Raw genomic sequence first — 55,960 nt, 5'->3', positions numbered from 1 at the left:
GTCTACGAAGGATTGAAGAAGGGCGACTGACGCGGTCGATCGGACGTCGGAGGTTTCGGCGTACGCACCCCTGAATCGGGACCCTCGGCCTGCCCGGGTTCCATCGACGGCGTCGGCGCCGCCGTCGTCTCGGGTGCCGGTTTCGTCTGTGGGGCCGGTGTCTGTGGTGCCGTCGTCTGTGGAGCCATCGTCTGTGGCTTCTGGGTTTCGGCTGTGTTCGATCGGTCGCGGTCTCCGACTATGCGAATCGGGCCGGTGGCCAGTCGCCACGCGACGGCAGTGACGGGTCCTGCTTCCTCGAATGCGGCCTGCGCGGCGAGCCATTCCCTCACCTGATCGATGCGGGTCGCTCGTGCAGGCCAGAACTCTTGGATCGTCGCGTTGAACTCGGCCCCCAGTACGACCGCGAAGCCCAGGAAGAACGTGAACAGCAGGAACGCGATGGGAGTCGCGAGTGCGCCGTAGGTGTAGCCGGTTCCGGTGATCCACGTGAGGTAGACCCGCAGAACCGCACTGGCGACCATGAAGAAGACTCCGGCGAGCAACGCCCCTGCGAGCAAGCGATGCCACGGTAGCGACTTGTGCAGCGCGACCTTGTACAGCGTCGTCAGGCCGACGATGAGCAACAGACCGACCGCGGGGTAGTACAGGAAGTCGATGAGCTCGCTGCCGATCTCGACCCATGAATCGGGAAGGATCGTCTGCACGAAGGTCGGTCCGAGCGCCACGAGCGGCAGCACGAAGACAGCGACGATCAGAAAGCCGACGTAGAGCAGCAGAGCGAAGATGCGTTGCCAGACGGGGTGCCGAGCGTCCTGCTGGCCGTGCGCCTCGACGATCGAGTCGACGAAGGTCGAGATCGCCGACGAGCCTGCCCACAGGGAGAGTACGAACCCGCCGGAGACGATCTCGCCTCGACCTTGTTGCAGGATGTCCTGGACGGTCGGTTGTATTATGCCGTCGACTACGGAGTCGCTGAAAACACTGTTGCTGAAGGTGATGATCTTCGATTCGATGATCTCGATCGTGTTCGGTCCGAACCATCCGGCGACGAAGCCGAGGCTTCCCAGAACACCGAGCAGCAACGGCGGAAGCGACAGCGTCTGCCAGAACGCGGCTGTCGCGGACTTGCTGAAAATGGAGTCCGCCCACGACTTGCTCAATGTGCGCAGCGTCACAGCCCAGACGAGGTGAAACGGTCGTCGCGTGGACAGACCGCCGTCACGGCGTCTTTCGCCTGCAGTTTCAGTCATGGTCCCTCCAGCATTCCTGACAAACGCCACGAACGCCCGTCCGGACCGTGCCGTGTCGTCCGGCGAGTCGCATTCGACGCGACCGAAACGCCGAGTCGGCGATTCGGGTTCGGTCGGTGATGAGCGATAGGCTCCACGGCGGACACTGCAGGGCTACCGAGAGCGCGAGGACTTCGATCGATGCCAGGAACCGGCGGCCAGTGAGCGCTGATATGACCGATGCCGACACAACCGATCCCACGACCACCGCGCCGGGAAGTTCCGCAGGTGGCACGCCCTTGCGTGCGTGGCAGAGGCGTGCGCTCACCAAGTATCTGGTGGCGGCGCCCAAGGACTTTCTCGCGGTGGCGACGCCGGGCGCAGGTAAGACGACGTTCGCGCTACGCGTGGCGTCCGAGCTGTTGGCCCACCGCACGGTCGATCAGATCACCGTCGTCGCCCCGACCGAACATCTGAAGCACCAGTGGGCAGAGTCCGCGGCGCGGGTCGGACTCGCGCTGGACTCGCGGTTCTCCAACTCCACAGGTCAGACGTCGAGCGACTACCACGGGGTGGTCGTGACGTATGCGCAGATCGCGTCCCACCCGTTCCGGCATCGAGTGCGTACCGAGGCGAGGAAGACACTCGTCATCCTCGACGAGATCCACCACGGTGGCGACGCCAAGAGCTGGGGTGAGGGGATCCGAGAGGCATTCTCCGACGCGACCCGCCGACTCGCGCTGACGGGAACGCCGTTCCGTAGCGACGACAGCCCGATCCCGTTCGTCAACTACGAGCCGGACAGCGATGGCCTGATGCGGTCGAAGGCGGACCACTCCTACGGTTACTCGGATGCGTTGTCCGACGGCGTGGTTCGACCGGTCGTGTTCCTTGCGTACTCCGGTGAGGCGCGGTGGCGGGACAACGCGGGGGAGGAGTTCACCGCGCGGCTGGGCGAGCCACTCAGCGCAGAGCAGACGGCGCGGGCGTGGCGTACCGCCCTCGACCCGCAGGGCGACTGGATGCCGGCGGTGCTGTTGGCCGCCAATACGCGTCTCGGCCAGCTTCGCAGCGGCGGAATGCCCGACGCAGGTGGTCTGGTGATCGCTACGGATCAGACCGTTGCCCGCGCCTACGCGAAGCTGATCGAGGTCATCACCGGAGAGGCGCCGTCCATCGTGCTCTCCGACGATCCGACGTCGTCCGCGCGAATCGCGGAGTTCGGTAAGAGCACCCAGAGGTGGATGGTCGCGGTGCGGATGGTGTCCGAGGGCGTCGACGTTCCTCGGTTGGCCGTCGGCGTGTACGCGACGAGCGCGTCCACCCCACTGTATTTCGCACAGGCCATCGGTCGATTCGTTCGATCGCGGCGCCCCGGCGAGACCGCAAGCGTGTTTCTGCCGTCCGTGCCGGTCTTGCTCGATCTCGCCAGCCAGCTCGAGGCTCAACGCGACCACATTCTGGGCAAGCCGCATCGCGAGAAGGACGGTCTCGACGACGAACTGCTCGCGGACGCGAACAAACAGAAGGACGAACTGGGCGAGGAGGAGAAGGCCTACACGTCGCTGGGGGCGGACGCCGAGCTGGACCAGGTCATCTACGACGGATCCTCGTTCGGAACGGCCACGTTCTCCGGCAGCGACGAGGAAGCGGACTACCTCGGTCTGCCGGGGTTGCTCGACGCGAAGCAGATGCGCGACCTGCTCAGACAACGCCAGCAAGAGCAGATGGACAAACCTGCCGTGGTGGTGCCTGCACCCGCTGCTGTCACCGAACGTGTGTCGACCGCAGGCCAGTTGGCCGGGCTGAGACGCGAACTCAACAGTTTGGTCGCGGTGTACCACCACCGAACCGGCAAGCCGCACGGAGTCATTCACGGCGACCTACGGCGCATCTGTGGCGGACCGCCGACGGCAATGGCCACAGCCGAGCAGTTGGGCGAGCGCATCATCCAGCTTCGAAAGATGTGACGCGGTCGTAGGTGACACGGCCGGTATGGGGAACAGAACAGACGAAGAACGGGTGGCCACCGAGGTGGCCACCCGTTCTTCGTGTTGGTTGCTGACTGTTGTTTCGGGTCGCGCACGCGTCCCGATGCAAGCGAGCCGGTTACACCGCAGAGTCCGATTCGGTCATCACCGTTGCGTTCACTTCACGCAGGCGGTCTTCGTGCTCCTTCGCGTGGTGGTTGCAGAACAGGAGTTCTCCACCGGTCGAGAGCACAACACGTGCACGAGCCCCTGCACCGCACCGGTCGCACCGGTCGGATGCTGTCAACTGTGGGCTGGTCAATGTTCCGGGCATGACTCCTCCGTACTGGCGTTCGGTGTGATCCGATTGCCTGGGGCCGGTCCGCCGCGTCGGTATGGCGCGGTCCGTACACTCTTTCAGACGTTCGGCGGTCATGTGTTGTTCCCGAGTGTGTTTCTTTGTGTTGTCACTAACACGAAACATGCTCGAAAGCAGCTGGCAGGCGGTTCGAAGCCGAAATCGTGTTCGCTGACAGCTGATTCGATTCGCGGGCGCGGCGGGCACTAGGGTCGAGCCGTGGCGCGGAACGAAACCGAGGACGCACGCGGGGTCGGTTACGAGATTCCCGCGCTGTTCGTGGTCGGAGGGCTCTGCCAGTACCTCGGGGCCGCTGTCGGAGTCTTCCTGTTCGACACTGTCGATCCCACGTCGGTGGCATGGTTGCGGGCGCTGGGCGCCGCTGTCGTCCTCGTGCTCTGGAGGCGTCCGTGGTCGAGAACCGCACCGCTGGGTCGTTGGAACCGACGAAAAGTGATGTTCGCCACTCTGTTCGGTGTGGTGACCGTCGGCATGAACGTGATGTTCTACGAAGCGATCGATCGGATACCGATGGGCGCGGCGGTCGCAATCGAGTTCCTCGGTCCCGTGGCAGTCGCAGCTGTGGGATCGCGGCGCCCGCGGGATGTGGCTGCCTTGGTGCTCGTCGTGTTCGGCGTGCTGTCCATCGCGAGTACCCAGCAGGGCGGCGGTTCGGTCGGAGTGCCCGGGGTCGGCTTCGCCCTGGCGTCGGCGGCGTTGTGGGCAGGGTACATCCTGATCGGCAAACGAGTCGCGGACGCAGGAGACGGTCTGGACGACCTGGCTGTCGGTATGGCGGGCGCGTCGATCATCCTCGGCCCAGTTCTGCTCGGACCCCTCCTGGTGTCCGATCCTGGTGTGCTGGCGGAGTCGCGGACCTGGCTGCTCGGGCTCGGCGTCGGAGTTCTGTCGAGCGTCGTTCCGTACGTTCTCGATCAGGTCGTCCTGACCCGAATCGGTCGCGCTCGTTTCGCTCTGCTGCTGGCCTTGCTCCCGGCCACCGCGACCGTGGTCGGTGCAGTCGTGCTTGCTCAGTGGCCGAGTCCCGCCGAGGCTCTCGGGATCGTCGCTGTCGTCGTTGCCGTCGCCGTGGGAGGCACGGGCGGTCGGCACACCGGCGTCGACGGGATCCCGCCGTAGGATCGATGACGTAGCCACTCGTCGGATCTACGTGAGGATGCGAAAACTGTGACGGAACCAGCGGGAGTGCTGCTGCACATGTGCACCATCGAAGAATGGCTGTCGGTGCGGGAGTCCGGGTTTCTCCGACCCGAAGGCTTCGACTCGACAGGTTTTGTCCACCTGTCGACGCCGGACCAGATCCATCTGCCCGCCAATCGTCTGTTCGCGGGACGCCAGGACATCGTGCTGCTCGTACTCGACCCCCAGCGACTCGAATCTCCGGTGCGATGGGAGCCAGGGGTCCCGGGCGATCCGCAGTCGATGCTCTTTCCTCACCTGTACGGCCCGCTTCCCACGACGTCCGTCACCGCTGTCCTCGAGTACGCGCCGGGAGAAGACGGCTCGTTCGCACCGCCGACTCTGTGATCGATGCGAAACCGAGTGTGACGCACTCGATTCGCAGGCCGAACGACGCGAAGCCGTCGCTCCCGGTTTGACGGGGGCGACGGCTTCGCGTCGAAGGGTCCAGATGAACGCTGTCAGTCCAGATGAACGCTGTCAGTCCAGGTAGTCGCGCAGTACCTGCGAGCGCGACGGGTGCCGAAGCTTGGACATGGTCTTCGACTCGATCTGGCGGATACGCTCGCGAGTGACGCCGTAGACCTGACCGATTTCGTCGAGCGTGCGAGGCTGACCGTCGGTCAGGCCGAAGCGAAGCCGCACGACGCCTGCCTCGCGTTCGGACAGAGTCTCGAGAACCGACTGCAACTGATCCTGTAGCAATGTGAACGACACTGCGTCCACCGCGACAACGGCTTCCGAGTCCTCGATGAAGTCGCCGAGCTGGCTGTCGCCCTCGTCGCCGATGGTCTGGTCGAGGGAAATGGGCTCGCGGGCGTACTGCTGGATCTCCAGCACCTTCTCCGGCGTGATATCCATTTCCTTCGCGAGTTCCTCCGGGGTGGGCTCGCGGCCCAGATCCTGAAGAAGTTCGCGCTGAATCCGACCGAGTTTGTTGATGACCTCGACCATGTGCACCGGAATGCGGATGGTGCGAGCCTGGTCGGCCATTGCGCGAGTGATGGCCTGGCGAATCCACCACGTGGCGTACGTCGAGAACTTGTATCCCTTGGTGTAGTCGAACTTCTCGACGGCACGGATCAGACCCAGGTTGCCTTCCTGGATCAGGTCGAGAAAGGCCATTCCGCGTCCGGTGTAGCGCTTGGCCAGCGATACCACGAGGCGCAGGTTGGCTTCGAGGAGGTGGTTCTTCGCGCGGTTGCCGTCGCGGCAGATCCACGTGTAGTCGCGCCGCGCGGCGACGGGCAGCTTGTCGCCCTTCTCGGCGAACTCCCGCATCTTCTCGGTGGCGAACAGGCCTGCCTCGATACGCTTTGCGAGTTCGACTTCTTCCTCGGCGTTGAGGAGGGCAACCTTGCCGATCTGCTTGAGATACGCGCGAACGGAGTCCGCGGAAGCAGTGAGCTCGGCGTCCTTGCGTGCTTGGCGAAGAGCTTCGGACTCTTCCTCGTCCCAGACGAAGTCGCCGGAGGCCTTGTCCTCCGCGGTGGGCTCGGTGGTGGCGTCTTCCTCGGTGTCTTCACCCCCGGTGACCACCTCGACGACATCGTTCGCAGCGGCAGCGATGTCGCCGTCGGAGATGTCGATGTCATCGATACCGGGAGCGTCCTCGTCGCCGTCGGCGCCTGAGGCGGCATCACCGGCCTTCTTGGTGGTGGCCTTCTTCGCCGGAGCCTTCTTGGCTGCGGCACGCTTGACCGGAGCCTTCTTCGCGGCGGCCTTCTTCGCCGGTGCGGTCTTTGCCGCCGGAGCGGCAGCGACCTCTCGGATCGTGCCGTTCGGTGCCTCCGCAGCAGGTGCAGGGGACGCAGACTCTGTAGCTGAATCTACGGTCTGACGGATATCGGTGGCTGCCACGTACGCCCTTTCGTGACGGTGTCGTGCGGCGTCACGCCAGAGTTGTTTCCGGCGGAGAGGTCTTGTCGATTGTGCCGGCGTGCAGACCGGCAACAACCATTGTAACGACCCGTGGAAACTTTGTTACCGAGCGCGGCCGCTATCGGCAGCTGTGTCGGCCGCGAGAGCGGCTCCCACGATGCCCGCCGTGTTCAACAAAGTGGCCGCCACCACGGGTGTTCTGTTCGTCAGGTGAGGAATCCACTTCTCGCTCTTTCGGCTGATTCCTCCTCCGGCAATGAACAGATCGGGCCACAGAAGCGCCTCGAACGTCTCCAGAACCTTCGAGACCTCCTTCGCCCACTCCTTGTACGACAGGTCCTTGTTCTCCTTCACCGACGACGCGGCACGATGTTCTGCTTCTTTGCCGTCGACCTGAAGATGACCGAACTCGGTGTTCGGAAGCAGTACCCCGTTGTGCAGAACAGCGGACCCGATACCGGTGCCGAACGTCAACAGAACGACGACGCCACTCTTGTCCTTGCCGCCGCCGTAGCGATCCTCCGCTACCCCGGCCGCGTCGGCGTCGTTGAGGACCGTGATGTCGGCATGTCCGATCGTCTTGGCGAACAGCGCCTTGGCGTCGGTGTCTATCCATGCCTTGTCGATGTTGGCTGCCGAACGCGCGACACCGTTGGTCACCACCGCGGGAAGGGTTACCCCGACCGGCCCGGTCCATTCGAAGTGCGCGACTATCTGCGCGACCACGTCCGACACTGCCTCCGGTGTCGACGGTTGTGGTGTCTCGATCTTGAAGCGGTCTCCGACCAACTCACCGGTGACGAGATCGACGATGCCGCCCTTGATGCCGCTGCCTCCGACATCGACGCCGAACCCGTGGCGCTCCACGTGGTCGGTAGTGATTGCTGGTGACCCTGCCTGTGTCATCTGCCGCATGCTCCTGGTGTCGTGGAATCGAGCGAGCCGAACACCTCCAGACAATAGTGTGCCGACCGTGGATTCGGCGCTCGGTGGAGCGTCGATCCTGCGTCGGAGTGAGTTCGGGTGGTGCCACCGGTGTCTTGTGTGATGCGATGGGTGTGTGTCGAATCCAGGTTGTGCGTCCGAGTTGCCGTTGTCGAAAACGGGAGTGGACGTATCGTCTTCGCTCCTGGAAGTGGCGTTGGAGGTAGCGCGTGCGGCCGCCGAACACGTCCGCACGAGACGCCCGGAGGTATTCGGCCCAGACGCGATCGGTGTCGAGGACGGTGCGGCGGACGAGTCGGTTCGGACGAAGAGCACACCGACCGATCCGGTGACGGTCGTCGACACCGAGACCGAGCACGTGCTGCGTGAACTGTTGGCCGTCCGTCGCCCCGGCGACGCGATTCTCGGCGAGGAGGGTGGCGGAGAGGACGAGTCGATCGAGGGTGTGCGATGGGTTCTGGACCCGATCGACGGCACCGTCAATTTTCTCTACGGCATTCCGGCGTACGCCATTTCGGTGGCGGCACAGATCGATGGAGTGAGTGTCGTCGGGGTGGTCGTCGACGTTGCACGCGACATCGTCTACAGCGCATCGCGGGGCGGTGGCGCGTCCGCGACGGGTCCCGATGGGTCCGTCACCGAACTGAAGTGCAACCCCGTCACCGACGTCTCACTTGCTTTGGTGGCCACGGGATTCGGCTATTCGGCGGTCCGGCGGACGGTTCAGGGTCGGCTCATCGCGGAATTGCTGCCCCTGGTCCGCGACATCAGGCGCGTCGGTTCGGCGGCGCTCGATCTGTGCATGGTGGCATCGGGTGCGGTGGACGCGCATTTCGAACACGGACTCAGCCCGTGGGACTGGGCGGCCGGATCGTTGATAGCCGAAGAAGCAGGGGCAGTGCTCCGAGTTCCGTCGCCGACCTCGTCGAGCGCCGCGGGGGCGGTCACGGTAGCCGTAGCGCCCGGGATCGACTCCGAGTTCACCGCTGTGCTCGAGCGATTGGGAGCGCTCGATCCGATTCCGGCGGACTGAAGCCGAGCCGGGGGGCGTGCCTTCAGCAGCGTGCTTGGCGGGCAGCTGCCAGCAGATCGATGTCCAGCGGTGCAGCCGGGGTGCCCGGTGTGACCCCAGCCAACGACTGCAGGACCGATTCGGCGTCGGAGTTGGGCTGGAGATCCTTGAAATACGTGCCGAGTGCGAGGTCGACGGTGTCGTCGCCGCGGCCGTCCTGCACCAGTTCGGCGCAGGGCGCGACGAGCCAGACGGCGCTGGCTGCGGCTGCCCCGCCGCCGCCGAAGCGGATCTGACCCTGGCACTGCATGTTCTGGTCGAGGTAGACGGGGTCGTTTCCGACCTGCACGTCAGGCGCGCTCGCGAAGCCGTAGTCACTGAGTTCTGCCGCCACCGTCGCGGCTTGGCCGCTCTCGCCATTGGCGTTGTACACCCGTACGCGGGTGGCCGACAATGCTGCCGGTTCCACATCGAGGAGTGAGGACCGGTCGAGTCGCTCACCGAGTGCAGCGGGCACGGTGCCGTCCGCAGCGGGCGCCTCCGAGGGTGCGTTGCATTCGACCGCCGCCGTCACCTTCTCACCCGCGGTGAACACGCGTATCCAAGTGAAGACGCCGAGTAGCGCGAGCACGAGAAACACGATCAGGATGGGCAGCGCACGCCTGCGACGGAACGGACGACCGCGATCGTCGACCGGACTTCCTTCGGTGATCAGAGAAACCACGGTGTGGGGACGCCTTTCCGTCGGCTGGTTCGAATCATGCGCCGACGAACCCGTGTCCGCGACGCCCGCTCACTGTAGTTCCCCGCGTGCCGGTCGGCTGCGTCTGCCGGTGTGTCCGTCTGTGTCGAGCCCTCCAGGACGGGCCGGGACGCGGCCAGGAATGACCGGCGCGTCGGCGTTGTTCATGCCGATTGTCGGATTGAAAAACGTCCGTCCGGCGGTTCGGTTTCGCCAATCGGCCGAGGTTCGGCTATTGTCTGGCGGCCCCGGTGGTTTCAGATCAGAGACGAATCGGTGGAAAGCGGGATCGTCTGGAGAGGTGTCTATAGGGTTTCGAGCCGAGATCAATCGGGCATTACCCGGACCGGATTTCGGGCACCTTACGAGGTTCTCGTGCGTTCAACACGAACAAAGGACGGTGGGAGCAATGCAAGCGCCCTCCTCACAGCCGGCGATCGAGCTAGGACGAACGCCAGCAGCGACCACCGGAAACACGCAAGAAGATGAGGGGTTAGAGGAAAATGGCAACCGACTACGACGCACCGAGAAGAACAGAATCCGACGAGGTCTCCGAGGACTCACTCGAGGAACTGAAGGCCCGTCGCAACGAGGCGCAGTCCGCGGTCGTCGACGTGGACGAGTCCGACACGGCCGAGTCGTTCGAACTTCCGGGTGCAGACCTGTCCGGAGAAGAACTGTCCGTACGAGTCGTACCCAAGCAGGCCGACGAGTTCACCTGCTCGAGTTGCTTCCTGGTACACCACCGGAGCCGGCTCGCAAGCGATGCGAACGGTGTTCTCGTCTGCCGTGACTGCGCGGCATAGGTAGATGCCGGCGAGGAAACTCGCCGGACGTGGGTAGGTGTCGATACCTGCCGTGGTGAAGCCGAGATCGCCTACGGGCGATCTCCGGGGGTGGGCTTGGCCAGGGCAGCGACCAGTTCTTCGGGTCGTTTGGAACTGACCAACCAGTAGGGGGTGGGGTCGTCGGGATCATCGAGAACAATCAAAACCATCTGTTTGACCCAGGTGCGGTGCTGAACGAAGGCCATAGGATCCAACTGCCTTCCCAGCGCCGCACTTTTTGCTGTTCCTGGGACCGTGGCCACCGCCTTGACCACATCGAGCGGAAGGTGCGCCCGTCCCACACGAAGCTCCCCGGTTGCGTCCGAATCTCGGACGACGTGAACTCTCATCCGGCTCAACCAGTACAACGCCCACAACGGAAACGGCAGAAGCAGCACGTAGGGGAGCCATGCTCTGAGGCCGGGTGCCCCCATGTGTACTTCCGCAGCCAGCAGCGTCGCGACCGCGAGGCCTGCGGGCCACCACCACAGCGGAACCCACAGCTTCTCGGAGTACACGAGTGTGCGCTCGTCGTCGGCGTTCATCGATTTCGTGGCGTCCAGATCTGGGCGTGAGTCCTGTGGCACACGATCCAGAGTACGTGCCACGCTGGTCGGCAGTGGCAGCACGTGTGCTCGACGAGGTCTCAGGAGCGCGAGTGCAACAGCGTAGTCTCGGTGCACGTGAGCGACGATGCAAGCCGACAGTACGGCAATGTGAACGGGGCAGGCCTTCGTATCGAGGGCGCCTCGGAGATACCTCTGAAGCGTCTCGACGACGGTTTGCCCGTTCCGACGCGCGCGCACGAAGGAGATGCAGGAGTCGACCTGCACATCACTGCCGATGCAAGCATTGCTCCCGGCGAGCGTCTGCTCGTGGGAACCGGCGTCGCCGTGGCACTCCCACTGGGCACCGTCGGACTCGTGCATCCACGCTCGGGCCTCGCTGCCAGGTCAGGGCTGTCGATCGTCAACACGCCGGGCACCATCGATGCCGGCTATCGAGGCGAGATCAAGGTCTGTCTCGTCAACCACGACCCGCGCGAGACGATCCACCTCGTCCGCGGTGACCGGATAGCCCAGTTGCTCGTACAGAAAGTGGAACTGGTGACGTTCGTGGAGGTGGAGTCCCTCGACGACACCACGCGCGGCACAGGCGGCTACGGATCCAGTGGTGGCCATGCCAGCCTGTCCGGCTCGGCCACTACCGATGGATCAGGCACCGCGACCCGAGAGGAAGGGAACTGATCATGTTCGGACGGCGGAAGAAGACCGCAGACCACGATGAAGCGCCGACGGGCGACTTCTTCGGTGACGAGGCGGGTAGTGCCCCTGCCCTGGATTCTGCGGACGAGGACGTGCAGACAGACCCGGATATGGGGCCGTTCGATCTGACCGAGGTGGAGGACGAGCGCGATGGACTGGCCGAGACGCGCCTGGATCTGGGCTCGGTTCTGATCCCACTGCCGGACGGCGGTCAATTGCAGGTAGAGATGAATCGGGCAGGCGCGCCGCAGGCGGTGCATGTCGTCACACAGCACGGAAGAATCACCATCGCCGCGTACGCGGCACCGAAGTCTCCTGGTCAGTGGCGCGAAGTCGCTGCCGAACTGGCGACCTCTCTTCGGTCGGATCAGTCCGAGGTCGCCGTCGAGACCGGCCCGTGGGGTCGTGAACTGCACGCGGTCACTGCCAATGCCGATCTGCGATTCATCGGCGTCGACGGGTATCGCTGGATGGTGCGCTGTGTGCTGGCGGGACCCGCAGGTGCAGTCGCTGCCGACGCGCCGCTGGTGCTTCTCGCTCGCACTGTTCTCGCACAGACGATCGTCGATCGTGGAACCGAGCCGCACCCGGTTCGGACACCCCTGCCGGTGGTCCTGCCTGCGACGCTGACGGCCCAACTCGCAGCTGCGCAGCAACAGCAGGCGGAGCAAGCAGGCCAGCAGCAGGCGGAAGCTCAGGCTGCGGCGCAGCAACCTGCAGGCTCCCAACCCCCAGCAACCCAGCCCACAGCAACCCAGCCCACAGCAACCCAGCCTGCAGGCCCGACGGAGGGTCCTCGCCGAGGAACGTCGGGTTCGGCGATGCAGCAGCTGGGCGGCTGACTCGTCGGCCCAGCTTCTTCGGCTGTTCAGCCGTACAGCATCGCACCGAGTTCCCGAACTGCACGATCGCCGACCACGCCCGGGTCTCGGCCGATGTCGTCGAGTGTGACGGTGGACAACCTCGACCGTGGGATCTCGGTGTGCCATGTCTGCGCGACCGCGAACGGATGCACCGGGTCGTCGACGGCACCGACGATGGCGGTCGGTGCCTCTGTGCGACGTAGCTCGTCGATCGTGGGGGCCACGTAGTTCGCTGCCTCGTCGAGCGCCGAGGGAAGATGCGGCCACTGCGACGCCCAGGATCTCGTCAGCGTTGCCGCGAGCCACTCGGGAGTGGACGAGGCCATCGCCGCGGTCACGTGGGCCAGGCCGTGCGCGGTCAGCTGAGCGGACGTGTACCGAGCGCTGAGCGCAGCCGGGGCGTCTCCCGGTAGGCCCAACCACGGCGGCAGTACTGCCAGCACTCCGGTAACTGCGCTCGGGTGTCGTCGTGCCCAGGACAGTGCCACAGCTGCCCCGATGGAGATTCCGCCGACGACGATGGGGCCGTGTTGCCGGGCGGTCTCGACGAGGAGATCCTCGTACCCTCCGACGATGCGTCTCGGGTCGGGGACGGCCGCCACCGCTGTGATACCCACCTGCCGCAGCGGGCGCGCGAAGGCGTCGTATGCGAACGTCGCGTCGGAGCCGGTACCGGGAAGGACGACGGCATGTGTGGCCCACTTCATTCGGCCGATTGTGCCTGGTCGTACCGGGCGGCGAACGTGCGCCCCTGAATCACCGAAAGCGCGGGATGGTGCCGGTTGGCTGCGCCGGGCATGCGGGTCTACAGTGGCGGTTGTACAGGCCTTTACCCGAGGAAAACCCGTCGCAGAATGCTCCAGGAGCTGACCATGGCACCCGCTGCCGCAGGATACTTTCGCCGTCTCACGCGAAAGCTGACCGAGGACGTCGATCAGCTCGACGCCGAAGAGATGGCGGAGACGTCGGAGGCATCGGGAGCACGTCGTGCCTGCGATTGTTCGCGAGGCGAGGAAGTCACCATGTTGGGTCGGCTGCGCAGCGTGGAAACATGCTCGAAGGCAGCCAACGCCAACATCGAGGCCGAGTTCTTCGACGGCACCGACCCGGTCACACTCGTGTGGATCGGGCGACGCAAGATTGCGGGCATCGAGCCGGGCAAGACCGTCTTGATCAAGGGACGCGTGGGGGAGCGAGACGGTCGCAAGATCGTCTACAACCCCTACTACGAACTCCGCGACGAATCCTGACCCTCCGCCGTGTGGCACCCTCGTTGTCGTGACTGACAGTGACGGCCGAGCACCAGAAGGCCAGACGACCGAACCCCCGCCCAGGAAAGAAACCATCCTGGAGCAGCTGGGAGGCTTGTCGGGTCTGGTGTCCTCGACGCTCCCGGTAGTCGTCTTCGTGCCCGCCAACAGCTTCTTCGGCCTCGCAGCGGCCATCTGGACCGCGCTCGCAGTCGCTCTGGGTGTGATGATCTGGCGTCTGGTCAAGCGCACACCGATTCAGCCTGCGATCTCCGGCTTCTTCGGAGTGGGAATCTGCGCGTTCATCGCGTACCGAACCGGCGACGCCAAAGGCTATTTCCTGTTCGGGATCTACACCAGTCTCGTCTACGGGGCTGTGTTCCTGGTCTCGATCATCGCGCGCTGGCCGCTCGTCGGTGTCGCGTGGGGTTACTTGAACGGCGGAGGAACCCGATGGCGCTCGAACCGGCGTTCGGTGTACTCGTACGACATCGCCACGGCGGCCTGGGCGCTCGTCTTCGGCGCCCGTTACCTGGTGCAGTCGCAGCTGTACGACTCCGATCAGACCGGGTGGCTCGCAGTCGCACGTATCGGCATGGGATGGCCGTTGACGGGAGTCGCGTTGCTGGTCACCTTCTGGGCGGTCCGCCGGGCGGACCGCGCACTGGACGACGCGACCGAACTCACACCACCAGATCCTGATACTCGGGATGCTTCGCGATGAAGCGAACCACATAGCTGCATTCGGGTCGCACCCGCAGTGAACGGCGTCGAAGATCGTCGAGTGCGCCGCGTACGAGAACACCTGCGAAGCCGAATCCCTCGAACTGAGGGTAGATCTCGGTGTGCAGGAAGGTCACGACGTCGCCATCGCGGGAGTAGTTCTCGATACCGGCCACCTGAGTGTCGTGCAGAATTTCGTACCGGCTTCGTTCGGGTGCGTCGAGGACGACGGCGTTCTCCGTGGAAATGGTCATGTCAGCACCAAGTTCCTGCAGCGCGAATTCATTCCGCGACTCACGCCAGACCGACCGCGGCTCGAAGTTCGCCCTCGACCTCGACCGACGCGACGAAGAGTAGTTCGTCTCCGCCTTCGAGTGGGTCGTCCTGCTGCGGCACGATGACACGACCGCCACGCAGAATCGTCACCAACGCCGCATCACGTGGCAAGGACAGCTTCCTGACGGGTTTGCCTGCCAGCGGCGTGTTGTCGGGCAGCGTCACTTCCACGAGATTCGCCTGACCCTTGCGGAAGGTCATCAGGTGTACGAGGTCGCCGACCGAGACTGCCTCCTCGACGAGCGAGGCGAGCATCCGCGGGGTGGACACCGCGACGTCGACTCCCCACGAGGAGTCGAACAGCCACTCGTTTCGAGGATCGTTGACGCGGGCGACGACGCGGTCGACACCGAATTCGGTTTTCGCCAGCAGGCTGAGAACCAGATTGGCCTTGTCGTCTCCGGTTGCGGCGATCACCACGTCGTAGGTCTCCAGTTTCGACGCTTCGAGGAGGGTCAGTTCGCAGGCGTCGGCGAGCACCCACTCCGCCTCGGGGATGGCCTCGGGATCGACGTGGTCGAGCTTGCGTTCGAGGAGCATCACCGTGTGCTCACTTCGGAGCAGCTCGCGGGCAATGGATCTACCGACGGCGCCTGCTCCGGCGATTGCGACTCTCATGAATTCCCGTTCGTCTCGATGCGGATGTGACTAGTCGTCCGAAGGCGGGGGATTGCCCGCGAGCGCAATTGCCTCGGCCACGGTTCCGGACACCGCGGCGACGTAGATCTCGTCGTCCGCCTGGATGACGGTCTTCTTGTCGGGAAGCAGACCCGTGCCGAAGCGGATGATGAATGCGACTCGGGAGTGGGTGGCCTCCTCGAGCGATGCCAGCTTCTTACCGACCCACCCGTCGTTGATCTCGAGCTGCACCACCGCGACGCTTCCCGACGGGTCACGCCACTTCGTCGTCGGATCGTCGCGGAGCAAATTGTGCAGAAAACGGTCGGTCGCCCACGGAACCGTGGCCACGGTGGGAATTCCCAGACGTTCGTAGACGGCAGCGCGTTTTGCGTCGTAGATCCGCGCGACGACCTTGTCGACGCCGAAGGTCTCCCTGGCGACGCGCGCGGCGATGATGTTGGAATTGTCGCCCGACGAGACGGCAGCGAAGGCCTCCGCCTTCTCGATGCCGGCTCGAACGAGTACGTCGCGGTCGAATCCCATTCCGACGACCCGATGTCCGTCGAACTCTGGGGGCAGGCGCAGGAAGGCGTTCTCGTCGCGATCGATGATCGAGACCTCGTGTCCGATCCGCTGCAGCGCGCCTGCCAGGGATGCGCCGACTCGGCCGCACCCCATCACCACTACGTACACAGCCCAGCTCCGTTCGGATGTCGTACATCTCGTGCGTCGGAAGGTACCGACTGTCGGGCAGTGATACCCACGCAGTACACAAAGGTAACGGCCCGGGCCCGTGCATTCGACCGGACCCGCTCGACGTGATGCCGGAGTCGGGCATTTCGGGATCGGCGCGGTGATGGCCGACGGCCGGTTCGGCGCGCCGAGGGTGCTCCGATGGTGGGGAGTGAACCGGACGGCCTACGCTTTGCACCGTGTCCAAGCTTTCGACCGCCGCCAAGCGGCTCGTGCTCGGTAGGCCGTTCCGCAGCGACAAGCTCGGTCACACGCTCCTTCCCAAGCGCATCGCTCTTCCCGTGTTCGCCTCCGACGCCATGTCCTCGGTCGCGTACGCGCCGGAGGAGATCTTTCTCGTTCTCTCGGTGGCAGGCATCTCCGCGTACGCGTTCACCCCGTGGATCGGTCTCGCAGTCTGTGTGGTGATGGCCGTTGTTGTCGCCAGTTACCGGCAGAACGTGCACGCGTATCCGTCCGGGGGCGGCGACTACGAGGTGGCCACCACCAACCTCGGACCGACGGCGGGGTTGACGGTCGGCAGTGCCCTCCTCGTGGACTATGTCCTCACCGTTGCCGTGTCCATCTCGGCGGCCGCGTCGAACATAGGTTCCGCAGTGCCTCTCGTCGCTCAACACAAAGTCCTGTTCGCGGTCGTGGCGATCGTGCTCATCACCGCGATCAACCTGCGCGGGATCCGCGAATCCGGGGCAGCGTTCGCGATTCCGACCTATGCCTTCATGGTCGGGATGGTTCTGATGCTGGCCTGGGGGCTGATCCGGGTCTACGTGCTCGGTGAGAACCTGCAGGCCGAATCGGCGTCGTTCGAACTCAAGGCGGAGGATTCGCATCTGTACGGCATCGCCTTCGCGTTCCTGATCGCACGGGCGTTCTCCTCGGGATGTGCCGCTCTGACAGGTGTCGAAGCGATCAGCAATGGCGTGCCCGCGTTCCGTAAACCCAAGTCCCGCAATGCTGCGACGACGCTGCTTCTCCTCGGCGTCATCGGCATCACGCTGCTGATGGGCATCATCGTTCTGGCGCAGAAGATCGGCATCAAGTACGCACTCGATCCGCAGGAACAACTGATCGGCGCTCCCGAGGGTTACCACCAGAAGACGCTCATCGCGCAGCTCGCGGAGTCGGTGTTCTCGGGATTCCCCATCGGGTTCTTCTTCATCACCATCGTCACGGCGCTGATCCTCGTCCTGGCCGCCAACACGGCGTTCAACGGATTTCCTGTGCTCGGTTCGGTGTTGGCGCAGGATCGGTATCTGCCCCGCCAGCTGCACACTCGGGGCGACCGTCTCGCATTCAGCAACGGCATCCTGTTCCTCTCCGGAGCGGCCATCGCGTTCGTCGTCGTGTTCGGCGCCGAAGTGACCAAACTCATCCAGCTCTACATCGTCGGTGTGTTCGTCTCGTTCACGCTGAGCCAGACCGGAATGATCCGGCACTGGACACGACTGTTGCGCGCCGAACAAGATCAGGAACAGCGACGTCGCATGTTTCGTTCGCGCATCGTCAACAGCGTGGGTTTGGCGATGACGGCGACAGTGTTGGTGATCGTGCTGATCACGAAGTTCGCCGCGGGTGCATGGATTGCCATCGTGGCGATGATCGCCATCTTCGTTCTGATGCGGATGATCAGGCGGCACTACGACACCGTTGCCAGGGAACTGGAGAACGAGGAATGGGACGGTGTGCTACCCAGCCGCACCCATTCGATCGTGTTGGTCAGCAAACTGCACATGCCGACCATGCGTGCTCTCGCCTACGCGCGTGCCACTCGTCCGGACACCCTCGAAGCGATCACCGTCAACGTCGACGAGGTGGACACACGGACGTTGGTGCGTCAGTGGGAATCGAGCGATGTCACCGTTCCGCTCAAGGTCGTCGAATCGCCGTATCGCGAGATCACGAAACCGGTGCTCGACTACGTCAAACGCGTCCGAAGGGATTCCCCTCGCGACGTTGTCACCGTTTTCATACCCGAGTACGTCGTCGGACATTGGTGGGAGCAGATACTGCACAACCAGAGCGCGCTGCGCCTGAAGAGTCGCCTCCTGTTCCAACCCGGTGTGATGGTCACGAGTGTGCCGTGGCAGCTGCACTCGTCGGAGAAGGCGAAGCGGGAGTCGATCGAGAACGCGCCAGGTGCCTCGCGCCGCGGCTACGAACCGCCGTCGGCAAAGTAAGAAGGATCGAGTCGATGACGGAAAACTGGACGGGACGCACGATCGAGGTCACCCTCGGGTCAGCGGGACACGGAGGATTCTGTGTTGCGCGGCACGACGGGCGAGTGATGTTCGTCCGGCACGGCCTGCCAGGCGAGGTCGTGCTCGCCAAGGTGACCGAGGATCGCGGTGGTTCGTTCTGCCGCGCCGACGCGATCGAGATCGTGACGGCGTCCGACGATCGGGTTGCTCCCGTATGCCCGATCTCGGGGCCGGGTGGCTCCGGATGCTGCGACTACTCGCACGCGAGCCTGTCGGCGGGACGCGCGATGAAATCGGCTGTGGTGAACGAGCAACTTCGCCGCATCGCGGGCATCGACGTCGAGGTGACCGTCGAGGAGTTGCCGCTCACCGACGACGGAACCGGATGGCGCACCCGAGTCAGGCTCGCGTGCGATGGCAGCGGCCGCGCAGGATTCCACCGATTCCGCAGTTCGACGATCGTGACCGATCTCTCGTGCCCGCAGGTAGTCCCCGGAATGTTCGAGGGGTTGGCCGACGCCTCCTGGCGGCCCGGTAGTGAACTCGCAGTTGCGTTCGACAGCGCGGGGGAGCGTCACGTCGTCGAAATCGCACCGGCGGCGGTATCGACGACCGGTCGGCGTTCTCCAGGCAGACGCGGCGCGTCGGCGCGCCGAGCCGCGTCGTCTCGTCCACGTTCCGAGCGGCCGGTGTCGGGCAGTGGTCGTGTGCACGAAACCGTGTCGGGCCGCGAATGGGAGCTCGACGCGACCGGTTTCTGGCAGGCACATCGAGGTGCCGCACAGGCGTACAGCGACGTCGTGGCCGACTGGGCCGACATCGGCCGCGGTGAGGTGGCCTGGGATCTGTACGGCGGTGTCGGTGTCTTCGCCGCGAGCGTTGCGGCGGGGGCCGGGCAGGACGGCCAGGTCGTCAGCGTCGAGTTCTCGCGGCGCGCCGCGGCCGACGGTTCGGCAGCTCTCGCGGACCTGACACAGGTCAGGTTCGCGCCGGGACGCGTGGAACGGTCGATCGAGTCGCTTCCGTCGCCTGATGTCGTCGTCCTCGACCCGCCGCGTGCAGGTGCGGGCAAGGATGTCGTCGCTGCTGTCGCGGCATCGGCGCCGCGCCGGATAGTGCACATCGGCTGCGATCCGGCGTCTTTCGCCCGTGACGTCGGTCTGTACCGGCAGGCGGGATTCGAACTGGAGTCACTTCGCGGCTTCGATGCCTTTCCGCTGACACATCATGTGGAGTGCATCGCTCTGTTCGTTCGGTGACGTGAGAGCTGGCTCCCTGCCGACAGTGCGTGTGCCGTAGTTTCGCAGGAGTGATCTCGTTGAAACCTATACTTTCGGCCCGCCGCACTGTCGCGACCGCGGTCATCCTGGCCGCTGTCGGTAGCGTGCTCTCGTGTTCCTCGTCCGCAGAGGACTCGCCGGAAAGCGTTCCGGCTTCCGGCGGAGCGTTTCCGGTGACGGTCGATACCAAATTCGGTGACGTGACCGTGGATTCGCGCCCGGAACGCGTCGTCGCACTGGGGTGGGCGGATGCCGAAACAGCTCTTGCGCTCGGTGTCGAGCCGGTCGGGGCCAGCGACTGGTTGGCGTTCGGCGGAGACGGCGTCGGACCATGGGCGGACGGGCTCTACACCTCGTCACCCGAGATCATCGGCACACAGGAACCGTCCTACGAAGCCGTCGCTGCGCTGGAGCCCGACGTCATCCTCGACACCAAGAGCTCCGGTGACCAGGCCCGGTACGACCGGTTGTCGCAGATCGCGCCGACCATCGCATTGCCGGAAGGCGCCGACAACTACCTGACGACGGTCGAGCAGCAGGTCACGATGATCGCGTCGGCGCTGGGGGAGACCGACAAGGGCGCCGAGCTGTTGGACGGACTCGACGCCGACTTCACTGCTGCGGCAGCCGAGAACCCGGAGTTCGCAGGAAAGACGATCACCGTGGGGGCGTTCAGCGGAACAGGGTTCGGGGCGTACATCTCCGACAGCACCCGGCTGCTTTTCATGAAGAAACTCGGATTCGTCTCCAACCCAGCTGTCGACGCGTTGACTCCCAAGGGATTCTCGGTGCCGATATCGGAGGAGAACCTGGACACTCTCGATGCCGATGTGGTGGTGATCTTCCCGATCGAGAAATCGCCGACCGAGGTCACCGACAATCCGCTGTTCCAACGGATACCAGCCGTGCGCGACGGACGGTTCCTGGTGTTCGACGATCCGGTCGTCGCGAAGTCCTATTCGACCAATTCCATTCTGTCGCAGGAGTACGCGCTGACGGCGGTGGTTCCGGAGGTAGCGCAGCGCCTGCAGTCCTGACCGATCACCGATCGACGAGGGCCACGAGACCACGGACGGCGAGCGCGGTGGAGACGATGCGCTGCGCGCCGCACGTGCAACGGTGATAGACGACCGTCCCTTCACTCGTCTCGTGGCGGCTCGAGGTGGTCCAGCAATGGTCATGGTGCTCGGGGTGTGTGCTCATGTGTTCACTGTGCTGTAATGGTCTTGTGCATATCAACCCTTACGGAACGTATGCGGTACAGCTGGGTGTCGACCTGTACAACTCACCGCCCGAGTCCGCCGAGGAACTGGGGCGTCGGTGTCGGGAAGGCGGACTCGTCGTCGACACCGAACCCACCGATGCCGACCTGGCCGATACCGCCGTGTTTCTCGCGGACTGGGTCACCGTCGTCGACGCCGACAGCGACGAGGCGCGCGCGAACATCCTCAACGGACTGCTGGCGAGCGCATCCGCATATCCGCGAGTGACCAATCACGCCGACGACGGTTGGCACATGCACTATCGCGACCCGAACATTGCGCTCGGATCCGTGGTCAGAGCGCTCGTTGCCGTCGGGACCGCGTTGCATCTCACCGGACGCGGCATGTCCCGGCTGGGTCGATGCGCCGCCGACGACTGCGATCTCGTGTTCGCCGATGTGTCGAGAACCGGTCGCCAGCGGTACTGCGGCACCGTCTGCTCCAACCGTGATGCCGTGCGCCGTCACCGGGCGCGAACGGTGTTGCGGTAGCGGGTCCCTACGTCTTGCGGTTGTACAGGCGCATCGTTATCGGACCGAAGATCACCAGGAAACCCGCGCACATTGCTGCCGTGACTGCGAGCGCGGTCACATCGGGATCGCCTGCCATCAGCGAACGGATCGAGGTGACCAGGAAGCTCACCGGGTTGACCTCGACGAAGGCTCGGAGCCACCCGGGCATTGTCTGCGGGTCGACGAAGATGTTGCTGGCGAACGTCAGCGGAAACAGGATGAACATCGACACGCCCATGACAGCGGCTTCGGTGCGCACGATCATCGCGATCATCGTCCACACCCACGACAGGCAGAACGAGAACACCAGCAGCAGCACGATCGAGGCCACCACGCCCGGAACGCCACCGGCCGGCCGAAAGCCGATGATCACGCCGAGGATCAGCACGATCACCGACGCGAGCGTGTATCGGGCCACATCGCCGAACAACGCCCCGACCAGGGGAGACGGGCGCCAGATCGGCAACGAACGGAACCGGTCGAAGACTCCCTTCTCGATGTCCTTGTTGAGGGTGACGCCGGTGTACATGGTGATCATGACGACCGTCTGCACGAGAATGCCGGGAAGCAGGAACTGGATGTAGGCCTCGGTCGATCCTGCGAGTGCACCGCCGAAGAGGTAGGTGAACAGCAGGGTGAACATGATGGGGAACATCGTCACGTCGAACAGTTGCTCGGGGACGTGCTTGATCCGCAGGAGTGCTCGCCACCCGAACGAGAGCGACGTCGACAGTGCCGACGGCCGGGGCGGGCGGGGCCCAGCGGTGCGAAGAACGTCCGATATCGCATCGGCCGAGGTCGACGGCGAGGTGGTCGATGTGCTCATGTCGTGTGCTCCCCGACTGTGTCGTCTGCGGTGTCGTTCTCGGTGGTGTGGCCGGTCAACGCGAGAAACACCTCGTCGAGGCTCGGCTGGCCGATGGCGAAGGATGCGATGCCTATTCCGGCTGCTTCGAAGGCAGGCAGAGCTGCGGCGACGGACGATGTCGAATCCAGCCGGGCGGAGATGGCAGCAGAATCTGCTTCTTCGAATACCTGTTCCGCCAGGATGGTGCGCAGAATGTCGGCGGCGGCGCTGCGGCGTGCGGGGTCGAGAACCCGTACGTGCAACGAACCCGAGCCGACCGACGCCTTGAGTTCGCCGGTCGTGCCCTCGGCGATGACCTTGCCTCGGTCGATGACCGCGATTCGACCGGCGAGTTGGTCGGCTTCGTCCAGATACTGCGTGGTCAGCAGAACCGTCGTGCCACCGGCGACCAACGCACGGACGATGTCCCACACCTGGTTTCGGCTTCGTGGGTCGAGACCGGTGGTCGGCTCGTCGAGGAAGATGAGTTCCGGTGTCACGATGATGCTCGCAGCGATGTCGACTCGGCGCCGCATGCCGCCCGAATAGGTCTTCACCTGCCGACTCCCGGCGTCCGCGATTCCGAAGGCCGCGAGCAGTTCCTCCGCGCGCGAGCGCGCTGCCGGGCGGGAATAGCCGTAGAGCCGCGCCAGCAGGACGAGGTTCTCGATTCCGGTGAGATCCTCGTCGAGTGAGGCGAACTGGCCGGTGAGGGAGACTTTGCTGCGGATCGAATCGGCTTCGGTGGCCACATCGTGCCCGAGGACACGTGCGAGCCCGCCGTCGAGCGGAAGAAGTGTCGCCAACATGCGGATCGTGGTGGTCTTTCCGGCACCGTTGGGGCCGAGAACGCCGTACACCCCACCGCTGGGGACGGTCAGGTCGATCCCGTCGACCGCTGTGGTTGCCCCGAACCGCTTGATCAGGCCCAGGGTCTCGATTGCAGGCGTCTGTCCCATTCCTCCAACAATGTCCGATTCGGTCTCGGTGTGCAATTCATTTTCCAACCTCGGCCATCCATTTCGGGTTGTGTGCCGAATATGGTGTGCGGCGGGAAAACGCGGAGGTTTCGGTGTGAGAGCCACATGAGCACTACGCTCTTGATCAATGAACGCGATCAGAGTCGAATCTGTTGGGACCTTGTTCCGGTGAGTACCAGCCCGAGTCCGGGTTCGCCGCACCAGGGAACATCCGATTCAGAAGACAACCCGTCGGTATCCGAAGACGTAGACGGTGCAGCGTGTGCTGTTCCCAGCGCACAGTTGCGCAATCTGCGGGCGGACGAGGCCGAACGACTTCGTCGGCTGATGGCAGCGGTCGCTCAGGGCGATCAACGTGCCTTCAGTGAGTTGTACGACGCCACATCTGCACGTGTATACGGCATGGTGCTGCGTGTTCTTCGTGATCCTGGTTACAGCGAGGAGACGACCCAGGAGGTCTTTCTCCAGATCTGGCGGTCGGCGCCCAACTACGACCCGAACCAGGGGAGCCCGCTCGCCTGGATCATGACCCTGTCGCATCGGCGTGCCGTCGACAGGGTGCGGTCCGAGCAATCGGGAACCGATCGTGAAGCGGCGTACGGCGCGATCAGCCATACACCCGAGCACGACGAGGTGCTGGAGGCCGTGACGCAGCGGCTCGAATCCGACGCCGTGATCGCGTGTCTCGAGACTCTGACCGATACGCAGCGCGAGTCGGTACGAATGGCTTATTACAGCGGTTGGACTTACCGCGAGGTTGCGGAACGGCTCGGGGTCGCCGTACCGACCATCAAATCGCGAATACGGGACGGACTGATCAAGTTGAAGACATGTTTGGGGGTGACACCCTCATGAGCGAGGCATCTCGACAGCGATTGCTCGACGCAGCGGAGGTGTACGCACTCCACGCGGTCAGCTCGGCCGAACAGGCCGAGATCGAACAGGATCTGGAATCGGTCGACTACACGGCCCGTGTCCAGTTCAACATTCTCGTGAGTGAAATTCAGGAGACGTTGGCACTGGCATCGGTGCTCGATGCCACTCCGCCGCCCGAGGAGCTGAAAACTCGCGTCCTGAACGAGATTCCACGCAACGCCCAGGTCGTACCGAGTCCTCGGTCGAACGTGACGTCCATGGCGGGCCACCGCGAGCGTCGAAGCAGCAAGTGGCGCACCACGATCCTCGCCGCCGCGGCTGCCGTCGTCGTCCTTGTCGGTGGCGGAGTCGTTGCCTCGCAGGTCCTCGGCAACGACCCGACACCGACGCAGGCCGAACAGATCGTGGCGTCGCCGGACGCACGGCAGGCCACCGCCGAGTTCCCCGGCGGCGGCACCGCAACCGTGTCGTACTCGCGGGAGTCGGATTCGGTGGTCGTCACGCTCGACGGCGTCGCTACGCCCGAAGCGGGCAAGGACTATCAGATGTGGTTCGTCGACGGCACACCTCGGTCGGTAGGACTGGTGACCTCGGATCAGTTGGCGAACGGCGACGAGACGGTCATCGGCGGCATGGGTGCGTCGACCAACTTCGCGTTCTCGCTCGAGCCTGCAGGCGGTTCCCCACAACCCACCGAGGTGTTGACGATGGTGAGCCTGTCCGCCTAGCGGCGCAGAGCGTGGATCGTGCACTTCGACGTCGGGCGACTCATCGCCCGACGTCGAAGTGCCCCAGCGACTTTATCGCTGTGTTCATCTGCATGTAGGCCCCTGCTGCCAGGTTGCTCAGCAGTGCCAGTTTCACCTCGGGAGCATTGTCGGTCAGCGATCGGAAATCGTCCACCGTCATCACTGCGACGGTCAAGGGTGTGTCCGCGCAGAAGTCCAGCAGGAACCGTGTGCCTGCAAGCAGGGGCATCTCCCCGAAACTCATTCCGGGAGACAGCGTCGAGATTCTCTGCCTGCCGCCGTCGCGGGACTCGTACGTGGAGCTCACCTCGCCCGCGAGTACCAGGAACAGGCCCGCGGCCGAATCGCCAGCCCGCACTATCGTCTCGCCGCGGGCGAAGTGCCTCTGCTCGAGGAGTGCCGCGACCTTCTCGTACTGATCGGCGGTGAGGCCGGTCAGCACAGGATGGTGTTCGGTGGTGATCTTCAACGGTTGCCGAGGTCCGGCGCAGTACCGATCCAGGACCAGCTCTTCGGCCCACCGGATGCCGGAGCCGAGATCGCCGAAGACGCGGCCCGCGGGATCCTCGGGGTCGATGCTCGACGCCGTGCGACCCATTATCCCGCGCGGGTCGACGATGGATGCGCGGCAACCGGTGGCGGCGAGCTGCGTGCGCAGGTTGTCGAACATGGTGCGGGCGATGTCGCTGACCTCGTCGACGCCGCGGACGTCGATCACGAGCGCGTCCAACTCGTCGTCCAGGTTGCCGATCTCTCGCACCGCGGTCTCCGCTCCCGAGAACAACAGATCGCCGTGGAGTTCGTAGACCCTTGCTCGATCCCCGAACCGGGCCAGAGCGTCCTGTTCGGTCTCGCTCCGACGTTTACGTGACGGCGCCTCGCCCACGGTGTAGCGCCCACGAATCGCCGACCTCGCGGCGCGCGTCACGTGCAGGAAGTGCAATTCGAGCTTGCTCGACAGCTCCCGGCACGCCGCGACTCCGCGCACGCTGTTTCCATGCTGATCGAGCCGCGGTGAGTAGACGGCTATGCCCATCTGTCCGGGGAGAACGGCGAGCACTCCGCCGCCGACGCCACTCTTGGCAGGCATGCCCACCCGAGCGACCCAGTCGCCTGCGCCGTCGTACATGCCGCAGGTCGTCATGACGCTCAGTACCCGTTCGACGAGCGCAGGGGACAGGGCGCGTTCCCGTGTTCTCGGGTTGACTCCGTTGTTGGCCATCGTCGCCGCCATCATCGACAGGTCGGCCGCAGTCACGTCGATGGAGCACTGCCGAAAATACAGGTCCACCGCGATATCCGGATCGTCCTCGATGATGTCGAACGAGCGCAGCATGTAGCCGATGGCGCGGTTACGGTTGCCGGTCCTCGCCTCGGATCGGTACACCGCATCGTTGAACGTCAATTGTCTTCCGGCATAGCGCGAGTAGGCCTGCCGAATTCTCTCGAACCTGTCGCCGGGTGACCGACCGGCGATCAACGACGCGGAGGTGATGGCCCCCGCGTTGATCATCGGGTTGCGCGGACGCTCGGTGATCGGATCGAGGCTGATCTCGTTGAACGGCTCACCCGACGGCTCGATGTCGATCTTGCGGGCGACCGCGTCCTCGCCGTTGTCGGCGAGTGCGAGGCCGTACGTGAACGGCTTCGAGATGGATTGAATCGTGAACGAGGTCTGGGTGTCTCCGACCTCGTAGACGTGTCCGTCGCTCGTCGCCAGTGCGATCCCGAATCCGTCGGCGGCCACCGCAGCAAGTTCCGGAATGTAGTCGGCCACCGCTCCCGACGTGTTGTCTCGGCACACGTCGAAGACATGTCGAAGTATCTCGTCCACCACCGTCGTCATGAGGTAACCCTATTCTGCGAGCACCGGGTTCGATGTGACGATGGACGCCGCGCCGTGGTTGGGCGCACGCGCCGGTCCACAGTATTGTCGATTGAAACGTGTTTCTCGAAAGGGTTCGCCCCGCGACAGGCTACGTAGACTGTGCTGATCGAGAGTTCGTGTCGATCGGTGGTACGACTGCAAGGACCGAAAGTTTTCCGGCCGGAGGGAGCGATCTCGTTGGGTGTCCTAGCTCGTGTTCAGACGCCCGAGGACCTGCGCCGATTGGCCCCGTCCGAGGTCTCCGATCTGGCCGAGGAGATTCGTGATTTTCTCGTCGAGAAGGTGTCCGCGACCGGCGGGCATCTAGGGCCCAACCTGGGCGTGGTCGAGCTCACGCTGGCAGTGCATCGCATCTTCTCGTCCCCTGACGACCCGATCATCTTCGACACCGGTCATCAGGCGTACGTGCACAAGATGATCACCGGGCGAACGGGGGCGTTCGACTCGTTGCGCAAGCAGGGCGGACTCTCCGGGTATCCCTCTCGCGCCGAGAGCGAACACGACTGGGTCGAGTCCTCGCACGCGTCGGCGTCTCTGTCCTACGCGGACGGTCTGGCCAAGGCATTCCAGCTGACCGGACAGACGGATCGTCATGTCGTGGCGATCGTCGGCGACGGCGCACTGACCGGTGGTATGTGCTGGGAAGCACTCAACAACATCGCCGCAGGCAAAGACCGCTCGCTGGTCATCGTCGTCAACGACAACGGTCGCTCGTACGCCCCGACGATCGGTGGTCTCGCCGAGCACCTGGCGGCTCTGCGACTGCAACCCGGTTACGAGCGGATCCTCGACAACGGTCGTCGCATCGTCCGCAAGATCCCGTTCGTGGGAAAGACTGCGTACGCGATGCTCCACGGCATGAAGGCGGGGGTGAAGGACGCGATCAGCCCGCAGGTCCTGTTCACCGACCTCGGCATCAAGTACCTGGGACCAGTCGACGGCCACGACGAACCGGCACTCGAATCTGCGCTGCGCCGAGCGAAGGCGTACGGCGGGCCCGTCATCGTGCACGCGGTGACACGAAAGGGCATGGGCTATGCCCACGCCGAGAACCACGTGGCCGATCAGATGCATGCCACCGGCGTCATCGACCCGCTCACCGGCCTGGCACGCTCCGTCGCTGCACCGGACTGGACGTCGGTGTTCTCCCAGGAGCTGATCGATCGAGCTGCCGAGCGTCGCGACATCGTCGCGATCACAGCAGCGATGGCGGGTCCGACCGGCCTCGCCGCTTTCGGGGAGGCATATCCCGACCGCATGTTCGACGTCGGTATCGCCGAGCAACACGCGATGACGTCTGCTGCGGGTCTCGCGCTCGGTGGGCTCCATCCCGTGGTCGCGGTGTACTCGACATTTCTCAATCGCGCATTCGATCAATTGTTGATGGATGTTGCGTTGCTGAAGCTCCCTGTGACGCTCGTGCTCGATCGTGCTGGCGTGACCGGAGCGGACGGAGCCAGTCACAACGGTATGTGGGACATGTCCCTCCTCGGCATCGTGCCCGGGATGAGGGTGGCTGCCCCGCGCGACTGTGCGACGCTCCGCGAGGAGTTGGGTGAGGCGCTGGCGATCGACGACGGTCCGAGTGCACTTCGATTCCCGAAGGGCGCGGTGACGGAGGACGTGCCTGCGGTTCGGCGACTCGACGGTGTCGTCGATGTGCTCGTCGAGCCCGAGTCCGGCGGCCACGATGTGCTGATCGTCGCGGTGGGCGCATTCGCCGGTCTGGCGCTCGATGCCGCGAAAAAGCTTACTGCCCAAGGGCTCTCGGTGACCGTGGTGGACCCGCGTTGGGTTCTGCCGGTGCCGGAACCGCTGTCGAGATTGGCCGAGGGCTTCCGGCTGGTGGTGACGTTGGAGGATTCCGGCGTACACGGAGGCATCGGGTCCAGCGTGTCTGCTGCGGTCCGCGCCGCCGGAGTCGATACCGCGTGCCGCGATGTCGGTGTGCCGCAACGATTCCTCGATCATGCCTCGCGTGAGCAGATCCACCGCGAGCTCGGGTTGACCTCCGACGACGTCGCTCAGCGAATCGTGGACTGGGTCAAGACGATCTAGTTCGTCGGCAGGGGAGAGTTCACTGCCAACGTCTCGTCCAGCCAATCGAACATTCGCTGATCGGTCAGTAGTCGCGCCATCGGTTGGCAGTGATAGTTGGCTCCCTCGGCGGCGGTGAAGTCGCACAGGTGAACCGGCGCAGCGACGGCGTCGGCCAGGTGTGCGGGTTGTCCGGGCCAGAACTGCTCGTCCTCCGGGTTCGCGATGAACAACGGTGTATCGATCCTGTCGATCACGCCGTCGAGTGTGTATTTGCGTACTTCCATGACCGTGTCGAAGTAGCTGTTCTTGCGGTACGGCCGCGCCCGGAAACTCCATTCGCGTGCAGTCTCTTTCGAGACCTTCATTCCGATCGCCATGTCTCGGTCGAATGCGTTCTTGTTCCCGTCGTCGAGCAGTTCGAGCAGTTTCTTGGGGAAGTGCGCGGTCCAGGAGGCCCCGACGTCGACGACGCCAGGGTCGAGAACGGCTGCGGCGAAACGATGTTCGAACGCCAATGCGCGTGGCACCCAGTATCCGCCTTGACTCACTCCGTACAGAGCTAGCTTATCGCTGTCGACGTCGGGGCGATCGCACACGAAATCGACCACGGGTGTCACAACTGCTTCCCAGTCCGGCCGGAAACCGATTCCGCGTTCGAACAGCATCGACTGCTGCCCGGGTCCGTCGAACATCACGACGTTGTATCCACGGGCAAGCGCTCCAGCGGCTCCCAAGGTCCACAGCGAGCCGATCGACCCGTCGCTGCCGTTGACCATGACGAAGGTGGGCCGCGCGAGAGGCTCGCCCGCAGGACGGAAGAAGTATCCGGGCATGCTCGACCCGTCGTACGGGATCTCGATCCTCTCGGCCGCATGTGACGTCGTGTCCACGAACCGATCCCACGCCGACCGGTGCGAGCGGAACGTGGGCAGGAGATCGTCGTCGCCCTCGAGCCCCGCTACCGAGTTGACCGCAACCGCAAAATAGGTCGACGCCCGAAGATATGCCTGGGACGCGCTGACATCGTGGCCGGCGGCGGCAGAGGCGTCGGCGAAGGCCCGGACGCGAGTTCCGAGTGCCACCCATGCAGCGAACCATCCGTCATGATCGTTCTCGCGCACGGAGGCGATCGCCGAGAGAACCTCACCGGCATCGGATGCTCCGAAAGCTGCAGCGCCCAGGGCGATTCGAACGTCGAAGTCGAAGTCGTCGTTGCGGTAGAAACCGGCGGTGAACGCTTGATGCGGATGAGTCGAGAACGGCAGTGTGCGAGGCATGCACACACAATGCCCGGATGTGGGGTGATCTGCCTCGTGCACTCCGGGAAATTCACCCGCTGAAATCACCCATGGCAGGTGACCATTCCGACACTCTGATGTCCTCGACCAGATCGGCGCGGGCGAAGGGGTCGTGTGAGAACAGGCGTGCGACGGCATCTGCGTCGGCCGCCTGAACGATGAACATTGCACCGCTGTGGTCGGCGAGAGGCCCCGAGGACCGGACGATCTTTCGACGCACCAGTTCCGTCAGCCAGGCTCGGTGATCGGTTCGATGATCGTCTCGGCCTGCGGACGACTCCGGGGTGTACGTGTATTCGACGACGAACATTGCCATTTTCGTCTCCCTCCCTCGGGAGCGTGCGTGAAATGTGCGGTCAGAGAACCATGTCCTCGAGCTCCATTCCCTTCGTCTCGCGAACCTTGAATCTGACGAAGAAGAACGACAGTAGAGCGAAGAATGCGAAAAACGAGTAGATGAATCCGAGCCCGATCGACTGTGTCAACGGCGGGAACGCCAACGTGATGCTGAAGTTGGCGATCCAGTTCGCAGCAGTACTGATTCCCAGGGCGACCGCACGCATGTTGTTGGGGAACATCTCACCGAGCATCACCCACATGATCGGTCCCCAGGTGGCGGCGAAGAAGATGACGAACAGGTTGGCGCCGACGAGTGCGACTGCGCCCCACGGGTCGGGAAGGGTCAGATCGTCGCCGGATCCGATGGCTTGCGTGAACGAAACGGCGGCGAGAACCAGGCCGACGAACATGCCGATCGAGCCGATCGACAGCAGTCGCTTGCGGCCGAATCGGTCGACGAAGAGTATCGCCACGAACGTCATGCTGACGTTGATGATCGAGGTGATCACCGACGTGACGAACGACTGATTCTCACTGAAACCGACCGACTTCCACAGTGTGGTCGAGTAGTAGAAGATCGCGTTGATACCGACGAACTGTTGCAGAATTGCCATGGTGATACCGACCCACACGATCGGTTGCAGGCCGAACTTCGGACCCCTGATATCGGCGAACGACGACTTGGATTCCTTGCGGAGCGTCAGCCGGATTTCCTTGACGCGCTCGGTCGGGTTCACTTCACCGGATACCTCACCGAGGATGCGTGCGGCTTCCTCGTCGAGATGCTTGCCGACGAGATATCGCGGCGATTCCGGGATCAACGTGGCGAGAAACCCGTAGACGAGAGCTGGGACGACCCCGACCAGGAACATCCATCGCCAGGCTTCCATCCCGAACCACAGATCGTTCGACGGCCCTCCGGCCGCGTTCTGCAACACGGCATCCGACAGCAGAGCGGCGAAGATGCCGACGGTGATCGCGAGTTGCTGCAGCGATGCGAGACCGCCGCGGAACCGGGCAGGCGCGATCTCGGAGATGTACGCAGGTGCAATGACCGACGCGATACCGATACCGAGGCCACCGAGCACTCGCCACAGCATCAGATCCGGCACGCTGAACGCGAATCCGGAACCGAGGGACGAGATGGTGAACAACGCCGAGCCGAGCAGCATCACCCGTTTGCGGCCCCAGCTGTCGGCGAGGCGACCGGCGAACCAGGCACCGACTGCGCAACCCAGCAGAGCGATGGCTACCGCGAAACCGGTGACGAACGACGTCAGCCCGAAATTCTCCTGGATCGAATCGACCGCGCCGTTGACGACCGAGCTGTCGAACCCGAAGAGAAAGCCGCCTACAGCCGCAGCGACAGTAACTCCGATGACTTTCGCAGTGTGGCGTTCTGCAGGTTGCGTCATGGCGAACCCAGCTTTCGAGGTGATGTACCAGCAGCGGTGGTGGTCTTGGTCATCATGGACCCGCACCAGGTGTGCCGTGGGAAGAATCGGCGGATTTGCTCCTAAGATTTACGCGCCTGCTCTACCGAGCCAGTCGGTGTAGGTCTGCGTGCCGCGGTCGGCTCCTGGACCGGGCACGAGGGTGCCGTCGCGCATAGCTCGACCGTAGGCACCTGGGATTGGAAGTTCGAGAACCCAGTGCGTGCCGGGAAGTCTCGCCGCGTGGGCGCGAACCATGTTCGCCATGTTCTCCTCGCGAGGACCGCCGAGATCCGAGACATGGCCGGCCGGAGCACCTTCGGCGATATCCACCAGACGCTCGGCCACCTCGCGAGCCGAGACGGGTTGCGAGCGCATCTTCGGCACGACGACGAGGGGACCGAACTTCAGCTGGCCGTAGATCTGGGATGCGAACTCGTGGAACTGCGTCGCCCGCAGGATGGTCCAGGGGATGTCACCGCCTCGGATCGCCTTCTCCTGTGCCACCTTGCCCGCGTAGTAGGCGTGTGGCGCTCTGTCCGATCCGACGATCGACAACGCGACATGATGCTGCACACCCGCTGCCTTCTCGGCGGCGAGCAGATTGTGCGTGACGGTGGTGAAGAAATGCGTGGACTTCTTCGCCGACATCGTCTGTGTCGAGGCCACATCGATCACGGCATCGACGCCTGCGAGGGCGGCGGCCAGCCCGCTTCCCTCCACGAGATCCACACCCGCCGAACGCGAGAGTACGACGACGTCGTGTCCACGGTCTCTGGCGACGTCGACGACGTGCGCGCCCACGGCGCCGGTTCCACCTGCAACTGCGATCTTCGATGAGTTCATGGGTGTAGGACGAGACAGCGCACGCAAATGTAGCGCCAGGGACCGACTCTGTGACGCGTGTCTCGTGTGGTCACCGACGCGCCCCGGCAGCGCCCGCCGCAACGCGCAGGAAATCGAGCTTGTCCGCATCGGGGCTCGCCGTGGCTGCGGTGTAGACCACGAGCCGAACGTCCGATCCGGGAGCATTCAGCACGTCGCAGTCGAGTGTGATGTCACCGGCGTCGTGATGGTGGATCGTCTTGCGTTCGCTGCTGTGCACGGCAACCGGTCCCGACGTCCACAGCGAGTCGAAGTACGGGTTCTCGCTGCGTAGTTCGCCGACCAACGCGGTCAGTGTCGGATCGTTGGGGTAGGTCGCCGCCGCGACACGAAGGTCGGCCACCAGTGCGTGCGCGAGGTGTTCGAGGCCGCCGGACTGGGTGGACGGAGAAAACACTGTCCTCGCTCGGTCGTCGGCACCGAACAGTGCGCGGACGAGATTGCGCTGCGCGAGGGGAATGCCGCCGGGGTCGCCGTGCAATGCTGCCCACATCGGGTTCCAGGCAAGAAGATCCCAGTCGGCGGCGAATACACCCACCGGAATGTCGCCGAGTCGGCTCACGAGCCGACCTATCCCGGGTGTGACGAGTCTGCTGACGTGCGTGTCGCTGGGAGGCAGCAAGCCTGCACATCGATACAGGTGGTCGCGCTCGGAGCGGTCGAGTTGCAGAGCACGCGACAGTGCTGCCGCCACCTGCGCCGAGGGGTTGGTGGCTCGACCCTGTTCGAGTCGAACGAGATAGTCGACCGACAGGCCGGCGAGCTGGGCGAGTTCTTCGCGGCGCAGGCCACTGGTTCGTCGGCGTGCGCCGACAGGCATGCCCGCGTCGGCCGGGGAGAGTCGGTCCCGCCAGCCCCGCAGAACGGTGCCCAGATCCGATGCGGTGGTCGTCACCGATCAATCATGGCCTGGATTTCTCGCGGCATCCTGGTATTGCTGGTCCCACCGTCCGTCGGGGTGATGGTGAAGGGGGGATCTCGATGCGACTGTGAAGTCCATGACCGGAAACACCACACACACGATCGTCATGACGGGCGCCAGCAGGGGCATCGGAGCGGTCGCTGCGGAGAAGATTCTGCGTGACGACCCACTGGCACATCTGGTCGTTCTCGGGCGCGGCCGCGGCCTGGCACTGCCGCGCACGATCTTCGTGGAGACGGACCTGGCCAGTACCTCCGCGACGGTGTCTGCCGCACGTGAGGTGTCGGCACTGCTCGCGAGTGGGGATCTGCCGCCGCTCGTCGGCTTTCTCGGCAATGCAGGCATCCAGTACGCCGATGCCGAAACGGTGACGACGGACGGGTTGGAAGCCACATTCGCAGTCAATGTCGTCGCGAACCACGTGCTGATCGACTGGCTACGGGGCCATTTCGATGCGCAGTCGCGGATCGTGATCACCGTCAGCGACACACATTTCGGCGACCTCCGGCACAACCTGGGATTGGTGCCGGGGCCGGTGTGGAGTGCACCGGAGGTGCTTTCTCTTCCCGGGGCTTTCGCGAAGCCGAACTCTGTGACAGCTGGGAGAACTGCCTACTCGACCAGCAAGCTTGCCGCGATCTACCTGGTTCACGCGCTTGCGAGATCGGTGCCGCGCGGCGTGGACGTCGTCTCGTTCAACCCCGGATTCGTGCCGGGTACCGACTTGGCGCGCAATGCCGACGCGATATCGCGGTTCGTGATGAAGAGAGTCCTGCCGGTGATGACGAGAACTCGGTTCGCGACGACGCCTGCGCAGGCGGGAGCGGCATTGGCCGAGGTCATGTTGGGAACCGTCGCCGCAGGAAGCGGTGACTACGTCGACCGTCGCTGCGTCGTTCCCTCGTCGGACGAGTCGTACGACGAGAAGCGCGAGGACGAACTCATGGCTTTCCTGCGTGCGACGACGCCACCCGTGCGCGCGTAGTCGGTCTCCCGAGTCCTACGCGCGCACGAGCAGCGCAGCTGCCATCAGACGTTCGCGACGCCCTGCGCCAGGAAGCGTTTGCCGGTCACTGCTTCCGAGGTTCCGGTGCGATCCAGGTACGGGGTGATACCGCCGTTCCAGAAGCCGAAGCCGCCGCCGAGGAGCAGGCAGAGGTCGATGTCCTCGGGCGCTGCGACGACACCTTCGTCGAGCATGATGCGGATCTCGTCGGCGAATGCACGGCGAGTTCGATCGAGGACCTGCTCTGCCGTCGACGGAGAATCTCCCTGCGGCCACAGTGCGGCGACCTCGGGATCGACGACCTGGCCTTCGGGTCCGTACGTCCAGACACCTGGTTTCTTCGCCTCGACGAGAGCGCGGAACCCGGCGGAGTCCTTGAATCGCTCCGGGTAGGCCTCGGCCAATGTCTCTGCGGTGTGCAGTGCGACGGCCGGTCCGACGAGGGCGAGCAACGTCAAGGGGCTCATCGGCATACCTAGTTCGGCGACGGCTCCGTCCGCCACCGCGAAGGGGGTTCCTTCGTCGATCGCGGCGATTATCTCCCCCGATGCGCGGGTCACGAGACGGTTGAACACGAAGCCCGGGAGGTCGGCGGACAACACTGCCGACTTCTTGAGAGTCTTGGCCGTCGCGAATGCCGTTGCGAGCGTGGCGTCGTCGGTCTTGTCTCCCTTGACGACCTCCAGAAGCGGAAGCACGGCAACGGGATTGAAGAAGTGGAATCCGACGACCCGCTCCGGGTGCAACAGGTCCGCCGCCATCTTCGAGATGGACAGCGAGGAGGTGTTCGTCGCGAGAATCGTTTCAGGAGAGACGAATTCCTCGACCTCGGCGAACACCTTCTTCTTGACGTCGAGGTTCTCGAACACGGCCTCGATGACGAAATCGGCCTTCGCGAACGCGGCTTTGTCGATCGAACCCGACACGAGCGCCTTCAAGCGGTTGGCGGCGTCGGGGGACAGGCGCTTCTTGCCGAGGAGCTTGTCGATCTCGCCGTGCACGTAGCCGACGCCCTTGTCGATACGCTCCTGATCGATGTCGGTAAGGATCACCGGGACCTTCAGTTGGCGCACGAACAGCAGCGCGAGCTGGCTGGCCATGAGTCCAGCACCGACGATGCCGACGCCGGAGATCTTGCGGGCCAACGACTTGTCCGGCGCGCCTGCGGGTCGCTTTGCACGCTTCTGCACCAGGTCGAAGGCGTACAGGCCCGCGCGCAGTTCGTCCTTGACCAGCAGTGTCGACAATGCCTCGTCCTCGGCGGCGAATGCTGTGTCGAGAGACGCGGAGTCGGTGATATCGGTCGTCTTGGCGAGCTCGAGCAGTTCGACGGCTGCGACGGGGCCCGGTGCGAAGTTACCGGTCTTGCCTGCGACGATGCCCTTGGCCCGAGCGATGGCGTCGTCCCACGCCTGTCCGCGGTCGATCTCCGGACGGGCGGGTGTGATCTCGCCATTTATCACCTGAGCCGCCCATGCGAGCGACTGCTCGATGAAGTCGGCGCCGCCGAAGACGGCGTCGGCGATACCGAGATCGAGAGCCTGCTGCGGCTTCAGGGTTCGGTTCTGGTTCAGCGAGTTCTCGATGATCACCGTCACGGCGTTCGAGGCACCGATGATGTTGGGCAGCAACTGAGTTCCGCCCCACCCGGGTACCAGACCGAGGAACGCCTCGGGCAGTCCGAGCGCTGCTGCATTGTCGGCGACGGTGCGGTAGTGCGAGTGCAGGCCGACTTCGAGGCCTCCGCCGAGAGCCGCGCCGTTGATGAACGCGAACGTCGGGATCTCGGACTCGCGCAGACGTCGGAACACCTTGTGGCCGAGCTGCCCGATCTGCAGCGCCTCGTCCTTGGTCTTGATGTTCGGTACACCATTGAGATCGGCACCGACCGCGAAGATGAACGGCTTACCGGTGACTGCGATCGCGACGGGGTTCGCGGCGAACGCCTCGTCGAGCGCGGCGTCGAACTGCGTGAGTCCGCCGGGGCCGAACGTCGACGGCTTCGTGTGGTCGTAGCCGTTGTCCAATGTCACCAGGGCGATGGAGCCCTCGAGGCCGGGGACGGAGACGATCTTGGTGAACGCGTTCGTGACTACCTCGTCGCTGAACGCCGTTGTGATGTCGCTCATGCCTTCGCTCCTGCCGTCTGGGTCGTTCCTGCGGGCTTCACTCCTGCGTAGTCAGCGTGGATCGGGTTCTCCCAGATGACGGTTCCGCCCATGCCGAGACCGATGCACATGGTCGTCAGGCCGTAGCGGACGTCGGGACGCTGCGCGAACTGATGCGACAGCTGAGTCATGAGGCGAACGCCGGAGGACGCGAGCGGGTGGCCACAGGCGATGGCCCCGCCCCACTGGTTGACGCGTGGGTCGTCGTCGGCGATGCCGTAGTGCTCGAGGAACGCGAGTACCTGTACTGCGAACGCCTCGTTGATCTCGAACAGACCGATGTCGTCGATGCTCAAACCAGTACGGCCGAGCAGCTTTTCGGTGGCGGGAACGGGTCCGATGCCCATGACGGCTGGATCGACGCCTGCAAAGGAGAAGCCGACCATGCGCATTCCGACGTTCAGGCCGAGCTCGTGCGCGGTGTCCTCACCGGCGAGGATGGCGGCCGTGGCACCGTCGTTGAGACCCGCGGCGTTGCCTGCGGTGACGCGTCCCGCGGGGCGGAACGGGGTCTTGAGCTTGGCGAGGTCTTCGATGGTGGTGCCCGGGCGAGGCGGCTCGTCCTCGGTCGCCAGACCCCAGCCTGCGGCGGATTTGGTGGCGACGGGAACCAGGGTGTCGGCGATGTAGCCGGCTTTCTTCGCTGCGTCGTACTTGTCCTGGCTGCGGACGGCGTAGGCGTCGGTGCGGTCCTTGGTGATGGACGGGAAGCGGTCGTGCAGGTTCTCGGCCGTGTTGCCCATGACCAGCGCACTCGGGTCGACGAGTCGATCGGCGAGGAAACGCGGGTTCGGATCGACGCCTTCGCCCATTGGATGGCGGCCCATGTGCTCGACGCCGCCTGCGATGACGACGTCGTACTGACCGAAGCCGATGCCGGAGCCGGTGGTGGTGACCGAGGTCATCGCCCCGGCGCACATGCGGTCGATGGCGAACCCGGGGACGCTGCGCGGCAGTCCCGCGAGCAATGCGGACGAGCGACCGATGGTCAGGCCCTGGTCACCGGTCTGCGTGGTCGCGGCGATGGCGACCTCGTCGATCCGCTCGGGCGGGAGGTTCGGGTTCTTGCGGAGCAGTTCGCGGATTGCTTTGACGACGAGGTCGTCGGCACGGGTGTCGGCGTAGATGCCCTTAGGGCCGGCCTTGCCGAACGGGGTGCGGATGCCGTCGACGAACACGACATTTCGCTGTGAGCTGGTGGACGCGGGTACAGACACGCTTCGATCCTCCCGACAGATGCGGACAGTTGCCCGGCCGACGCCGGGCTTCCGTCTACTCTAGCCGGTATTACTCGCCGGTAACTTGTTCAGGGGTCAAAGCGGCCGCGAGGACCGGTACGACCAGCTCACGCTGCCATGCCCGAGCCCGGCCCTCGGCGAGCCGCGTGTCGATGATCACGGGAGCGTCGACCGGGTCGACGGGCTTCCAATCCCACACCACCCGTCGCAGCACATCGGGCATCAAGAGGTTCTCGACCGGAACGGCGACGCTCTCGCTCAGCTCGGTCATCGCAGCGCGCACCGATGCGAGACGTTCGGCGGCATCGGGGTCTCGTCGAGCCCATCGATTGACCGGAGGCGGACCGTCGAACGGCGCGGACTTCGGTGGCAGCTCGCGCGCATCGAGGTTTCGTGCACGCTCGATCGCGGTGATCCATACCTTCGACGACCGACGCTGACGTGGTCCGCCGAACACGGAAATGGCGCGGAGCTCGTTCTCGGTCTTCGGGTCCGCCGTCGCCGCCGCGACGATCGCCGAATCGGGAAGCACCCGGCCCGCCGCGATGTCGCGGCGCTGAGCGATCTCGTCCCTGGTCTGCCACAGCTCACGTACCGTGGCAAGTACGCGCTGAGACTTGATCGCGTGTATCCCCGATGTGCGACGCCATCTGTCCGGCTTGGGCTTCGGCGGTCCAAGGGTGAGGATGTGCTCGAACTCCTGGCGAGCCCATTCGGACTTTCCCTGATCTTCGAGTTCGACCGCCATGGCGTCGCGCAGTTCGAGGAGTACCTCGACGTCGAGTGCTGCATAGTTGAGCCACGTGTCGGGCAGCGGCCGCGTCGACCAGTCCGCGGCTCCGTGTCCCTTCTGCAGAGACAGACCGAGTACGCGTTCCACGATGGGGCCGAGCCCGACGCGTTCGAATCCGGCGAGACGCCCTGCCAGCTCGGTGTCGTACAGCGTGGCCGGAACCAGACCGAGTTCGGCAAGGCCGGGCAGATCCTGATCGGCAGAGTGCAACACCCATTCGAGCGGATTGATCACCTCGGCCAACGGGGCCAGTGAATCGGTGACCGGAATCGGGTCGAGAAGCACCGTTCCGGCGCCGCGGCGCCGAAACTGCAGAAGGTAGGCGCGCTGTGAGTAGCGGAATCCGGATGCTCGCTCGGCATCGACGGCCAGCGGACCCTCCCCGCTCGCGAGCAGAGCTGCAGCTGCCTTCACCGCGTCGGCGGAGGCGACGACGTCGGGTACGCCGTCGGCAGGTGCAAGGAGGGGAACCGCGCTCGGAACGTCGTCCGCCACGTCCGAGGCGTCGTTGGAACTCGTCGCTGACATGAGAGGTGACTCTAAGCCCTCGTGGGCGACGGCGACACCAACTACGTGCGGTTCGCGGTGCGTCCTCGGAGATCGGTGATGCCTGCAGGTGGAAGCCCGGCGGCGTAGGCCAGAACCTCGCAGAACGCCTCCACGTGCGCGGCGAGCTCGACCGACGTTGCAGTCCACGATGCTCGCAATTCGAGCTGATGAGCTTTCGGTGGACCTGCGATGTCCCCGTACCGCACCGAGCTCGTGGACGTCACCGTGCCGCCGAGCGCGTTGAGGGGCTCGTTCCTGGTCTCGAGTGCGTCGACGAGCCAGCTCCACCCGACCTCGGGCAACAAGGGATCCGAGGCGAGAGATTCGTCGACGTCGGCCTGTATGTAGGCGACAAGTCGCATCGTGCCGTTCCACGCTTCGTCACCGTCGGGGTCGTACAGCAGGATCAGTCGACCGAACGCGTCACCGTCGGATTGTTCTTCGACGTCCTCGTCCGAGGAATGCTGCACCTCGGCCCCGATCGCGTAGCTGAACGGCGCAAGACGCTGCGGAGGCCGAATAGGTCCGATTTCGATGGCCGGATGCACGACAGCCCGGTGCATCGCCTCGATCGCCGATCGAAAAGGCGCAGGCTCGGCAGCGGATCCGGGTTTGGTCACGACATCGGACGTTAGACTTCTCACGTTCGCGTTGGTCGGAGGCGCGCCGAATCGGAATCAACCTGCAACCGGCCGCCGGGGGACTCCCCGGAGCGACGGTCGGACCTGCATGAGCGCACTGTTCGAGTCGCGTGGCAGCATGGAAGCCGATGAACACCGACACGCCTTCGTCCCGACGTCAGCTGCCCGATGCGCCGTTGTTGGCCGCAATCGCCGGACGTGAAACATCGCGGCGACCGGTGTGGTTCATGAGACAGGCCGGACGCTCGTTGCCCGAGTACCGCAAGATCAGGGCCGGGATCGGGATGCTCGATTCGTGCTTCACCCCGGACCTGGTCGCCGAGATCACCCTGCAGCCTGTTCGGCGGCACGATGTGGATGCAGCAATTCTGTTCTCCGACATCGTCGTTCCGCTCAAGGCTGCGGGCATCGATCTCGACATCGTCGCCGGGACCGGCCCTGTCGTCGCCAATCCGATTCGTTCGGCCGCCGACGTCGCCGCGTTGCCGAAGTTGAGTGCCGATCAGGTCGAGCCGGTATCGCAGGCCGTCGCATTGTTGACCCGCGAACTCGGACAGACGGCACTCATCGGGTTCGCCGGTGCGCCGTTCACGCTCGCCTCGTATCTGGTCGAAGGTGGACCGAGCCGCAACCACGAGAAGACGAAGGCGCTGATGCGCTCGGATCCGCAGACGTGGCACGCGTTGCTCGTGGCACTGGCGGATACGACCATCACCTTCCTGCATGCGCAGTTGGCAGCCGGAGTCGACGCGGTGCAACTGTTCGATTCATGGGCAGGCGCGCTGTCCCTTGCCGACTATCGCGAGTTCGTGCTCCCGCATTCGAGAAAGGTGTTCGACGCCGTCACGCCGGCAGGAGCGCCGAAGATCCACTTCGGCGTGGGTACCGGCGAACTGCTCGGTGCAATGGGTGAGGCGGGTGCCGACGTCGTCGGTGTCGACTGGCGAATCCCCCTCGACGACGCGGTTCGGCGCGTCGGGCCAGGAAAGGCGTTGCAGGGCAACCTCGATCCGGCCGTGCTGTTCGCTGGATGGGACGCCGTCGAGAGCGAGGTGCGGCGCATCGTCGCCGAAGCCGATCGAGCGGTGGAGGCAGGGGCGAGAGGGCACGTGTTCAACCTCGGGCACGGCGTACTTCCCGATACCGATCCGGACATCCTGACCCGAGTCGTGGAGTTGGTGCACTCGCTGTGACGTCCGGGACGCGTCGGGTTGCTGTGGTCGGAGGTGGCATAACGGGTCTCGTGGCGGCGTACAGAGCACGCTGCGCACTCGGGCCCGACGCCGAGATCATCGTCGTCGAAGCGTCCGACCGGCTGGGCGGCACGCTGCGGACCGTGCAGGTCGGCGGCGGGGCCCTCGACGTCGGAGCAGAGGCGTTCCTCGGGAGGCGACCGGAGGTCCCCGCGTTGATGGCCGAGTTGGGGCTCGCCGACGAACTGGTACATCCTGCGGGCAGACGGCCCCTGATCTATGCCGATAGCGGGCTGCATCCGCTTCCGGCGGCGACATTGATGGGCATCCCGTCCTCCGCGGCCTCGCTCACCGGACTCGTCGACGACGAGTCCCTGCGGACTGTGAAGGCAGAGACGGACACCCCGATTTCCTGGGACCGCGACCGAGATGTCAGCGTCGGTGAGCTCGTCGGATCACGATTCGGCGAGCAGGTACTGCGTCGGTCGGTCGATCCGTTGCTCGGCGGCGTGTACTCGGGACTGTCCGGCTCCATCGGTGTGCGAGCGGCTCTGCCGTCCCTCGCGGCCGCGCTCGACGGCGGTGCGCGCAACCTCACCGAGGCGGTGAACGCAGCACTCCCGAAGCCAGGTACCGGACCTGTGTTCGGCGCCCTGCGTAGCGGGTACGGCGCTCTGATCGACGCGCTCGTGGTGGCCGCGCATGCCCGAACGGTGACGGGCACACAGGTCGAGTCCATCGTGGGGGAACGGCGGGGCTGGAGAGTCGACCCGATCGGACATGTGGACACCGTCATCTTGGCGGTCCCCGCGCCTGCACTGGCCGCAATCCTGGCGGACACGGTTCCCGACGCCGCCGACGCGGCAGCGGAGATCGAGCTCGCATCCTCGGTCGTGGTGGCCATGTCGATTCCGGCTGGGGTCGAGCTTCCGGACAACTCCGGGATACTCGTCGCCACCGACGCCGGCCTCTCGGTCAAAGCGTTCACGCTGTCCAGCCGAAAATGGCCCCACCTTGCCGGTCGAGGCGAACCGGTGCTGCGCGCGTCGCTCGGACGATTCGGTGACGACGCGCCGCTGGCGATGTCGGACGAGAAGCTTCTCGAACTTGCCGTGGAGGATCTCCGCACCGCAACCGGGCTCGACGCGGCACCTACCGCAGCCGTGGTCCAGAGATGGCACGGCGGCCTCCCTCAGTACGCGCCCGGCCACCTGGGCAGGGTGGCGGCGATCGAAGCGGCGGTGCGGGACGTTCCAGGACTGGCAGTTGCGGGAGCCTGGAGTCACGGGGTCGGGGTACCCGCGTGCGTCGCATCGGCCACCAGGGCCGCCGCCGAAGTGTGCGGGGTGGCACCATAGGGGCATGGCACGCCTCGACTACTCAGCGCTCAATTCGACTCTCCGCTACCTGATGTTCTCCGTGTACAAGGTCACCCCAGGTGTTCTGGGCGACGACCGCGCCGAGGCCGCGAAGGAGGCCCGCGCGTTCTTCGAGGGCCAGGAGGACAAGGGTGTCGCGGTCCGCGGCGTCTACGACGTCGCAGGCCTACGCGCCGACGCCGATTTCATGGTGTGGACACACGCCGAACGAATCGAGGATCTGCAGGCGGCGTACTCGGATTTCCGCCGCACCACCGCACTGGGTAGAGCGAGCACGCCGGTGTGGAGCAACTCCGCGTTGCACCGCCCCGCCGAGTTCAACAAGAGCCATGTCCCGGCCTTCATCGCGGGCGAGGACCCTGGTGCCTACATCTGTGTCTACCCGTTCGTTCGCTCTATCGACTGGTACCTGCTTCCCGACGAGGAACGTCGCACGATGCTCGCCGATCACGGCAAGGCCGCGCGCGGGTACAAGGACGTCCGGGCGAACACCGTTCCGGCGTTCGCTCTCGGAGACTACGAATGGATTCTGGCGTTCGAAGCGCCCGAGCTCGACCGCATCGTGGATCTGATGCGTGACCTGCGGGCCACCGAGGCGCGCCGGCATGTACGCGAGGAGACCCCGTTCTTCACCGGCCCCCGTGTGGACGTCGAGGCGCTCGTCGCATCACTGCCATGACCGATCGCAGCATCGAGGCGGTCATCTTCGACTTTTCCGGAACGCTCTTTCGTCTCGACGAGGACGATTCGTGGTTCGACGGCGTCACCAACGCGGACGGCACCCCGGTGGACGGACATCACGCTGCCGAACTCATGCGCCGAATGACCGCACCTGTCGGTGAGGTGGTCGAATTCGACGACGACACCCGCCACGCCTGGCGACACCGCGATCTCGACCCGGCGCTGCACCGCAAGGCGTACCTGCACGTGCTGCGCGAGTCCGGAGTCCATGACCCGGCACACGCGGACTCCGTGTACGGCCGCGTCATCGATCCGTCCAGTTGGACACCGTATCCCGATACCGCGGCAACGTTGAAACTGCTCGCTGCGCAGTCGATTCCGGTCGCCGTACTCAGCAACATCCCCTTCGATATCAGGCCGGCCTTCGCACGCCTCGGCCTCGACGAGTACGTCGCCGAGTTCGTGTTGTCCTTCGAGGTGGGTTTCGTCAAACCTCAGCCCGAGATATTCCGGCACGCAGTGGACCGGCTCGGTGTCGATCCGGCCCGCACGCTCATGGTCGGCGACAGTGAGGAAGCGGACGGCGCCGCACGGGTTATCGGATGCTCGTTCGCTCTCGTCGAACCACTTCCGACGCGGGACAGACCGACAGCACTGCTCGGGGCGCTGGAAAGCAACGGGGCACTGGAAAGCAACGGCATCGACTCGTGAGCAGTTCTCTCGGTCGCTCCGCAGGCGCCACTTCTGGCGCCGCTCAGCACATGGCTCACTGGGGCATGTTTCGTGCCTCGGCGTCGGGCGGTGAGATCACCGAGGTTCATCCGGAAGCCGGTGACGCGAGTCCGTCGCAGGTGCTGGGGAACGTCCCGGGATCCGTTCGGCACCGGTCCCGTATCACCGGTCCAGCGGTGCGACGCGGATGGCTCGAGAACGGGCCGGGCCCGAGCGAGAAGCGAGGGTCCGACGACTACGTTGCCGTGTCGTGGGACGAACTCACCGACCTGCTCGCCGCCGAGTTGAGGCGAGTGGTCGATCGATACGGAAACGAATCGATCTACGGCGGCTCCTACGGGTGGGCCAGTGCCGGCCGATTCCACCACGCCCAGAGTCAGGTTCATCGCTTCCTGAACTGCATCGGCGGATACACCCGCTCGGTCAACAGTTATTCCACCGGCGCAACCAGTGTCGTCATGCCGCACGTGCTCGGCGCGCACTGGCAGATGTTCTCGCGTTCCACTTCGTGGGACGTCATCGCCGACAACACCGATCTCCTCGTCGCCTTCGGCGGCGTTCCGGTGAAGAACACCTCCGTCAATCACGGTGGTACGTCGAATCATCCGACGGAAGGGGCGCTGAACGCGCTTCGTGCACGCGGCGGAAAGATCGTGACCGTCAGCCCCCTGCGCGACGACATGACGGGCAGTGCAACCTGGTTGGCGCCGATCCCTGGCAGTGATGTCGCCGTCATGCTCGGGCTCGCACACGTACTGGTGACCGAAGGGCGCCACGACACAGGATTTCTGGACACGTACTGCACCGGGTACGAGAAATTCGAGCGATACCTGCTCGGTGCAGTCGACGGCGTCGCGAAATCCGCTGCATGGGCTGCGCAGAGATCAGGGCTTCGCGAAGACGAGATCGTGGCTCTCGCCCGCGACATGTCGTCGCGTCGCACACTGGTGACGGTCACCTGGTCGTTGCAGCGGATCAAGAACGGAGAGCAGGCGCCGTGGATGGGACTGACCCTGGCGGCGATGCTGGGCCAGATCGGTATTCCCGGCGGCGGATTCGGTCATGGCTACGGTTCGATGAACGAGCCGGGTCTGGCGCCTGTGCCGTACCCGCTGCCGACGTTGCCTCAGGGCCACAACCCGGTGGCCACGTTCATTCCGGTGGCGGCCATCTCGGAGATGCTGCTGAATCCGGGCGCCCTGTTCGAGTACAACGGCGACACTTCGGTCTACCCGGACATCAAGCTCGTGCACTGGGCCGGCGGCAACCCGTTTCACCATCATCAGGATCTGGGGCGCCTTCGCCGTGCACTGACGCGGCCCGACACCATCGTCGTGCACGACCCGTACTGGACACCGATGGCAAAACATGCCGACATCGTCGTACCGTCGACCACGTCTCTCGAACGCAGCGACATCAGCTGCACTCGCAACGATCCGTTGCTCGTCGCGATGCAGCCGGCCGTTCCGCGGTTCGCCGACTCTCGCGACGATTACGACACGTTCGCTGCGGTCGCCGAAAAGATGGGATGCGCACAGGAATTCACCGAAGGGCGGACGTCGGGGGAGTGGATTCGGCACCTGTACAGGCAGTGGCAGGGCTATCTCCGAAACAGCGGTGTCGACACACCGAGCTTCGACGATTTCTGGCGCGACGGGTCCGTGGCCATGAACACCGAAGACAGGCTGACACTGTTCGAGGACTACCGCAGAGATCCGGTGAAGAACGCCCTTCGAACCCCGAGCGGAAGGATCGAGATCTTCTCCGAGGTCATCGACGGGTTCGGGTACGAGGACTGCGCCGGGCACCCGGCGTGGTTCGAGCCGACGGAATGGCTCGGCGGCGAACGCGCCGAGATGTTCCCACTGCACTTGATCGCAAACCAGCCCCGTACCAGGCTGCACAGCCAACTCGACCACGGTGCCACGAGTCAGGCGTCGAAAGTGCAGGGGCGCGAACCGATTCGAATGCACTCTTCGGCAGCATCGGCTCGTGGTATTGCCGATGGCGACGTGGTGCGGGTGTTCAACGACCGCGGCGCGTGCCTGGCAGGCGTCGTCGTGGACGACGGGATGCTCGCCCGTGTCGTGCAGCTGTCCACCGGTGCCTGGTACGACCCGGTCGATGCGGCGGACACCGCCTCGATGTGCAAGCACGGCAACCCGAACGTGCTGACCCCCGATGTCGGTGCGTCGTCGCTGTCGCAGGGATGTACCGGGCAGCACGTTCTGGTGCAGATCGAACGCTACGACGAAGAATTGCCGCCGATCACTGCGTTCGATCCGCCCCAAGTGATCGACAGAGTCAGAACACCACTCGTGTGATGGTTGCCGAGACGAGTGCCGGCTTGGTCTCTCCTTCGATCTCGAGGGTGGCGGTGGCCACGATCTGAAGTGCTCCGCCCGAGACCTCCTCGACGGACGTCAGAGTCGTCTGCAGCCGTACGTGTGCCCCCACCTTGACCGGGTTGATGAAACGAACCTTGTCCGAGCCGTAGTTGATGCCGAGCTTGACGTTCTCGATGACGTAGATCTGCTGGTTGAGCAGCGGGATGAGCGACAGACTGAGGTAACCGTGAGCAACGGGAGCACCGAACGGGCTTTCCTTCTTCGCACGTTCGACGTCGACGTGGATCCACTGGTGATCCCCGGTCGCATCGGCGAAGGTGTTGACACGCTCCTGCGTGATCTGCAACCAATCGCTGGTTCCCAGGTCCTCGCCGACCGCTGCTTTCAACTGTTCTGGTGATGTGAAGGTACGCATTAAATGATTATGCGGCTTCGCCGACCGTGCGCGCAGAGTAGGTCCCCGTATCGACTACGCGCACACCGGCGCCGAGCATCTCACTCGGCAGGCGCAAGCACCAGAGAGATCGAGTTGATGCAGTAACGCTGGTCGGTGGGAGTCGGGTAGCCCTCACCTTCGAAGACGTGGCCGAGGTGGCTGTGGCAGTTCTTGCAGATCACTTCCACTCGGCGCATACCGAGCGTGTTGTCCTCGTTGAGGATGACCGCGTCGCTGTCCGCGGGATCGAAGAACGACGGCCATCCGCAGTGGGATTCGAACTTCTCGGTGCTGCGGAACAGCTCGGCATCACATGCGCGGCAGTTGTACACGCCTTCGGTGGTGGTGTCGGTGTACTCGCCGACGAAGGGACGCTCGGTGCCGGCCTCGCGAAGGACCGCGTACTCGTCGGGCGTCAGCTTCGCGCGCCATTGCTCGTCGGTGAGTTGGACGGCGGGAGTGGGATTGTTGTCGGTCGCAGAACTCATGCCTACACGCTAATACGAATCCGAGACCTTCGTCGTCTTGGCTGGTCGATCGTCCAGGAGAAGGTAGTCGGGTTCGATTCCGCGATCGAGCCGGCCGTCGTGTCGCGCCGCGAAATAGCGGCCGACGAGAACACCGAAGATCACGATGATGAGCAGGCTCCAGCCGAATGTCGTCCGCATGTAGTCGAATGCCCTGCCCGCCGTGTAGAAGCGACCGGACAGCCAGCGGTCGTAACTCATGAAGCCGTAGATGGCGAGCCAGGCAGGCCAGTTCCTGAGGAGGGAATTCTTCAGCACGACAGTCATCAGCAGCGGGAAGAGCATCATCGAGTAGTACATCTGGCCCAGCGATCCGAGCAGCCAGTGCGCCGTCAGGACCAGACCCGATGTCGTCGCGATGAAGAACAGCCGATCCTCACGACAGTAGCGATAGAGGAGCCACAGAGAGACGAGCACCATGATGCCGAGGACTCCGCGGATGCCGAAGATCATCCATTCCGGGAGTCCGTAATAGCGGCCGTTGCCGACAACAGCACTGTTGAAGTAGTCGCGGGACTCCAGCAGATAGGGCGCGGTGCGACGAACGAAGTCCATCGGATCGACGGACAGCGGCCACGCGATCGCAGTGATGACGAGCGGAACGGCAACGGCGGTGACGAACACCTTCCACTGCTTGGTCATCAGAGGGATGATCAGCAGCGGCACCAATATGGGTTTGACGACGATGGTCAGGCCGATGACCACACCGGCCCACAAGTCCTTGCGCTGCAGCAGGAAGTAGACGAACGCGACCTCGCCAAGTAGCACGAAGCCGTTGAAGTTGGTGAAGACGAGCGTGTTGGTGACCGTCTCGCTGGCGAACGCCGCAAGCAGTACTGCCGGAGCCGCCACCGAGTCGAGGCCGTAACCGAAGATGCGGATCAGGAAATACAGCGCAAGCACAATCGCCGCCGCGCTGGCCAGTATGAACAGCCAGCGAGACCTCTCGGGGTCGATGACGGCGATCGGCGAGAGCAACATCGTCGCGCCCGGTGGGTACAGGTAGTGCGGATCCACCGAATCGAAGTTGGCGGTGTACACCGGCTCGCGGTTCAAGAACGCGAGTGCCGCCTTGTAGACAGGGTTGAAATCGTCGGTGATGTCACCGTTGACCGCTCGAACGAGCACGCGATTGAGCACCGTCATGATGGCGAACGGCCACAACGCGAACTTGACTACATCAGCGGTGGACCGGCCGTTACGCGGCTCGAGAAAGCTTAGTGACACCCGGGAACGGTACCTTGACCCGCTTCAGCTGCTGCTCGGACACCCCGCGTGATGCTCCGTCACCGACAGGTATCTTTCGTCACGACGGACACGCGCTTCCGTCCGGCGGGAGAGACCCGTCCGCTGCGTATGCGGCGACGGCCGTTTGAGCGCACCCCGATCCTCCCAGCACGGGATGGCCTGCACCCTGCCATGTCATCGATGCCGAACGTGCGCCGGTCGATGCGACCAGACCGGTAACACTGGCGAACCCCGCATTGCCGACCATCGGGTCACCGGCGCCGCTGAGTTCGAGGACGGGGACCGCGATCGACGCAGGCAGCGGCGTAGGAGGCGCGGTGGGCCACGACGAGCAGGTGAGCGCCACCAGCGCCGCATCCGTCCCGAAGGTCGGGTATCGCTCGGACCACGCCGCGGATACGTCTCGGACGGCCTGCGGTGACGGCCATTGCCGGCCGTCGGTACATGCCGCGACGAACTGCCCGTCGGTCCCGTATGCAACTGCCGCCCGAGACGCGAGTTGACGAAGCGGTGCGAGGTCACCGGACCGCGCCGCGGACAACGTGTCGGACAGATCGAGCGTCCGACGGGAGGCATCCCCGGCGGTCGATGCGAGCGCGTATGCGATGCCGTCGAGTACCTCGTGCGTGGACAACAGCGAGAGTAATCCGTTCGTAGCTCGCCCGATCAGATCGGACACCGCGTTTCGTGGGTCCTGCCCCAGTGAGCAGTCGAGTGCGCGGCATCTCTCGGCGAACGCGGCGAAGGCGGCTTCGCGCCCCTGTGTCTTCTGCTCGGCCAGGGTCATCTGGTCGACGCCTGTTCCCGTGGGTGAGTCCAGTACCAGCCTCGAAACCCGATCCGGGTACTGGGCGGCGAAGGCCAGTGCCGTCGACGCGCCGTTTCCGGTTCCGATGAGACCGAGCGTCTCCACCCCCCATGCCATCCGAAGCTGCTCGAGGTCGTCCGCTGCGTAACTCGTGGCGAATGCCAGCTCCTGAGGCTGCAACAGATCGGTGCATTCGATCGTCGCGTCGCGACCTGCATCGACTGCTCGGTCCTCGGCGTCACCCGATGACACCGCGAACTGGCCGAGGTCTGCCAGGGTCACCCGAGTGTCGGGCTTGATGCAGTCGACGGCGGTGGACCGGCCGATCCCGCGCCTGTCCACCGCCACGATCGGGTGTGATCGAAGGAGGGTCGGGCTCTGGCCGGCCGCGATATCGGCGAGCGTCGCGATCGAGGACCGATCGGCACCCGAGGTCAATACGAGCGGGCCTGCATCCACGGGAGTGTCGTTAGTTCGTGCACGCATGGCGCCGACCGAAAAGGTCCCGAACATCGTTCCCGACGCGTCGACCGGCGACTCGAAATCTGCGCAGTCGAGGACCAGTCCCGGTGTGCCCGGCTGCAGCCCGTACAGGTCGAGCGTGCTCTGCGTGCAGTCGGTCCACGCCAGCTCGTCGACAGGAACTTCGAGGTCGGGGATCTCCGGTGCCGTGTCGGTCGTCGCCTGGTCGGGTTGACCGGGGGAGTTCTGCTCGACTGCGACCTCCGGCCGATCCGATGGGCCTGCGGTGCATGCTGCCGCGAACACCGCCACGGACACGACAGCGAGCAACGATCGTATGTGCGTCACGCTGCGAGGCTATCTACTTTTCGGACCGACTACTTTCGGCGACATCGCGACTGCGGGTTCTGACCCACCGGGTCAGCACCGTTCCGTCGTCGTCGGCGATGACATGGGCACGTTTCATTGCATGCAACGAGGCGGTGCTCGAACGAGAAATTCGGCCGGCCGACCCACCGACCACCACCGGTGACGTCGTCAGGCACACCTCGTCGACCGCGTCGTCGTCGAGAAAGGTTCCGAACAAGCCGGGGCCGCCTTCGAGCAGAATTCGTCGGTGGCCTGCGGAGTCCAGAATCTCCGACACGCCGGATGCAAACACTGCGTCGGTTTTCAGAGCGAACACCGACGCTCCGGCGTTCTGCAGACGGCGTCTGGCGTCGGCAGGCGCCGATGTGGTGGTGATGATCGTCGGGGGTACGTCGGTATCGGTGAACAATCGTGATCTGGGATCCAGGGATGCCGACCCCGTGACGACGACGACCGGCGGAACTGGCTGTTGCCCCAATGCCACCCGCCGCGCCCTGGCCCACTCCGGCAGCCGCACGCCGCCGTAGTTCTCGCTCCTGGCGGTTCCTGCGCCGACCACGACGGCGTCCGCGGCGCCCCGGAGGACGTCGAACACTCTCTTGTCCGCCGGGGTACCCAATCCCGCCGACGCCCCGTCCGCAGTGACGGCTCCGTCGATGCTGGACACGAAATTGACGCGGATCCAAGGCCTGGTCAGGGCTTCGGGATAGGCATACGCTCGGAGCACTGCGTCGTCGTCGAGTTCGGCTCCCACCGTAGGCGCCGAACCTTCGCGCGGTGTGAAGTAGGTCGCAATATCCAGTAGCCGCATAAATAAGATGAGAACACGTCGTTACGCTCACCGAATGCCTGCACGTCTAGTCGACCGCAATCCCGTGGTGCCCTCCGATCAACTGATCGCTCAGATGATTCCACCGGCCATGTTCGACGACGTCAGTTTCTCCTCGTACATTCCCGACCCGAACGAGCCCAGCCAGTCCGAGGCCGTCGCGAAAGCCGAGGAGTTCTCGCAGAAGGTAGCCAAGATCCGCGGCAAGGGTGGCAAGCGCGGGTTGTTCGGCAAGAAGACCCCGGCAACCGGCGCGGGCCTGTATCTCGACGGTGGATTCGGTGTGGGTAAGACTCACCTTCTGGCATCGATCTTCCACAGCGTCCCCGAACCCAAGGCGTTCGGAACATTCGTCGAGCTGACGCACGTCGTCGGCGCCCTTGGCTTCAACAAGGCGCTCGAAGAGCTCTCCAACCACAGTGTGCTGTGTATCGACGAGTTCGAGCTCGACGATCCGGGCGACACCATGCTCGTCTCGCGCCTGCTGTCGGAACTGTCCGCTCGTGGCGTGTCGATCGTCGCGACGTCCAACACCTTGCCCGGTCAGCTCGGTGAAGGCCGTTTCGCTGCCGCCGATTTCCTTCGCGAGATCAAGAAGCTCGGATCGATCTTCGAGACCATTCGTGTCGACGGTCCCGACTACCGCCACCGCGATCTGCCACCCGCGCCCGATCCGACGTCGGAGGTAGAGCTGATCGAGCGCGCCGAGCAGATCGACGGCGCCACACTCGACGACTTCGACGAGTTGTTGGCGCATCTGAGCACCCTGCATCCGTCGCGCTACGGCAAACTGCTGGACGGCGTCAGTGCGGTGTTCCTGAAGAACGTCCATCCCGCAGCCGACCAGTCCGTCGCACTTCGGCTCGTCGTGCTCGCCGATCGCTTGTACGACGCGAGCATCCCGGTGACGTCGTCAGGGGCACGGCTCGACGAGATTTTCACCGAGGAAATGTTGGCAGGCGGCTACCGCAAGAAGTACTTGCGCGCGACATCGCGTCTGCTCGCACTATCGCGTTTCGCCGCTGTCGGCTGACGGCTACAGGGCCCGTTCCATCACGAAGTCGTCGTGAGTCTCTGCGCCCACGGTGAACGTCTTCGTCCCGACGACCGCGAATCCGTGCTTGGCGTAGAAGCGTTGTGCCCTGGAATTGTATTGATTGACCCCGAGCCACATGCCGGCGCACCCTGCGTCCACAGCGCAGGCCGATGCGGCGCGCATCAGTTCGGCCGAGACGCCGCTTCCGTGATGCCCGGGCATCACGTACATCTTCGACAATTCCATGGTGGGGGAGTGCGCGAGCACAGACGAGATGGCAGGGTCGACCGGATCTCCATGGATCAGCATTGCGTAGCCGACGATCGAATCGTCCTCGCGCGCAGCAAGAATCGTTCGGGTGGGATCACTGAGGTAGTCGCCGAACCGGCTGTGAGACAGGACGTCGTCGATGAACGACTCGATCGACTCGCGAGAGGACCCGGGCGGGCATGCCAGTGGGAACGTCACCGCGGCAACGTCGGCGATCTGCTCTGCTTCCCATAGACCCGCTGCACTCACCGTGACGGTCACAATCGATCCACCGCTTCCTTGGCCTCGCGTAGCGACAATTCGGTACGGGCACGCAGAAGCTTGATGGCCGCGATCGTCTTGCCCTCGGTCTTGAGCGCACGGAGTTTCGGAATGATGTCCTCCCACGCGCCGGTGTCGAGTCCGGTGGTGTCGCTGTACACACCAGGGGTGGGAAGGGGGTTACCACGCTCGACCGACTCGACGGCGTTCTTGGCTTCCTGCAGGCCGACGCCAGTGCGCTCTCGGAACAGTTTGATCGCGTGAATCTTCTTCTTCTCGCCGACGAGGCGGTAGATCTCGTCGCGAGCATGACTGTCGAGACCGGCCAACATCAGCTGAGCGGTGGCTGCGCGGTTGTCGGTCGGGCTGCGTCGCGCCAACAACCATGCCGCGAGAACTGCGGCATCGGCGAGAACCAACGCGACGACGAACCATCCCCAGGTGGGCATAGCTCAAGTAGAACATTCGACTAGCGCGAAGTTGCCGTCCGGTCCCGAGTGGCCAATGCGAAGAACGTCGACGCTGCGGTCACCGTCGTCTTGGCTGCAGCATGCTTGGCTGCGGACAGGTCGTGGCCGGCGCCGTCTACCAGGACGAGCTCGGTCCGTGCCGGTACGAGAGCGAGGGCATCACGCAGTTCTTCGGGTGCGCCGAACGGGTCCCTGGTTCCCGACACCGCGAACGTGGGGACGGTGATGTCCGGAAGATGCGCGGTACGTGCCTTCTCCGGCTTTCCCGGTGGGTGCAGGGGATAGGACAGCAACAGCAATCCCTGCGCGAGGTCGGGCTGTTCCGCACAGATCATCGACGCCTGGCGGCCGCCGTAGGAGTGGCCACCGACCAGGAGCGGCCCGGTCCCCGCTGCCAGGTCGGCCAGCCGGCGAGCGGCCGAGACGATACTTGCGCGATCGGTGTCGGCTTTCGAGCTGTGCGGTGGGCCTTTCGGCTTCGACCGCCGGAATGCAAGATCGAATCGTAGAACCAGCAACCCCGCCGACGACCACCGATCGGCAATGTCGACGAGGATCCGTGCATCGCAGTTTCCACCTGCACCGTGCGTCAGAGCGAGTGCGCCCACGGGTTGTCCGGGCGGAGCATGGAGGAATCCGCGCACATCGGCATCCTCGACGACGGTGATGCCGTGTGGATGGTCAGTCATCGGCGGAAGTGTCCGGCTTCAACTCGCCGTTCTCGTCCACCATCTCGGAAAACGCGGTACCCGAGACCATCCCATCGGTGCCGGGAAGAGTGACCGTGGGCCGTGCGCCTGGTTCGTATCTCGCGTCGATACCCGCGACTTCCTCTTCGGCGCGCCGACGCGACTCCTCGTCGACGGACACTTCGTTCGAATCGCTTCCCGCGTGATCCTTGTCGGCCATGGGGCGTCCTTTCGCTCTGCGGCATTCACCCCAGAGTGCACCGATATGACCTCGATCACCACTCGCAACGCCACAGAGAGTGAAGACGACGAAAAAGCCCCGGCACGAATGCCGGGGCTTTTGTCGATGGTGCGCGATACTGGGATTGAACCAGTGACCTCTTCCGTGTCAGGGAAGCGCTCTCCCGCTGAGCTAATCGCGCATGTACTGACGTCGAAGGCTCGGGAACCTTCATCTCTTTACGAGGTGGAGACGGGAATCGAACCCGTGTGCACGGCTTTGCAGGCCGTTGCCTCACCACTCGGCCACTCCACCATGGGCCGTGGTTCTCTTTCAGTGCCCCGGTCCTCGAGCGGATGACGGGATTCGAACCCGCGACCCTCACCTTGGCAAGGTGATGCGCTACCACTGCGCCACATCCGCATGCTCCTCGGAGGAAGTTGCTGTCTCCGTGGTGCGGTGAAAACATTAGACCACCTCCTGTTGAACTCACAAATCAGCTGGTCAAGCGCGGATTTCGAGTATTCTTCCTACGTGGATGCGTCGTTTCCGGTGGTTTGGCGCCTCCCGTAATCCAGCAGGAGGCGATTCGAGATTCGAATGGCATACGTGTTAATGTTCTGCCTCGTCCGAACGAGCTTGCCTGTTCGGTCCCGTGGCTCAGTGGAAGAGCGTCCGCTTCACACGCGGAAGGTCGCTGGTTCGATCCCAGCCGGGACCACAAAGTTTCCTGCATACAGACCCCGCACCCCATCGGTGCGGGGTTTTTCGCATTTCGGCGTCGGTAACCTGATGACGTGACCGCAGACGACGCCAGAACCGAAGAACCTCAGCGGGACGAGGACGACAGCGTCATGGACCGTGTCGCCGAGCGTCGACGCCGCATTCGCGCGAAGATCGCGTCGAACCCGGCCTTGGACCTCGCCTACCGGATCACGATCGGGGTGGTCGGACTCGTCGTACTGGGACTGGGCATTCTTGCGATCCCGTACCCAGGTCCTGGCTGGCTGATCGTGTTCGCCGGCCTCGGCATCCTGGCATCGGAGTTCACCTGGGCGCACCGACTACTGAAGTTCGCGCGCAAACACTACGACCGGTTCATGGAGTGGTTCGGCCGCCAGTCCATCGTCGTCAAGGCGTGCGGGGTGTTGCTCACGACGGGGATCGTGCTGGTGACGTTGTGGTTGCTGGGGACACTCTCGCTCGTCGGTGGATGGATCGGTCTCGACTGGAGCTGGTTGGCCAGTCCGGTGTAGGCGCGCTGTGCGATGTGACGGGAAGTCCGCGGCTTCCAGCCGATAGGCTGTCATCGGCCTTACCCGGCCGCGACGAACAATCGAGGAGCACATCGCTGTGAGCATGCCCGTAACCGCAGTCTTGCCCGCCCGCATCATGGTGCCGGCAGGAACGACCGCCGGAACGGCGCTACGGGAGACCGGGTTGCCCAACAAGGGTCCCGACGCGATCGTCGTCGTGCGCGACGCCGACGGGAAATTGCGCGATCTGTCCTGGGCGCCCGAAGGCGATGTCGAGGTCGAGCCCGTTCCGGCGAACACCGAAGACGGTCGAAGCGTGATCCGGCATTCGGCCGCGCACGTTCTCGCTCAAGCCGTGCAGGAGCTCTTCCCGACTGCGAAGCTGGGCATCGGTCCGTTCATCAAGGACGGCTTCTACTACGACTTCGACGTCGAGCAGCCCTTCACTCCCGAGGACCTGACCGCTCTCGAGAAGAAGATGAAGCAGATCGTCAAAGCAGGTCAGCGCTTCTCTCGCCGCGTGTACGAGTCGATCGATCAGGCGCGCGAGGAATTGGCGAACGAGCCGTACAAGCTCGAACTGGTCAACGACAAGTCCGGCATCGACGATCCCGAGATCATGGAGGTCGGTGGCGGCGAGCTCACTGCCTACGACAATCTCAATCCCCGCACCGGAGAGCGCATCTGGGGCGACCTGTGCCGCGGCCCGCACATCCCGACCACCAAGTACGTGCCTGCCTTCAAGCTGACTCGCAGCTCGGCTGCGTATTGGCGTGGCAATCAGGCCAACGCCGGACTGCAACGCATCTACGGGACCGCGTGGGAATCGACCGAGGCTCTCGACCGTCATCTCGAGCTGTTGGC

The 55,960-nt window shown here is 64.5% G+C and carries 58 protein-coding genes and 4 tRNA genes (2 of these 62 only partly in view); 27 read left to right on the top strand and 35 right to left on the bottom strand.

All coding sequences use genetic code 11. The annotated features are described in order from the left end of the window. Positions 1-30, top strand: partial view of a DUF3039 domain-containing protein gene (locus RY1_RS03090; RefSeq protein WP_072801993.1) — the 3' end only. It extends 207 nt beyond the left edge of the window; 30 of the gene's 237 nt are visible here — the last part of the coding sequence; the start codon falls outside the window, past its left edge; its stop codon occupies positions 28-30. Here RY1_RS03090 and RY1_RS03085 read toward each other — a convergent pair. Beyond that, entirely contained in the window at positions 3-1,253 is a 1,251-nt protein-coding gene (locus RY1_RS03085; RefSeq protein WP_084727145.1) for a YhjD/YihY/BrkB family envelope integrity protein, read from the bottom strand. The genes RY1_RS03090 and RY1_RS03085 overlap by 28 nt on opposite strands. 212 nt (positions 1,254-1,465) lie before the next feature. Here RY1_RS03085 and RY1_RS03080 point away from each other — a divergent pair, with 212 nt between their 5' ends. Beyond that, positions 1,466-3,202 (top strand): DEAD/DEAH box helicase, encoded by a 1,737-nt coding sequence (locus RY1_RS03080; protein ID WP_072801992.1) that lies wholly within the window; start codon positions 1,466-1,468, stop codon positions 3,200-3,202. Between the two features lie 139 nt (positions 3,203-3,341). Here the strand turns inward: RY1_RS03080 and RY1_RS30440 are convergent, their stop codons facing one another. Then, the gene (locus RY1_RS30440; protein ID WP_072801991.1) at positions 3,342-3,536 is read right to left on the bottom strand and encodes a DUF7455 domain-containing protein; all 195 of its coding nucleotides are present in this window, start codon (positions 3,534-3,536) and stop codon (positions 3,342-3,344) included. A gap of 243 nt (positions 3,537-3,779) precedes the next feature. On the opposite strand from RY1_RS30440, the gene RY1_RS03070 reads away from it, so the two are divergent. Continuing rightward, complete coding sequence (locus RY1_RS03070; protein ID WP_245819467.1) at positions 3,780-4,700, top strand: EamA family transporter; 921 nt, start codon at positions 3,780-3,782, stop codon at positions 4,698-4,700. 78 nt (positions 4,701-4,778) lie between these two features. Continuing rightward, positions 4,779-5,108, top strand: coding sequence for a DUF952 domain-containing protein (locus RY1_RS03065; protein WP_072802289.1), 330 nt, complete (start codon positions 4,779-4,781; stop codon positions 5,106-5,108). A 132-nt stretch (positions 5,109-5,240) separates the two neighbouring features. On the opposite strand, the gene RY1_RS03060 is transcribed toward RY1_RS03065, so the two are convergent. Beyond that, positions 5,241-6,620, bottom strand: coding sequence for an RNA polymerase sigma factor (locus RY1_RS03060; RefSeq protein WP_072801990.1), 1,380 nt, complete (start codon positions 6,618-6,620; stop codon positions 5,241-5,243). Between the two features lie 123 nt (positions 6,621-6,743). Continuing rightward, a complete protein-coding gene (gene ppgK / locus RY1_RS03055; protein ID WP_072801989.1) occupies positions 6,744-7,547 on the bottom strand; it encodes a polyphosphate--glucose phosphotransferase in 804 nt (267 codons plus the stop codon). 202 nt (positions 7,548-7,749) lie between these two features. Here ppgK and RY1_RS03050 point away from each other — a divergent pair, with 202 nt between their 5' ends. Beyond that, positions 7,750-8,619 (top strand): inositol monophosphatase family protein, encoded by an 870-nt coding sequence (locus RY1_RS03050; RefSeq protein ID WP_084727144.1) that lies wholly within the window; start codon positions 7,750-7,752, stop codon positions 8,617-8,619. Positions 8,620-8,641: 22 nt separating this feature from the next. Here RY1_RS03050 and cei read toward each other — a convergent pair whose 3' ends face one another. After that, on the bottom strand, positions 8,642-9,322 hold the full coding sequence (gene cei / locus RY1_RS03045) for an envelope integrity protein Cei (protein WP_072801987.1): 681 nt from the start codon (positions 9,320-9,322) through the stop codon (positions 8,642-8,644). Positions 9,323-9,843: 521 nt separating this feature from the next. On the opposite strand from cei, the gene RY1_RS03040 reads away from it, so the two are divergent. After that, a complete protein-coding gene (locus RY1_RS03040; protein WP_072801986.1) occupies positions 9,844-10,146 on the top strand; it encodes a DUF4193 domain-containing protein in 303 nt (100 codons plus the stop codon). A gap of 71 nt (positions 10,147-10,217) precedes the next feature. Here the strand turns inward: RY1_RS03040 and RY1_RS03035 are convergent, their stop codons facing one another. Next, positions 10,218-10,712: a DUF3093 domain-containing protein gene (locus RY1_RS03035; protein WP_072802288.1), complete on the bottom strand. Its 495-nt coding sequence runs from the start codon at positions 10,710-10,712 to the stop codon at positions 10,218-10,220. Positions 10,713-10,904: 192 nt separating this feature from the next. Here RY1_RS03035 and dut point away from each other — a divergent pair, with 192 nt between their 5' ends. Continuing rightward, positions 10,905-11,414, top strand: a complete 510-nt coding sequence (gene dut / locus RY1_RS03030; RefSeq protein ID WP_072802287.1) for a dUTP diphosphatase — start codon at positions 10,905-10,907, stop codon at positions 11,412-11,414. Between the two features lie 2 nt (positions 11,415-11,416). After that, positions 11,417-12,274: a DUF3710 domain-containing protein gene (locus RY1_RS03025; protein WP_072801985.1), complete on the top strand. Its 858-nt coding sequence runs from the start codon at positions 11,417-11,419 to the stop codon at positions 12,272-12,274. Between the two features lie 26 nt (positions 12,275-12,300). Here RY1_RS03025 and RY1_RS03020 read toward each other — a convergent pair whose 3' ends face one another. Further along, a complete protein-coding gene (locus RY1_RS03020; protein WP_072801984.1) occupies positions 12,301-13,002 on the bottom strand; it encodes an alpha/beta fold hydrolase in 702 nt (233 codons plus the stop codon). 165 nt (positions 13,003-13,167) lie between these two features. On the opposite strand from RY1_RS03020, the gene RY1_RS03015 reads away from it, so the two are divergent. Further along, positions 13,168-13,545: an OB-fold nucleic acid binding domain-containing protein gene (locus tag RY1_RS03015; RefSeq protein WP_072802286.1), complete on the top strand. Its 378-nt coding sequence runs from the start codon at positions 13,168-13,170 to the stop codon at positions 13,543-13,545. Between the two features lie 28 nt (positions 13,546-13,573). Next, positions 13,574-14,269: a DUF3159 domain-containing protein gene (locus RY1_RS03010; RefSeq protein ID WP_072801983.1), complete on the top strand. Its 696-nt coding sequence runs from the start codon at positions 13,574-13,576 to the stop codon at positions 14,267-14,269. Here the strand turns inward: RY1_RS03010 and RY1_RS03005 are convergent. The 3 genes from RY1_RS03005 to RY1_RS02995 are packed head-to-tail and all read right to left on the bottom strand — an operon-like array spanning position 14,229 to position 15,918. Next, complete coding sequence (locus RY1_RS03005; protein ID WP_072801982.1) at positions 14,229-14,522, bottom strand: GNAT family N-acetyltransferase; 294 nt, start codon at positions 14,520-14,522, stop codon at positions 14,229-14,231. The genes RY1_RS03010 and RY1_RS03005 overlap by 41 nt on opposite strands. A gap of 40 nt (positions 14,523-14,562) precedes the next feature. After that, on the bottom strand, positions 14,563-15,222 hold the full coding sequence (locus tag RY1_RS03000; RefSeq protein ID WP_072801981.1) for a potassium channel family protein: 660 nt from the start codon (positions 15,220-15,222) through the stop codon (positions 14,563-14,565). A 30-nt stretch (positions 15,223-15,252) separates the two neighbouring features. Next, the gene (locus RY1_RS02995) at positions 15,253-15,918 is read right to left on the bottom strand and encodes a potassium channel family protein (RefSeq protein ID WP_072801980.1); all 666 of its coding nucleotides are present in this window, start codon (positions 15,916-15,918) and stop codon (positions 15,253-15,255) included. Between the two features lie 239 nt (positions 15,919-16,157). Here RY1_RS02995 and RY1_RS02990 point away from each other — a divergent pair, with 239 nt between their 5' ends. Genes RY1_RS02990 through RY1_RS02980 form a run of 3 tightly spaced genes read left to right on the top strand, consistent with a single transcriptional unit; the run spans position 16,158 to position 20,493 of the window. Beyond that, positions 16,158-18,155 (top strand): APC family permease, encoded by a 1,998-nt coding sequence (locus RY1_RS02990; RefSeq protein WP_072801979.1) that lies wholly within the window; start codon positions 16,158-16,160, stop codon positions 18,153-18,155. 14 nt (positions 18,156-18,169) lie between these two features. Next, entirely contained in the window at positions 18,170-19,435 is a 1,266-nt protein-coding gene (locus RY1_RS02985; RefSeq protein ID WP_072801978.1) for a class I SAM-dependent RNA methyltransferase, read from the top strand. A gap of 59 nt (positions 19,436-19,494) precedes the next feature. Next, positions 19,495-20,493, top strand: coding sequence for an ABC transporter substrate-binding protein (locus RY1_RS02980; RefSeq protein ID WP_245819466.1), 999 nt, complete (start codon positions 19,495-19,497; stop codon positions 20,491-20,493). A 4-nt stretch (positions 20,494-20,497) separates the two neighbouring features. Here RY1_RS02980 and RY1_RS30040 read toward each other — a convergent pair whose 3' ends face one another. Then, positions 20,498-20,659 carry a hypothetical protein gene (locus RY1_RS30040; RefSeq protein WP_169914547.1) on the bottom strand — a complete coding sequence of 54 codons (162 nt, stop codon included), beginning with the start codon at positions 20,657-20,659 and terminating at the stop codon, positions 20,498-20,500. A gap of 25 nt (positions 20,660-20,684) precedes the next feature. Here RY1_RS30040 and RY1_RS02975 point away from each other — a divergent pair, with 25 nt between their 5' ends. Continuing rightward, a complete protein-coding gene (locus RY1_RS02975) occupies positions 20,685-21,209 on the top strand; it encodes a CGNR zinc finger domain-containing protein (RefSeq protein ID WP_072801977.1) in 525 nt (174 codons plus the stop codon). Positions 21,210-21,216: 7 nt separating this feature from the next. Here RY1_RS02975 and RY1_RS02970 read toward each other — a convergent pair whose 3' ends face one another. Beyond that, complete coding sequence (locus tag RY1_RS02970) at positions 21,217-22,056, bottom strand: ABC transporter permease (protein ID WP_072801976.1); 840 nt, start codon at positions 22,054-22,056, stop codon at positions 21,217-21,219. Continuing rightward, a complete protein-coding gene (locus RY1_RS02965) occupies positions 22,053-23,036 on the bottom strand; it encodes an ATP-binding cassette domain-containing protein (protein WP_072801975.1) in 984 nt (327 codons plus the stop codon). The genes RY1_RS02970 and RY1_RS02965 overlap by 4 nt, the downstream gene beginning before the upstream one ends. Before the next feature lie 126 nt (positions 23,037-23,162). Here RY1_RS02965 and RY1_RS02960 point away from each other — a divergent pair, with 126 nt between their 5' ends. Beyond that, positions 23,163-23,912 (top strand): sigma-70 family RNA polymerase sigma factor, encoded by a 750-nt coding sequence (locus RY1_RS02960; RefSeq protein ID WP_072801974.1) that lies wholly within the window; start codon positions 23,163-23,165, stop codon positions 23,910-23,912. Continuing rightward, entirely contained in the window at positions 23,909-24,661 is a 753-nt protein-coding gene (locus RY1_RS02955; RefSeq protein ID WP_072801973.1) for an anti-sigma factor, read from the top strand. Before RY1_RS02960 ends, RY1_RS02955 begins: the two co-directional genes overlap by 4 nt. 40 nt (positions 24,662-24,701) lie before the next feature. Here the strand turns inward: RY1_RS02955 and glsA are convergent, their stop codons facing one another. Continuing rightward, a complete protein-coding gene (glsA, locus tag RY1_RS02950; RefSeq protein ID WP_072801972.1) occupies positions 24,702-26,528 on the bottom strand; it encodes a glutaminase A in 1,827 nt (608 codons plus the stop codon). 219 nt (positions 26,529-26,747) lie between these two features. Here glsA and dxs point away from each other — a divergent pair, with 219 nt between their 5' ends. Next, positions 26,748-28,628: a 1-deoxy-D-xylulose-5-phosphate synthase gene (gene dxs, locus RY1_RS02945; protein WP_072802284.1), complete on the top strand. Its 1,881-nt coding sequence runs from the start codon at positions 26,748-26,750 to the stop codon at positions 28,626-28,628. Here the strand turns inward: dxs and RY1_RS02940 are convergent. The 5 genes from RY1_RS02940 to RY1_RS02920 form a co-directional block, all read right to left on the bottom strand. After that, entirely contained in the window at positions 28,625-29,887 is a 1,263-nt protein-coding gene (locus RY1_RS02940) for an alpha/beta hydrolase family protein (RefSeq protein ID WP_072801971.1), read from the bottom strand. The genes dxs and RY1_RS02940 overlap by 4 nt on opposite strands. A 52-nt stretch (positions 29,888-29,939) precedes the next feature. Beyond that, positions 29,940-30,224, bottom strand: coding sequence for a YciI family protein (locus RY1_RS02935; RefSeq protein WP_072801970.1), 285 nt, complete (start codon positions 30,222-30,224; stop codon positions 29,940-29,942). 40 nt (positions 30,225-30,264) lie between these two features. Next, positions 30,265-31,662 (bottom strand): sugar porter family MFS transporter, encoded by a 1,398-nt coding sequence (locus RY1_RS02930; RefSeq protein WP_072801969.1) that lies wholly within the window; start codon positions 31,660-31,662, stop codon positions 30,265-30,267. A gap of 108 nt (positions 31,663-31,770) precedes the next feature. After that, complete coding sequence (locus tag RY1_RS02925) at positions 31,771-32,526, bottom strand: SDR family oxidoreductase (protein ID WP_072801968.1); 756 nt, start codon at positions 32,524-32,526, stop codon at positions 31,771-31,773. Positions 32,527-32,596: 70 nt separating this feature from the next. After that, positions 32,597-33,460, bottom strand: coding sequence for a helix-turn-helix transcriptional regulator (locus RY1_RS02920; RefSeq protein ID WP_072801967.1), 864 nt, complete (start codon positions 33,458-33,460; stop codon positions 32,597-32,599). Positions 33,461-33,563: 103 nt separating this feature from the next. On the opposite strand from RY1_RS02920, the gene RY1_RS02915 reads away from it, so the two are divergent. Beyond that, positions 33,564-34,472, top strand: coding sequence for an SDR family NAD(P)-dependent oxidoreductase (locus RY1_RS02915; protein ID WP_174565304.1), 909 nt, complete (start codon positions 33,564-33,566; stop codon positions 34,470-34,472). A 44-nt stretch (positions 34,473-34,516) separates the two neighbouring features. Here the strand turns inward: RY1_RS02915 and RY1_RS02910 are convergent, their stop codons facing one another. From RY1_RS02910 to RY1_RS02895, 4 genes are all read right to left on the bottom strand, one after another. Continuing rightward, complete coding sequence (locus tag RY1_RS02910) at positions 34,517-36,622, bottom strand: 3-hydroxyacyl-CoA dehydrogenase NAD-binding domain-containing protein (RefSeq protein ID WP_072801966.1); 2,106 nt, start codon at positions 36,620-36,622, stop codon at positions 34,517-34,519. Next, positions 36,619-37,878: a thiolase family protein gene (locus RY1_RS02905; RefSeq protein WP_072801965.1), complete on the bottom strand. Its 1,260-nt coding sequence runs from the start codon at positions 37,876-37,878 to the stop codon at positions 36,619-36,621. Before RY1_RS02905 ends, RY1_RS02910 begins: the two co-directional genes overlap by 4 nt. Before the next feature lie 70 nt (positions 37,879-37,948). Then, on the bottom strand, positions 37,949-39,220 hold the full coding sequence (locus RY1_RS02900) for an HRDC domain-containing protein (RefSeq protein WP_072801964.1): 1,272 nt from the start codon (positions 39,218-39,220) through the stop codon (positions 37,949-37,951). A gap of 41 nt (positions 39,221-39,261) precedes the next feature. Further along, positions 39,262-39,861, bottom strand: coding sequence for a DUF3000 domain-containing protein (locus tag RY1_RS02895; RefSeq protein WP_072801963.1), 600 nt, complete (start codon positions 39,859-39,861; stop codon positions 39,262-39,264). 149 nt (positions 39,862-40,010) lie between these two features. Between RY1_RS02895 and hemE the strand changes: the two genes are divergently transcribed. Genes hemE through RY1_RS02870 form a run of 5 tightly spaced genes read left to right on the top strand, consistent with a single transcriptional unit; the run spans position 40,011 to position 46,191 of the window. Beyond that, complete coding sequence (gene hemE / locus RY1_RS02890) at positions 40,011-41,075, top strand: uroporphyrinogen decarboxylase (RefSeq protein WP_072802282.1); 1,065 nt, start codon at positions 40,011-40,013, stop codon at positions 41,073-41,075. After that, positions 41,072-42,433 carry a protoporphyrinogen oxidase gene (locus tag RY1_RS02885; RefSeq protein WP_072801962.1) on the top strand — a complete coding sequence of 454 codons (1,362 nt, stop codon included), beginning with the start codon at positions 41,072-41,074 and terminating at the stop codon, positions 42,431-42,433. The genes hemE and RY1_RS02885 overlap by 4 nt, the downstream gene beginning before the upstream one ends. Before the next feature lie 4 nt (positions 42,434-42,437). Next, on the top strand, positions 42,438-43,133 hold the full coding sequence (gene hemQ / locus RY1_RS02880) for a hydrogen peroxide-dependent heme synthase (protein WP_072801961.1): 696 nt from the start codon (positions 42,438-42,440) through the stop codon (positions 43,131-43,133). Further along, on the top strand, positions 43,130-43,846 hold the full coding sequence (locus RY1_RS02875) for an HAD family hydrolase (protein ID WP_072801960.1): 717 nt from the start codon (positions 43,130-43,132) through the stop codon (positions 43,844-43,846). The genes hemQ and RY1_RS02875 overlap by 4 nt, the downstream gene beginning before the upstream one ends. 50 nt (positions 43,847-43,896) lie before the next feature. Continuing rightward, positions 43,897-46,191: a molybdopterin-dependent oxidoreductase gene (locus RY1_RS02870; RefSeq protein WP_169914563.1), complete on the top strand. Its 2,295-nt coding sequence runs from the start codon at positions 43,897-43,899 to the stop codon at positions 46,189-46,191. Here RY1_RS02870 and RY1_RS02865 read toward each other — a convergent pair. The 5 genes from RY1_RS02865 to RY1_RS02845 all read right to left on the bottom strand — a co-directional run bounded on the left by RY1_RS02865 (position 46,172) and on the right by RY1_RS02845 (position 50,876). After that, positions 46,172-46,630 (bottom strand): MaoC family dehydratase, encoded by a 459-nt coding sequence (locus RY1_RS02865; protein WP_174565303.1) that lies wholly within the window; start codon positions 46,628-46,630, stop codon positions 46,172-46,174. The two genes, RY1_RS02870 and RY1_RS02865, sit on opposite strands and share 20 nt — an antisense overlap. Before the next feature lie 80 nt (positions 46,631-46,710). After that, positions 46,711-47,139, bottom strand: coding sequence for a peptide-methionine (R)-S-oxide reductase MsrB (gene msrB / locus RY1_RS02860; protein WP_072801959.1), 429 nt, complete (start codon positions 47,137-47,139; stop codon positions 46,711-46,713). A gap of 9 nt (positions 47,140-47,148) precedes the next feature. Further along, entirely contained in the window at positions 47,149-48,405 is a 1,257-nt protein-coding gene (locus tag RY1_RS02855) for a glycosyltransferase family 87 protein (RefSeq protein WP_072801958.1), read from the bottom strand. A gap of 79 nt (positions 48,406-48,484) precedes the next feature. Further along, positions 48,485-50,044, bottom strand: a complete 1,560-nt coding sequence (locus RY1_RS02850) for an alpha/beta hydrolase (protein ID WP_072801957.1) — start codon at positions 50,042-50,044, stop codon at positions 48,485-48,487. Between the two features lie 13 nt (positions 50,045-50,057). Continuing rightward, positions 50,058-50,876, bottom strand: a complete 819-nt coding sequence (locus tag RY1_RS02845) for a pyrimidine reductase family protein (protein ID WP_072801956.1) — start codon at positions 50,874-50,876, stop codon at positions 50,058-50,060. Positions 50,877-50,910: 34 nt separating this feature from the next. On the opposite strand from RY1_RS02845, the gene zapE reads away from it, so the two are divergent. Beyond that, positions 50,911-51,927, top strand: a complete 1,017-nt coding sequence (gene zapE, locus RY1_RS02840; RefSeq protein WP_072801955.1) for a cell division protein ZapE — start codon at positions 50,911-50,913, stop codon at positions 51,925-51,927. Between the two features lie 3 nt (positions 51,928-51,930). On the opposite strand, the gene RY1_RS02835 is transcribed toward zapE, so the two are convergent. The 7 genes from RY1_RS02835 to RY1_RS02805 form a co-directional block, all read right to left on the bottom strand. Next, entirely contained in the window at positions 51,931-52,461 is a 531-nt protein-coding gene (locus RY1_RS02835) for a GNAT family N-acetyltransferase (RefSeq protein ID WP_072801954.1), read from the bottom strand. Next, a complete protein-coding gene (locus tag RY1_RS30435; RefSeq protein WP_072801953.1) occupies positions 52,458-52,910 on the bottom strand; it encodes a ribosomal protein L7/L12 in 453 nt (150 codons plus the stop codon). The genes RY1_RS02835 and RY1_RS30435 overlap by 4 nt, the downstream gene beginning before the upstream one ends. Before the next feature lie 20 nt (positions 52,911-52,930). Further along, complete coding sequence (locus tag RY1_RS02825; protein ID WP_072801952.1) at positions 52,931-53,620, bottom strand: alpha/beta hydrolase family protein; 690 nt, start codon at positions 53,618-53,620, stop codon at positions 52,931-52,933. Continuing rightward, complete coding sequence (locus RY1_RS02820; protein ID WP_072801951.1) at positions 53,613-53,840, bottom strand: hypothetical protein; 228 nt, start codon at positions 53,838-53,840, stop codon at positions 53,613-53,615. Before RY1_RS02820 ends, RY1_RS02825 begins: the two co-directional genes overlap by 8 nt. A 127-nt stretch (positions 53,841-53,967) precedes the next feature. After that, positions 53,968-54,042: transfer RNA gene (locus RY1_RS02815), tRNA-Val, on the bottom strand. Between the two features lie 42 nt (positions 54,043-54,084). After that, positions 54,085-54,155 (bottom strand) — tRNA-Cys (locus RY1_RS02810). 36 nt (positions 54,156-54,191) lie between these two features. Then, a tRNA-Gly gene (locus tag RY1_RS02805) sits at positions 54,192-54,263 on the bottom strand. Between the two features lie 226 nt (positions 54,264-54,489). Here RY1_RS02805 and RY1_RS02800 point away from each other — a divergent pair. The 3 genes from RY1_RS02800 to thrS form a co-directional block, all read left to right on the top strand. Beyond that, positions 54,490-54,561 (top strand) — tRNA-Val (locus RY1_RS02800). 133 nt (positions 54,562-54,694) lie between these two features. Then, the gene (locus RY1_RS02795) at positions 54,695-55,096 is read left to right on the top strand and encodes a TIGR02611 family protein (RefSeq protein WP_072802279.1); all 402 of its coding nucleotides are present in this window, start codon (positions 54,695-54,697) and stop codon (positions 55,094-55,096) included. Between the two features lie 103 nt (positions 55,097-55,199). Next, positions 55,200-55,960, top strand: the 5' end (the start) of a protein-coding gene (gene thrS / locus RY1_RS02790; RefSeq protein ID WP_139279719.1) for a threonine--tRNA ligase. It continues 1,297 nt past the right edge of the window; 761 of the gene's 2,058 nt are visible here — the first part of the coding sequence; its start codon is at positions 55,200-55,202; its stop codon lies beyond the right edge, outside the window.

Source organism: Rhodococcus yunnanensis NBRC 103083 (genome assembly GCF_001895005.1).
GTDB lineage: Bacteria > Actinomycetota > Actinomycetes > Mycobacteriales > Mycobacteriaceae > Rhodococcoides > Rhodococcoides yunnanense.
The sequence above is the reverse complement of the archived record's forward strand: the minus strand, read 5'-3'. Positions and strand labels throughout refer to the sequence as shown.

Bases quoted from the DNA above. Each gene is read 5' to 3' on its own strand.
- RY1_RS03085 (WP_084727145.1), bottom strand. From the start codon at position 1,253: ATGACTGAAACTGCAGGCGAAAGACGCCGTGACGGCGGTCTGTCCACG.
- RY1_RS03080 (WP_072801992.1), top strand. From the start codon at position 1,466: ATGACCGATGCCGACACAACCGATCCCACGACCACCGCGCCGGGAAGT.
- RY1_RS30440 (WP_072801991.1), bottom strand. From the start codon at position 3,536: ATGCCCGGAACATTGACCAGCCCACAGTTGACAGCATCCGACCGGTGC.
- RY1_RS03065 (WP_072802289.1), top strand. From the start codon at position 4,779: ATGTGCACCATCGAAGAATGGCTGTCGGTGCGGGAGTCCGGGTTTCTC.
- ppgK (WP_072801989.1), bottom strand. From the start codon at position 7,547: ATGACACAGGCAGGGTCACCAGCAATCACTACCGACCACGTGGAGCGC.
- RY1_RS03040 (WP_072801986.1), top strand. From the start codon at position 9,844: ATGGCAACCGACTACGACGCACCGAGAAGAACAGAATCCGACGAGGTC.
- RY1_RS03035 (WP_072802288.1), bottom strand. From the start codon at position 10,712: ATGAACGCCGACGACGAGCGCACACTCGTGTACTCCGAGAAGCTGTGG.
- RY1_RS03025 (WP_072801985.1), top strand. From the start codon at position 11,417: ATGTTCGGACGGCGGAAGAAGACCGCAGACCACGATGAAGCGCCGACG.
- RY1_RS03020 (WP_072801984.1), bottom strand. From the start codon at position 13,002: ATGAAGTGGGCCACACATGCCGTCGTCCTTCCCGGTACCGGCTCCGAC.
- RY1_RS03015 (WP_072802286.1), top strand. From the start codon at position 13,168: ATGGCACCCGCTGCCGCAGGATACTTTCGCCGTCTCACGCGAAAGCTG.
- RY1_RS03005 (WP_072801982.1), bottom strand. From the start codon at position 14,522: ATGACCATTTCCACGGAGAACGCCGTCGTCCTCGACGCACCCGAACGA.
- RY1_RS03000 (WP_072801981.1), bottom strand. From the start codon at position 15,222: ATGAGAGTCGCAATCGCCGGAGCAGGCGCCGTCGGTAGATCCATTGCC.
- RY1_RS02985 (WP_072801978.1), top strand. From the start codon at position 18,170: ATGACGGAAAACTGGACGGGACGCACGATCGAGGTCACCCTCGGGTCA.
- RY1_RS30040 (WP_169914547.1), bottom strand. From the start codon at position 20,659: ATGAGCACACACCCCGAGCACCATGACCATTGCTGGACCACCTCGAGC.
- RY1_RS02970 (WP_072801976.1), bottom strand. From the start codon at position 22,056: ATGAGCACATCGACCACCTCGCCGTCGACCTCGGCCGATGCGATATCG.
- RY1_RS02965 (WP_072801975.1), bottom strand. From the start codon at position 23,036: ATGGGACAGACGCCTGCAATCGAGACCCTGGGCCTGATCAAGCGGTTC.
- RY1_RS02960 (WP_072801974.1), top strand. From the start codon at position 23,163: ATGAGCACTACGCTCTTGATCAATGAACGCGATCAGAGTCGAATCTGT.
- RY1_RS02955 (WP_072801973.1), top strand. From the start codon at position 23,909: ATGAGCGAGGCATCTCGACAGCGATTGCTCGACGCAGCGGAGGTGTAC.
- glsA (WP_072801972.1), bottom strand. From the start codon at position 26,528: ATGACGACGGTGGTGGACGAGATACTTCGACATGTCTTCGACGTGTGC.
- RY1_RS02940 (WP_072801971.1), bottom strand. From the start codon at position 29,887: ATGCCTCGCACACTGCCGTTCTCGACTCATCCGCATCAAGCGTTCACC.
- RY1_RS02935 (WP_072801970.1), bottom strand. From the start codon at position 30,224: ATGGCAATGTTCGTCGTCGAATACACGTACACCCCGGAGTCGTCCGCA.
- RY1_RS02930 (WP_072801969.1), bottom strand. From the start codon at position 31,662: ATGACGCAACCTGCAGAACGCCACACTGCGAAAGTCATCGGAGTTACT.
- RY1_RS02925 (WP_072801968.1), bottom strand. From the start codon at position 32,526: ATGAACTCATCGAAGATCGCAGTTGCAGGTGGAACCGGCGCCGTGGGC.
- RY1_RS02915 (WP_174565304.1), top strand. From the start codon at position 33,564: ATGACCGGAAACACCACACACACGATCGTCATGACGGGCGCCAGCAGG.
- RY1_RS02910 (WP_072801966.1), bottom strand. From the start codon at position 36,622: ATGAGCGACATCACAACGGCGTTCAGCGACGAGGTAGTCACGAACGCG.
- RY1_RS02900 (WP_072801964.1), bottom strand. From the start codon at position 39,220: ATGTCAGCGACGAGTTCCAACGACGCCTCGGACGTGGCGGACGACGTT.
- hemE (WP_072802282.1), top strand. From the start codon at position 40,011: ATGAACACCGACACGCCTTCGTCCCGACGTCAGCTGCCCGATGCGCCG.
- hemQ (WP_072801961.1), top strand. From the start codon at position 42,438: ATGGCACGCCTCGACTACTCAGCGCTCAATTCGACTCTCCGCTACCTG.
- RY1_RS02875 (WP_072801960.1), top strand. From the start codon at position 43,130: ATGACCGATCGCAGCATCGAGGCGGTCATCTTCGACTTTTCCGGAACG.
- RY1_RS02870 (WP_169914563.1), top strand. From the start codon at position 43,897: ATGGCTCACTGGGGCATGTTTCGTGCCTCGGCGTCGGGCGGTGAGATC.
- RY1_RS02865 (WP_174565303.1), bottom strand. From the start codon at position 46,630: ATGCGTACCTTCACATCACCAGAACAGTTGAAAGCAGCGGTCGGCGAG.
- msrB (WP_072801959.1), bottom strand. From the start codon at position 47,139: ATGAGTTCTGCGACCGACAACAATCCCACTCCCGCCGTCCAACTCACC.
- RY1_RS02845 (WP_072801956.1), bottom strand. From the start codon at position 50,876: ATGCGGCTACTGGATATTGCGACCTACTTCACACCGCGCGAAGGTTCG.
- zapE (WP_072801955.1), top strand. From the start codon at position 50,911: ATGCCTGCACGTCTAGTCGACCGCAATCCCGTGGTGCCCTCCGATCAA.
- RY1_RS30435 (WP_072801953.1), bottom strand. From the start codon at position 52,910: ATGCCCACCTGGGGATGGTTCGTCGTCGCGTTGGTTCTCGCCGATGCC.
- RY1_RS02825 (WP_072801952.1), bottom strand. From the start codon at position 53,620: ATGACTGACCATCCACACGGCATCACCGTCGTCGAGGATGCCGATGTG.
- RY1_RS02820 (WP_072801951.1), bottom strand. From the start codon at position 53,840: ATGGCCGACAAGGATCACGCGGGAAGCGATTCGAACGAAGTGTCCGTC.
- RY1_RS02795 (WP_072802279.1), top strand. From the start codon at position 54,695: ATGGACCGTGTCGCCGAGCGTCGACGCCGCATTCGCGCGAAGATCGCG.